The sequence below is a fragment of the Luteimonas campi genome, from assembly GCF_051162505.1.
GTDB lineage: Bacteria > Pseudomonadota > Gammaproteobacteria > Xanthomonadales > Xanthomonadaceae > Luteimonas.
Genome location: NZ_JBNWEM010000003.1, coordinates 499,532 through 555,237, shown reverse-complemented (window position 1 = coordinate 555,237; position 55,706 = coordinate 499,532). Strand labels below are relative to the sequence as shown.

General features: G+C 70.7%; 50 protein-coding genes, 1 tRNA gene, 2 pseudogenes and 1 riboswitch (2 of these 54 running past the window's edge). Of the genes and pseudogenes, 28 read left to right on the top strand and 25 right to left on the bottom strand.

Translation table 11 applies throughout. From position 1 onward, the window contains the following. The 4 genes from gcvT to ACQYVW_RS12425 all read right to left on the bottom strand — a co-directional run. Positions 1-983, bottom strand: the 5' portion of a protein-coding gene (gene gcvT / locus ACQYVW_RS12440; RefSeq protein WP_434947191.1) for a glycine cleavage system aminomethyltransferase GcvT. It extends 112 nt beyond the left edge of the window; only the first 983 of its 1,095 coding nucleotides appear in the window; the start codon lies at positions 981-983; its stop codon lies beyond the left edge, outside the window. A gap of 72 nt (positions 984-1,055) precedes the next feature. Beyond that, positions 1,056-2,027 carry a cation diffusion facilitator family transporter gene (locus ACQYVW_RS12435; RefSeq protein WP_434947190.1) on the bottom strand — a complete coding sequence of 324 codons (972 nt, stop codon included), beginning with the start codon at positions 2,025-2,027 and terminating at the stop codon, positions 1,056-1,058. Between the two features lie 157 nt (positions 2,028-2,184). Further along, positions 2,185-2,616, bottom strand: a complete 432-nt coding sequence (locus ACQYVW_RS12430) for an NfeD family protein (protein WP_434947222.1) — start codon at positions 2,614-2,616, stop codon at positions 2,185-2,187. Positions 2,617-2,625: 9 nt separating this feature from the next. Beyond that, positions 2,626-3,597, bottom strand: a complete 972-nt coding sequence (locus ACQYVW_RS12425; RefSeq protein ID WP_434947189.1) for an SPFH domain-containing protein — start codon at positions 3,595-3,597, stop codon at positions 2,626-2,628. Between the two features lie 144 nt (positions 3,598-3,741). Between ACQYVW_RS12425 and ACQYVW_RS12420 the strand changes: the two genes are divergently transcribed. The 3 genes from ACQYVW_RS12420 to ACQYVW_RS12410 are packed head-to-tail and all read left to right on the top strand — an operon-like array spanning position 3,742 to position 6,141. Beyond that, positions 3,742-4,335 carry an RNA polymerase sigma factor gene (locus ACQYVW_RS12420; RefSeq protein ID WP_434947188.1) on the top strand — a complete coding sequence of 198 codons (594 nt, stop codon included), beginning with the start codon at positions 3,742-3,744 and terminating at the stop codon, positions 4,333-4,335. Continuing rightward, entirely contained in the window at positions 4,328-4,900 is a 573-nt protein-coding gene (locus ACQYVW_RS12415) for a hypothetical protein (RefSeq protein ID WP_434947187.1), read from the top strand. The genes ACQYVW_RS12420 and ACQYVW_RS12415 overlap by 8 nt, the downstream gene beginning before the upstream one ends. A gap of 26 nt (positions 4,901-4,926) precedes the next feature. Beyond that, positions 4,927-6,141: a PDZ domain-containing protein gene (locus ACQYVW_RS12410; protein ID WP_434947186.1), complete on the top strand. Its 1,215-nt coding sequence runs from the start codon at positions 4,927-4,929 to the stop codon at positions 6,139-6,141. 185 nt (positions 6,142-6,326) lie between these two features. Here the strand turns inward: ACQYVW_RS12410 and ACQYVW_RS12405 are convergent, their stop codons facing one another. The 4 genes from ACQYVW_RS12405 to ACQYVW_RS12390 form a co-directional block, all read right to left on the bottom strand. Further along, entirely contained in the window at positions 6,327-7,301 is a 975-nt protein-coding gene (locus ACQYVW_RS12405) for a DUF6607 family protein (protein WP_434947185.1), read from the bottom strand. Positions 7,302-7,363: 62 nt separating this feature from the next. Then, positions 7,364-9,583, bottom strand: coding sequence for a TonB-dependent hemoglobin/transferrin/lactoferrin family receptor (locus tag ACQYVW_RS12400; protein WP_434947184.1), 2,220 nt, complete (start codon positions 9,581-9,583; stop codon positions 7,364-7,366). A gap of 103 nt (positions 9,584-9,686) precedes the next feature. Beyond that, a complete protein-coding gene (gene hemP / locus ACQYVW_RS12395) occupies positions 9,687-9,893 on the bottom strand; it encodes a hemin uptake protein HemP (RefSeq protein ID WP_434936098.1) in 207 nt (68 codons plus the stop codon). Positions 9,894-9,978: 85 nt separating this feature from the next. Continuing rightward, positions 9,979-10,944 carry an aldo/keto reductase gene (locus ACQYVW_RS12390; RefSeq protein ID WP_434936099.1) on the bottom strand — a complete coding sequence of 322 codons (966 nt, stop codon included), beginning with the start codon at positions 10,942-10,944 and terminating at the stop codon, positions 9,979-9,981. Between the two features lie 114 nt (positions 10,945-11,058). Between ACQYVW_RS12390 and ACQYVW_RS12385 the strand changes: the two genes are divergently transcribed. The 7 genes from ACQYVW_RS12385 to ACQYVW_RS12355 all read left to right on the top strand — a co-directional run bounded on the left by ACQYVW_RS12385 (position 11,059) and on the right by ACQYVW_RS12355 (position 18,156). Continuing rightward, positions 11,059-12,186 carry a GGDEF domain-containing protein gene (locus ACQYVW_RS12385; RefSeq protein WP_434936101.1) on the top strand — a complete coding sequence of 376 codons (1,128 nt, stop codon included), beginning with the start codon at positions 11,059-11,061 and terminating at the stop codon, positions 12,184-12,186. Positions 12,187-12,387: 201 nt separating this feature from the next. Next, a complete protein-coding gene (locus ACQYVW_RS12380) occupies positions 12,388-13,686 on the top strand; it encodes a NupC/NupG family nucleoside CNT transporter (protein WP_434936102.1) in 1,299 nt (432 codons plus the stop codon). A gap of 18 nt (positions 13,687-13,704) precedes the next feature. Further along, entirely contained in the window at positions 13,705-14,670 is a 966-nt protein-coding gene (locus ACQYVW_RS12375) for a ribokinase (RefSeq protein WP_434936103.1), read from the top strand. Between the two features lie 223 nt (positions 14,671-14,893). Continuing rightward, positions 14,894-15,892 (top strand): tRNA dihydrouridine synthase DusB, encoded by a 999-nt coding sequence (gene dusB, locus ACQYVW_RS12370; RefSeq protein ID WP_434947183.1) that lies wholly within the window; start codon positions 14,894-14,896, stop codon positions 15,890-15,892. Positions 15,893-15,971: 79 nt separating this feature from the next. After that, the gene (locus tag ACQYVW_RS12365) at positions 15,972-16,610 is read left to right on the top strand and encodes a CDP-alcohol phosphatidyltransferase family protein (RefSeq protein WP_434947182.1); all 639 of its coding nucleotides are present in this window, start codon (positions 15,972-15,974) and stop codon (positions 16,608-16,610) included. Beyond that, the gene (locus ACQYVW_RS12360) at positions 16,607-17,218 is read left to right on the top strand and encodes a lysophospholipid acyltransferase family protein (protein ID WP_434947181.1); all 612 of its coding nucleotides are present in this window, start codon (positions 16,607-16,609) and stop codon (positions 17,216-17,218) included. Before ACQYVW_RS12365 ends, ACQYVW_RS12360 begins: the two co-directional genes overlap by 4 nt. Continuing rightward, positions 17,215-18,156 carry a phosphatidate cytidylyltransferase gene (locus ACQYVW_RS12355; RefSeq protein ID WP_434947180.1) on the top strand — a complete coding sequence of 314 codons (942 nt, stop codon included), beginning with the start codon at positions 17,215-17,217 and terminating at the stop codon, positions 18,154-18,156. Before ACQYVW_RS12360 ends, ACQYVW_RS12355 begins: the two co-directional genes overlap by 4 nt. Before the next feature lie 116 nt (positions 18,157-18,272). On the opposite strand, the gene ACQYVW_RS12350 is transcribed toward ACQYVW_RS12355, so the two are convergent. After that, on the bottom strand, positions 18,273-19,307 hold the full coding sequence (locus tag ACQYVW_RS12350) for a metal-dependent hydrolase (protein WP_434947179.1): 1,035 nt from the start codon (positions 19,305-19,307) through the stop codon (positions 18,273-18,275). Positions 19,308-19,472: 165 nt separating this feature from the next. On the opposite strand from ACQYVW_RS12350, the gene metK reads away from it, so the two are divergent. After that, positions 19,473-20,681, top strand: a complete 1,209-nt coding sequence (gene metK, locus ACQYVW_RS12345; protein WP_434947178.1) for a methionine adenosyltransferase — start codon at positions 19,473-19,475, stop codon at positions 20,679-20,681. 359 nt (positions 20,682-21,040) lie between these two features. Here metK and ACQYVW_RS12340 read toward each other — a convergent pair. Then, positions 21,041-23,487 (bottom strand): annotated as a pseudogene (locus tag ACQYVW_RS12340) (alpha/beta hydrolase family protein). A gap of 189 nt (positions 23,488-23,676) precedes the next feature. Continuing rightward, a riboswitch (S-adenosyl-L-homocysteine riboswitch) is annotated at positions 23,677-23,754 on the top strand. 34 nt (positions 23,755-23,788) lie between these two features. Here ACQYVW_RS12340 and ahcY point away from each other — a divergent pair. The 5 genes and pseudogenes from ahcY to ACQYVW_RS12315 all read left to right on the top strand — a co-directional run. Further along, the gene (gene ahcY, locus ACQYVW_RS12335) at positions 23,789-25,234 is read left to right on the top strand and encodes an adenosylhomocysteinase (RefSeq protein WP_434947177.1); all 1,446 of its coding nucleotides are present in this window, start codon (positions 23,789-23,791) and stop codon (positions 25,232-25,234) included. A gap of 72 nt (positions 25,235-25,306) precedes the next feature. Continuing rightward, on the top strand, positions 25,307-25,999 hold the full coding sequence (locus tag ACQYVW_RS12330; RefSeq protein ID WP_434947176.1) for a DUF3348 family protein: 693 nt from the start codon (positions 25,307-25,309) through the stop codon (positions 25,997-25,999). Then, positions 25,996-28,092 (top strand): DUF802 domain-containing protein, encoded by a 2,097-nt coding sequence (locus ACQYVW_RS12325; protein ID WP_434947175.1) that lies wholly within the window; start codon positions 25,996-25,998, stop codon positions 28,090-28,092. Before ACQYVW_RS12330 ends, ACQYVW_RS12325 begins: the two co-directional genes overlap by 4 nt. After that, positions 28,089-28,739, top strand: coding sequence for an OmpA family protein (locus tag ACQYVW_RS12320; RefSeq protein ID WP_434947174.1), 651 nt, complete (start codon positions 28,089-28,091; stop codon positions 28,737-28,739). The genes ACQYVW_RS12325 and ACQYVW_RS12320 overlap by 4 nt, the downstream gene beginning before the upstream one ends. Continuing rightward, positions 28,714-29,319 (top strand): annotated as a pseudogene (locus ACQYVW_RS12315) (DUF2894 domain-containing protein); the annotation flags it as partial. The gene ACQYVW_RS12320 and the pseudogene ACQYVW_RS12315, both read left to right, overlap by 26 nt. 25 nt (positions 29,320-29,344) lie before the next feature. Here ACQYVW_RS12315 and ACQYVW_RS12310 read toward each other — a convergent pair. The 3 genes from ACQYVW_RS12310 to ACQYVW_RS12300 all read right to left on the bottom strand — a co-directional run bounded on the left by ACQYVW_RS12310 (position 29,345) and on the right by ACQYVW_RS12300 (position 31,778). Further along, positions 29,345-29,752 (bottom strand): hypothetical protein, encoded by a 408-nt coding sequence (locus ACQYVW_RS12310; protein WP_434933579.1) that lies wholly within the window; start codon positions 29,750-29,752, stop codon positions 29,345-29,347. 26 nt (positions 29,753-29,778) lie between these two features. Next, positions 29,779-30,939, bottom strand: a complete 1,161-nt coding sequence (locus ACQYVW_RS12305; RefSeq protein ID WP_434947173.1) for a zinc-dependent alcohol dehydrogenase — start codon at positions 30,937-30,939, stop codon at positions 29,779-29,781. A gap of 284 nt (positions 30,940-31,223) precedes the next feature. Then, positions 31,224-31,778: a DUF3228 family protein gene (locus ACQYVW_RS12300; RefSeq protein ID WP_434947172.1), complete on the bottom strand. Its 555-nt coding sequence runs from the start codon at positions 31,776-31,778 to the stop codon at positions 31,224-31,226. Between the two features lie 274 nt (positions 31,779-32,052). Between ACQYVW_RS12300 and metF the strand changes: the two genes are divergently transcribed. The 3 genes from metF (at position 32,053) to ACQYVW_RS12285 (ending at position 34,626) form a co-directional block, all read left to right on the top strand. Then, the gene (gene metF, locus ACQYVW_RS12295; protein ID WP_434947171.1) at positions 32,053-32,877 is read left to right on the top strand and encodes a methylenetetrahydrofolate reductase [NAD(P)H]; all 825 of its coding nucleotides are present in this window, start codon (positions 32,053-32,055) and stop codon (positions 32,875-32,877) included. 100 nt (positions 32,878-32,977) lie between these two features. After that, positions 32,978-33,622, top strand: coding sequence for a DUF4124 domain-containing protein (locus tag ACQYVW_RS12290; protein ID WP_434933575.1), 645 nt, complete (start codon positions 32,978-32,980; stop codon positions 33,620-33,622). 92 nt (positions 33,623-33,714) lie between these two features. Continuing rightward, entirely contained in the window at positions 33,715-34,626 is a 912-nt protein-coding gene (locus ACQYVW_RS12285; protein ID WP_434947170.1) for a branched-chain amino acid transaminase, read from the top strand. A 152-nt stretch (positions 34,627-34,778) separates the two neighbouring features. Here the strand turns inward: ACQYVW_RS12285 and ACQYVW_RS12280 are convergent, their stop codons facing one another. The 6 genes from ACQYVW_RS12280 to ACQYVW_RS12255 all read right to left on the bottom strand — a co-directional run bounded on the left by ACQYVW_RS12280 (position 34,779) and on the right by ACQYVW_RS12255 (position 40,848). After that, positions 34,779-35,417, bottom strand: coding sequence for a protein-L-isoaspartate(D-aspartate) O-methyltransferase (locus ACQYVW_RS12280; RefSeq protein WP_434947221.1), 639 nt, complete (start codon positions 35,415-35,417; stop codon positions 34,779-34,781). 189 nt (positions 35,418-35,606) lie between these two features. Beyond that, complete coding sequence (locus ACQYVW_RS12275; RefSeq protein ID WP_434947169.1) at positions 35,607-36,956, bottom strand: sensor histidine kinase; 1,350 nt, start codon at positions 36,954-36,956, stop codon at positions 35,607-35,609. Further along, on the bottom strand, positions 36,943-37,626 hold the full coding sequence (locus tag ACQYVW_RS12270; protein WP_280942531.1) for a response regulator transcription factor: 684 nt from the start codon (positions 37,624-37,626) through the stop codon (positions 36,943-36,945). Before ACQYVW_RS12270 ends, ACQYVW_RS12275 begins: the two co-directional genes overlap by 14 nt. Positions 37,627-37,887: 261 nt before the next feature. Further along, on the bottom strand, positions 37,888-38,832 hold the full coding sequence (gene rimK, locus ACQYVW_RS12265) for a 30S ribosomal protein S6--L-glutamate ligase (protein WP_434947168.1): 945 nt from the start codon (positions 38,830-38,832) through the stop codon (positions 37,888-37,890). A 60-nt stretch (positions 38,833-38,892) separates the two neighbouring features. Continuing rightward, a tRNA-Gly gene (locus ACQYVW_RS12260) sits at positions 38,893-38,966 on the bottom strand. 76 nt (positions 38,967-39,042) lie between these two features. Further along, a complete protein-coding gene (locus ACQYVW_RS12255; protein ID WP_434947220.1) occupies positions 39,043-40,848 on the bottom strand; it encodes an autotransporter domain-containing protein in 1,806 nt (601 codons plus the stop codon). A 180-nt stretch (positions 40,849-41,028) separates the two neighbouring features. Here ACQYVW_RS12255 and thiS point away from each other — a divergent pair, with 180 nt between their 5' ends. The 4 genes from thiS to ACQYVW_RS12235 all read left to right on the top strand — a co-directional run bounded on the left by thiS (position 41,029) and on the right by ACQYVW_RS12235 (position 45,158). Further along, on the top strand, positions 41,029-41,229 hold the full coding sequence (gene thiS / locus ACQYVW_RS12250; protein ID WP_434947167.1) for a sulfur carrier protein ThiS: 201 nt from the start codon (positions 41,029-41,031) through the stop codon (positions 41,227-41,229). Positions 41,230-41,636: 407 nt separating this feature from the next. Beyond that, positions 41,637-42,434, top strand: coding sequence for a thiazole synthase (locus ACQYVW_RS12245; RefSeq protein WP_434947166.1), 798 nt, complete (start codon positions 41,637-41,639; stop codon positions 42,432-42,434). A 2-nt stretch (positions 42,435-42,436) separates the two neighbouring features. Then, positions 42,437-43,207, top strand: a complete 771-nt coding sequence (gene trmB / locus ACQYVW_RS12240) for a tRNA (guanosine(46)-N7)-methyltransferase TrmB (RefSeq protein WP_434947165.1) — start codon at positions 42,437-42,439, stop codon at positions 43,205-43,207. A gap of 112 nt (positions 43,208-43,319) precedes the next feature. Further along, positions 43,320-45,158 (top strand): SLC13 family permease, encoded by a 1,839-nt coding sequence (locus tag ACQYVW_RS12235; RefSeq protein ID WP_434947164.1) that lies wholly within the window; start codon positions 43,320-43,322, stop codon positions 45,156-45,158. A 6-nt stretch (positions 45,159-45,164) separates the two neighbouring features. On the opposite strand, the gene ACQYVW_RS12230 is transcribed toward ACQYVW_RS12235, so the two are convergent. Next, a complete protein-coding gene (locus ACQYVW_RS12230) occupies positions 45,165-45,515 on the bottom strand; it encodes a Rieske (2Fe-2S) protein (RefSeq protein ID WP_434947163.1) in 351 nt (116 codons plus the stop codon). A gap of 81 nt (positions 45,516-45,596) precedes the next feature. Here ACQYVW_RS12230 and ACQYVW_RS12225 point away from each other — a divergent pair, with 81 nt between their 5' ends. The 5 genes from ACQYVW_RS12225 (at position 45,597) to ACQYVW_RS12205 (ending at position 49,071) form a co-directional block, all read left to right on the top strand. After that, the gene (locus ACQYVW_RS12225; protein ID WP_434933565.1) at positions 45,597-45,878 is read left to right on the top strand and encodes a hypothetical protein; all 282 of its coding nucleotides are present in this window, start codon (positions 45,597-45,599) and stop codon (positions 45,876-45,878) included. A 3-nt stretch (positions 45,879-45,881) separates the two neighbouring features. Continuing rightward, positions 45,882-46,595: a fumarylacetoacetate hydrolase family protein gene (locus ACQYVW_RS12220; protein WP_434947162.1), complete on the top strand. Its 714-nt coding sequence runs from the start codon at positions 45,882-45,884 to the stop codon at positions 46,593-46,595. A gap of 51 nt (positions 46,596-46,646) precedes the next feature. Beyond that, positions 46,647-47,051 (top strand): large-conductance mechanosensitive channel protein MscL, encoded by a 405-nt coding sequence (mscL, locus tag ACQYVW_RS12215; protein ID WP_434947161.1) that lies wholly within the window; start codon positions 46,647-46,649, stop codon positions 47,049-47,051. Between the two features lie 74 nt (positions 47,052-47,125). Then, a complete protein-coding gene (locus ACQYVW_RS12210) occupies positions 47,126-48,505 on the top strand; it encodes a M28 family peptidase (protein WP_434947160.1) in 1,380 nt (459 codons plus the stop codon). Between the two features lie 374 nt (positions 48,506-48,879). Continuing rightward, the gene (locus ACQYVW_RS12205; RefSeq protein WP_434947159.1) at positions 48,880-49,071 is read left to right on the top strand and encodes a hypothetical protein; all 192 of its coding nucleotides are present in this window, start codon (positions 48,880-48,882) and stop codon (positions 49,069-49,071) included. A 113-nt stretch (positions 49,072-49,184) separates the two neighbouring features. On the opposite strand, the gene ACQYVW_RS12200 is transcribed toward ACQYVW_RS12205, so the two are convergent. From ACQYVW_RS12200 to ACQYVW_RS12180, 5 genes are all read right to left on the bottom strand, one after another. Next, entirely contained in the window at positions 49,185-50,063 is an 879-nt protein-coding gene (locus ACQYVW_RS12200) for a TrmH family RNA methyltransferase (protein WP_434947158.1), read from the bottom strand. A gap of 1 nt (position 50,064) precedes the next feature. Next, the gene (locus ACQYVW_RS12195; protein ID WP_434947157.1) at positions 50,065-51,555 is read right to left on the bottom strand and encodes an alanine/glycine:cation symporter family protein; all 1,491 of its coding nucleotides are present in this window, start codon (positions 51,553-51,555) and stop codon (positions 50,065-50,067) included. Between the two features lie 135 nt (positions 51,556-51,690). Continuing rightward, positions 51,691-52,233 (bottom strand): GNAT family N-acetyltransferase, encoded by a 543-nt coding sequence (locus tag ACQYVW_RS12190; protein WP_434947156.1) that lies wholly within the window; start codon positions 52,231-52,233, stop codon positions 51,691-51,693. A gap of 99 nt (positions 52,234-52,332) precedes the next feature. Further along, entirely contained in the window at positions 52,333-55,467 is a 3,135-nt protein-coding gene (locus ACQYVW_RS12185; protein WP_434947155.1) for an efflux RND transporter permease subunit, read from the bottom strand. A 6-nt stretch (positions 55,468-55,473) separates the two neighbouring features. After that, positions 55,474-55,706, bottom strand: the end of a protein-coding gene (locus ACQYVW_RS12180; protein WP_434947154.1) for an efflux RND transporter periplasmic adaptor subunit. Its footprint extends 874 nt past the window's final position; only the last 233 of its 1,107 coding nucleotides appear in the window; its start codon lies off the right edge, out of view; the stop codon is at positions 55,474-55,476.

Sequence of the window (55,706 nt, the reverse complement as noted above, 5' to 3'; positions counted from 1 at the left end):
GCGAACGCGATCGCCTTGCCGAGCGTGGGCGAGAAGGTCCCCGAGAGGATCTCGCCGTCGCCGCCCGCGGTCAGCACGCGCTGGCCGTGGCGCAGCACGCCCTTCTCGTCCATCACCAGCCCGATCATCTGGCGCGGGGCGCCTTCGCGCTTGTGCTGTTCGAGCAGCGGGCGGCCGATGAAGTCGCGGCCATCGTCCAGTGCCACCGTCCAGCCGAGCGCGGCTTCGAAGGGCGACACCGATTCGTCCATGTCCTGGCCGTAGAGATTGAGGCCGGCCTCCAGGCGCAGGGTGTCGCGCGCACCGAGGCCGGCAGGCTTGACCCCGGCCGCCAGCAGCGCCTCCCACAGGGCGACCGTACCGGTCGCGGGCACGATCACCTCGAAGCCGTCCTCGCCGGTGTAGCCGGTGCGGGCGACGAACAGGTCGCCGAAGCGCGTGCCGGCGACATCGCGCGCGGCGAACTTGCCGAGGGCGCCGACCGCGGCCGCATCCTCGCCACCGATCAGGCCCAGCACCCGCTCGCGTGCGTTCGGACCCTGCACGGCGATCATCGCCAGGTCTTCGCGTTCCCGCACCTCGACGCCGAACGGTTCGGCCTGCGCGCCGATCCAGGCCAGGTCCTTCTCGCGCGTGGAGGCGTTGACCACCAGGCGGAACCAGTCCTCGCTCAGGTAGTAGATGATCAAGTCGTCGATGATGCCGCCCCGCTCGTCCAGCATGCAGGCGTACAGGGCCTTGCCCGGCTGCTTGAGCTTGTCCACGGAGTTGGCGACGAGCCTGCGCAGGAACGGGCGCACCTGCGCGCCGTGGAGGTCGACGACGGTCATGTGGCTGACGTCGAACATGCCTGCGTCGCGGCGCACCTGGTGGTGCTCGTCGATCTGGGAGCCGTAGTGGATCGGCATGTCCCATCCGCCGAAATCGACCATCCTGGCGCCGAGGGCGCGATGGCTGTCATTGAGAACGGTCTTGCGGGTCATGGCGCGATCCTGTTGCGGGAGTGCGCCGATTATCCCAGAACGCATCGCCCCCGGCCGTCGCGGTCGGGACGCTCAGTGTCGATGGGCGTGGGGATGGCCGTGGTGATCGTGTCCGCCGTGGGCGGCATGGGTGCCGTCGGAACCGGTCGCGTCGCAGCCGTGCCCATGGCAGTCGCCCGCGCCCTCGATCTGCAGGGTGGCATGCCCGATGTCGAAGCGCCGCAGCAGCAGCGCCGCCGCCCGGTGGCGCAGCTCGCGCGAATCCGCCGAGGCGTCCACCACCAGGTGCGCGGTCATCGCCGCCTGGCTGGAGGCGAGCGCCCACACGTGCAGGTCGTGCACGCCCGCCACACCGGGCAGCGTAGTCAGCGCCGCCCGCACCTCGTCGAGATCGATCCCGTCGGGGACGCCCATCATCAGCACGTTGCCGGCCTGGCGCATCAGCGTCCAGGCGCGCGGCAGCACCCACAGCCCGATCGCCACCGCGATGGTCGGGTCGGCCAGCTGCCAGCCGGTGAAGTGGATCACCAGCGCGGCCAGGATCACCCCGACCGAGCCGAGCATGTCGGCCCACACTTCCAGGTAGGCGCCACGGACGTTGAGGCTCTCGCCGCTGCCGGCATGCAGCAGGCGCATCGCGACCAGGTTCACCGCCAGCCCGGCGATGCCCACGACGAGCATGCCAAGGGTTGCGACCTGCGGCGGCTGCAGGAAGCGTTGCACCGATTCCCACAGGATGTAGCCGGCCAGCCCGAACAGCAGCAGGCCGTTGAGCATCGCGCCCATCGCCTCGGTGCGCACGTAGCCGAAACTGCGCCTGGCGTCGGGCGGGCGGCGCGAGAGCCGCACCGCGACCAGGGCGATGGCCAGGGCGAGCGCATCGGTCGCCATGTGGGCGGCATCCGACAGCAGGGCCAGGCTGTTGGTGGCGAAGGCGGCCGCCAGTTCCACCAGCATGAAGGCGACAATGAGTCCGAGCGCCCACCACAGGGGCTTCTCGTGACGGATGCTGGCGGCGCTGGCGTGGTCGTGGTCGTGTCCCATGGCCGGGCACGCTAGCGATCGCGGCGGCTGTTACACAATCGCCCATGCCCAGGGCAGCGCGCGCCGGTGCCCAGAGACAGCGACTGCGTCCCGGGTCCGGGCGTGCTTATCAGCAAGGCGGAGCCGACGCGGTGCGCCGATCCGGCGCCCGCCAGGTTTACGCCGGCTCCACCCGCAGCGCCACGCCATCGGTGCCCACCACGCGCACCGGCGTACCCGCCGCCAGATCCGGGCCTTCGACCACCCAGAACGCATCGCCGATCTTGACCCGCCCGCGCCCGGCGACGATGGCCTGCTCGAGCGGCACCACGCGTCCGATGTGGTGCGAGGCACGCCGGTTGAGGGTGGGATGGTCGCTCTCTCGGCCGCGACCGCGGAACCACTTCCGATAGACCTGGATCGACACGAAGCTCAGCACCACGAAGGCCGCGACCTGCGCCAGCAGCGGGATGCCGGGAATCGCCAGCACCGCCAGGAACACCGCGACCGCGGCGAAGGCCATCCACAGCATGAAGGCGCCGGGCGCCAGCGCCTCGGCGGCGAACAGCAGCAGCGCGACCGCGGCCCACGCAACGACGTCCCAGCGCAACTCCATGGTTCAGTCTCCCGCGGGGAAGCTGGCGCGGTTGGGCGCCGGGTTCCGCGGCGCCGCCTGCTGCTTGCCGAGCGCTTCCTTGGCGAGTTCGGCGACGCCCGCGATCGAGCCGATGATGCCGCTGGACTCCATCGGCATCAGCACGAACTTCTGGTTGGGCGCGGTCGCCAGCTTGCCGAACGCCTCCACGTACTTCTGCGCGACGAAGTAGTTGATCGCCTGCACGTCGCCCTGCGCGATCGCATCGGAGACCATGCGCGTGGCGTTAGCCTCGGCCTCGGCCAGGCGCTCGCGCGCCTCCGCCTCGCGGAACGCGGCCTCCTTCTCGCCCTCGGCCTCGAGGATCGCCGCCTGCTTCTCGCCCTCGGCGCGCAGGATCGCCGATTGGCGATGACCCTCCGCCTCGAGGATCACCGCGCGACGCTCGCGCTCGGCCTTCATCTGCCGGGCCATGGAGTCGACCAGGTCGCGCGGCGGCTGGATGTCGCGGATCTCGATGCGGGTGACCTTCACGCCCCAGGGATTGGTGGCGTGGTCGACCACGTTGAGCAGCTGCGCGTTGATGGTCTCGCGCTGGCTCAGCGATTCGTCCAGGTCCATCGAGCCGATCACGGTGCGGATATTGGTCTGCACCAGCGCGATCATCGCGATCTCGAGGTTGGCCACCTCGTAGGCGGCCTTGGCCGCGTCCAGCACCTGGAAGAACACCACGCCGTCGACCTTGACCACCGCGTTGTCCTTGGTGATCACGTCCTGGCTGGGCACGTCCAGCACCTGCTCCATCATGTTGACCTTGCGGCCCACCCCGTAGACCACCGGGATCAGGAAGTGCAGGCCCGGCGTCATGGTGTGGGTGTAGCGACCGAAGCGCTCCACCGTCCACTCGTAGCCCTGGGGCACCATCCGCACCGTCTTGAACAGGATCACGATGCCCGCCACCAGCAGCACCGCGGTCAGGAACATGCCTCCACCCATGGGACTTCCCCTCGTTCGCGTGATTTCCAGTATAGGTCGGTGACGGCGCCGCCGGGCCGGATGTGACGCCCCTGACCGATGCCACGCGCCCGGCCGCTGCCGGGGCTGCGACCCTTTCCGCCCCGGCAGCATCCTTGTCCGTACATGCCGCCCGAAACGCCAGCGCACTCCAGCTTCGCCATCGATGTGCCGGGCACCCTGCTGGCCCGCGCGCGGGCGGGCGAGCGCGCGGCCATCGAGCAGCTGTATCGCTGGTTCGAACGACCGGTGTTCACGCTGGCGCTGCGCATCTGCGGCGATCGCGAGGAGGCCTCCGAGGTGCTGCAGGACACGATGCTCAAGGTGATCGACAGGGTCCACGGCTTCCGCGGCGAGAGTCCGTTCTGGGGCTGGCTGCGGCAGATTGCGGTCAACGAGGCGCTGATGCGGCTGCGACGCGTGCGCCTGCATCCCGACGGGCTGGACCTGGACCTGCACGAACCGACGGACGAGGTGACCCCGTCACCGCCGGCAGCCGCCGATGCCGCCGCCCTGCAGCGCGCGCTGGCGTCCCTGCCCGCGCCGACCCGCAGCGTGCTGTGGCTCTACCACGCCGAGGGCTATACGCATGAGGAGATCGGCGCACTCATGGACCGCACCACGAGCTTTTCCAAGTCGCAGCTCGCGCGCGGCACCCGCCGCCTGCGCGCGCTGCTCGAGCCGGAATCGTTCCCGGCACAGGAAACCACGCATGCCTGAGCACCGCTCCCAAGTTCCCCGCGACTGGCGCGAAGCCTTCGCGGCCCTGCCCGAGGAATCCGCGCCGCCGGGCGGCTGGTCCGCGTTGTCGGCGAGGCTCGACGCGCGACTGCCCGCCGGCGCCTCGCCTCGGCGACGCCGTGCACGCTGGCCCATGTGGGCGTCGGGCGCGGCGGCGCTGGCACTGGCGATCGCGCTCCCCTGGCGCGACCAGGTCGAACCGGCAGGTCCCGCTGCCCCCGACCCCGCCACGATCGCGGCAGCCCCGACCGATCCGCTCGAACAGTTGCAGCTCGAATCCGCCCAGCTGGAAGCGCTGCTGTCCTTCGCCCGCGATGACCGCGTGTCCAGCGCGACCGCCGCCCTGCTCGCCGACGCGTACGAGACCCGGCTCGCAGCCATCGATGCGGCGCTGGTCCAGCCCGGGCTCAGCCGAGAGGCGCAGCTGTCGCTGTGGCAGCAGCGGGTCGAAGGCCTGCGCGGACTCAGCGGCTTCGAAAGCAATCGCCGCTGGCTCGCCGCCCAGGGCACGCGCTACGACGGCGCCCTGGTCCTCGTCGACTGACTCCTCACTTTTTCCGGGACTCCATCATGACCACCAAGCCTCCTGTCCTGCTGACTGCCGCCCTGGCCGCGCTGCTGGCCGGCACCGCCTGGGCCAGCGATCCCGCGCACGACTCCGCGGCCAAGGAACTCGCGCAGGCCCAGGAAGCGTTGCGCAAGGCCGCGCAGCGCGTGGCCGAACTCTCCAGCCAGCGGGGCGACATCGCCGCGGATGCGCGCGAGCGGATCGCGCGGGCCCGCGCCCGCCCGATGATCGGTGTCCTGCTGGATGGCGACGACCAGGCGGGTGTGCGCATCACCGGGGTGACCCCGGACGGTGCGGCTGCAAAGGCCGGACTGCGCAGCGGCGACCGGCTGCTGACGGTGGACGGCACGCCGATCCTGGGCAGCAGCGGTGAACTGCGCGTGGAGAATGTGCGCAAGCTGCTGGGCGCCCTGCAGGCCGGCAAGCCCACGCGCCTGGGCTACGAGCGCGACGGCCGCAATGCCAGTGTCTCGGTCACGCCACAGGCGCGCACGCGCGCGCTGGCCTTCACCACCGGCGACGGCGGCCGCCTCGAATGGCTGGACGATGGCCAGCTCGATCGGGCGATCGCGTCGGCCAGCGAAGGACTCGACGCCGGCCTGCTGGCCCTGCAATCGGTGCCGGGAATCGCACCCGAGGTGCGGCGGGAGATCATCCGTCTCGGCCGCCTTGGTGCCCACTGCGACGATGCGGACTGCACGGCCCCGCGGCTGGCCTCCGCATTCCGCTGGAACGGGCTGAACCTGGCGGCGCTCGATCCGCAGCTGGGGCGCTACTTCGGTACCGACCGTGGTGTGCTGGTGCTCTCGACGGGCGAGCTCGAAGGCCTGCAGGCGGGCGACGTGATCCAGCGTGTCGATGGCCGGGCGGTGACCACCCCGCGCGAGGTGATGGCGCAGTTGCGCGGCAAGGACGCGCAGGCGCGGGTCCAGGTGGAGTATCTGCGCGATCGCAAGCGCGGCAGTTCCCAGCTCGTCGTCCCGAAGCTGGCGTGGCCGCCGCCGGCACCGCCCGCGCCACCGGCACCGCCCGCGCCACCGCGGCCGAGCCGCGCGCCTTCCGTTCCACCTGCCCCGCCTGCCCCGCCCGCGCCGCCACGGGCGCCGAGCGTCGCACTGGCGGCGATGGATGTCGGGATGAAATCCGCGGGAGGCGGGACGGCAGTCCCGCTGGGACGTCCAGGCGGCATCGGCTCAGTCGTCATCATGCCCGCATGAACCGGCAGGCGGGTCCGGACGGCATCGCGTGACCCGACGCGGCCGCTCTCCGATCGCCGCGCCAGCGCGCGGCGTCGGGATCGGCCACGCCATGGCGCAACGCTGGTGGCGACAGTCGGCCAATGCCGCACCGGCACGATACGCCGGCGCGGCGGTTCCGCCGCGACCGACACTGCCGGCCCCGCTCATGCACCGTCCTCGCCTGCTCCGGCCGCGAGCTGCGCGTCCGCCGGCACCACCCATTCGTCGAACACCTGGTCGATCTCGGCATCTCCCACACGTCCACCCGCCTGCACCGCGCTGGCCTGGGTGAACAGCGGCACGATCATCGCCATGCCATCCACCTTCGTCTTCATGCGCAGGCCTGAAGGGTGCGCCAGCGCCCGGTCCCAGCGCGCGCGCACCCGCGCCCAGTACTCGCGCGTCGCGTTCCAGTAGGCGTACGCAGGTGCGAAATCGACGTCCGTGTCCCTGCGGTAGTCGTTGAAGCCGAACTCGCGCGCGATGGTGCGCTCGGTGCTCCCGTCGACGCGGCGCACGGTCTTGGTATTGTCCTGTTCGTGGGTCCAGCCGCCGGGCACGATGGTGTGGCGGTTCTCCACGTTCATCGCGTTGTAGTCTTTCCTTCTGGTGTATTCGCGGCGCGGCAGCGGTCGCCAGCTGCGATCGGAGGTCCAGGTGGAGACGCCGTAGCGGTGGTTCCAGCGGCCGGTGCCGCAGTAGCGCGGCGCGTCGCTGACCTCGTACACGCACTGGGTCCAGGCGCCGCGGGTCCGGTCGGCGGGAATCGGACGCATGCGCCAGGTCTGGTCGGCGGCGAACTCCCAGCGCTGCGGCGCCTCGTAGGTCCAGTCCTGCCGCCAGTGCTTGGTGACATGGCCGCTGCGGGCGTCGACCAGGATGTGCTGCAGCACGATGCGCCCGGGCGCGTCCTCGACCACGATCACCACTTCGTCGCCGCCGCTGCGCTGTGCCGGCGCGCGTTCGTAGCCCGGCGCCAGCAGCACCGTCTCGTCGAAGGCGAAATCGACCTGGTATTCGCCCTGCATGGCGAGGATGGCCTCGCGGTCGCGCGCAGGGTCTCCCATGTGGTCCTGGGCGTGGGCGGTCGCGACGCACAGGGCAAGGCCCAGGCTGGCGGCAAGCAGGCGTGTCGGCATGGCGGCAGGCTCCGGTGGGCTGGCGGAAGGAAGGCGGTCGTTCGCGTCTGGCGTGGTGCGCATCACCACTCCAGATTCAGGCTGGCGGAGAGATTGCGGCCCGGCGCGGTGTAGCGGTCCACGCTGGCGCTGGCGTCGGACACCAGCGGCACGCTGCCGGCGGGCCAGTATTTGCGGTCGCCCAGGTTGAACACGCCGACGTGGACGCGGGCGCCGGGCGCGAAGCGCCAGTGCGCGTACAGATCGAGTACGGCGTGGCCCGGCGACTGGAAGTAGCGGCTGCCCGCGGGCGCGGGCGGCAGGCGGTCGCGGCGTCCGGCAAAGCGCCCGGACAGGGTGGCGCCCCAGTCGGCGCGCTCGTAGCCCAGCCCCAGGGTGGCGGTCAGCGGGTCGACCGTGTCCAGCGCCGCGCCGCTGTCGCGGTCCTCGCCGCGCGACCAGGCGGCGGCGCCGTGCAGCGACCAGCCGTCCAGCGACGTGGCGAGAGCGCCGAGTTCGATCCCGGCCTTCAGCTCCAGGCCTTCGATCTGCGCGCTGGCGACGTTCCGCGACTGGTACAGCATCAAGCCCGCGTCGTTGAAGCCGACGAAGCTGAAGGACTCGATGAAATCCTCGTAGCGGTTGTGGTACCCCGCCAGGCTGGCGTGCGCGGCGCGGCCGCGGTAGCGCAGCCCGAGCTCCAGGCCATCGCTGGTCTCGGGGCGCAGATCCGGATTGGGAATGGCGGTGTACCCGAACATGACGTTGGTCAGGCCGATGTTGACGTCGGCGTAGGGCGGCGAGCGGAATCCGCGCGCGTAGCCGCCGAACAGCGACCAGGCGCCGCCGAAGTGCCAGACCGCGCCCAGTCGCGGCGACACGCTGGTCTCGCGCAGGCCCACCACCGCCACCCCCGGATTGTCTTCGCTGAAGATCGGATCGCGCTGCGGCGTGAGCTCGTAGTAGTCCACGCGGACGCCCGGCACCAGCCGCAGTGCGCCGTCGGCCAGGGCGATCTCGTCCTGCAGGTACAGCGCCGCGCTGGTGGTGCGGCTGATCGGGAAGTCGCGCACCGGGAATACGTCAGGCAGCATCACCGGCGTCTGTACGCCGGTCAGCGGGAACGTGCGCAGGCCGTCGCGCTTCTGCCTGGTTCGCGTGCGCGAGACGTCCAGCCCCCAGGCCAGATCGTGGACCGTGCGCGTTCCGAGGGACTTGCGGAAATCGAGCTGCAGGCCGACCAGCCGCTGCTCGAAGTCGAAGCTGCGCTCGCGCACGTCGTGCAGGGTGGGCGCGGGCAGCGCGCGTTCCTCGACCGTGAACTGGGTGGTCTCGCTGTCCTGGCGGTAGAGCTGCCAGTCGATGGCGTCGGCGAAGCCGTCGAGACCGTCGATCGCGTGCGACAGGGACACGCGCGCACGGGTCTGGCGGTCGCGCGCATCGACACGCAGGTGGTTCGCGCCGGTCAGCGGCTGCACGCCGCGCGCGGTCAGCAGTTCGGTATCGGCCAGGTCCTCGTTGCCTTCGACGGTCAGGCGCAGGCGCTGCCGCCCGGACGGTGCGTACACCAGCTTGGCCAGCAGGCTGCGGCCGTCGCGCTCCTGCGGGTTCGGTTGCGTACGCGCGTTGCCGGTACCGCCGACCTCGCCCATGTTCTCGGTGGCCTGGCCCTGGCGGTGGCCCAGCGCGAGCATGCCTGACCAGTGCTCGCCGCCGCCAGCGGCGGTCGCCCCGGCGAACAGGCCGTTCCAGTCGCTCTCCACGCCGAGCTTGAGTCCGAAGTAGACGTCACGTCCGCCGGCGAGATAGTCGGACGGGTCGCGGGTGATGAACGACACGGTGCCGCCCAGCGCATCGGAGCCATAGAGCGAACTCGTCGGCCCGCGCACCACCTCCACGCGCTCGAGCGTGTCGAGGTCGACGAAATTGCGATTGGCATTGGAGAAGCTACCGATCGCGAACGCGTCCGGGACCGCGATCCCGTCGGTCTGGATCCGCACCCGGTTGCCGCCGAGCCCACGGATGCGGATGTCGCCGATCCCGAAGCGGCCGAAGCTCTCGCCCACGCTGACCCCGGGTTCGTAGCGGAACAGGTCGCGCAGGTCGCGCACGAGGTGCCGGTCCATCCGCTCGCGGGTGAGCACATCGACGGTATTGGGCACGTCCGCGGCGTCGCGCCCGGTGCGGGTGGCGGTGACCACGACCCGGTCGAGTTCGGTGGCGGCGGCAGCGGTCGCGGTGTCGGCGGCGGCTGGACCCGGCAGCAGCGCGGCCAGGGCAAGGGCAAGCGGGGTGTGGCGCATCGGCAGTCTCGAAGATGAAGCGGTTCGAGGCTGGCTGGCGTGCGTCCCGGAACGGGTGCGCGGCGTGCGGGCGTGGACGCGGCGCAGGGCGCGCCGCGACGGCTTACTTGGTGAGGATCAGCTTGTCGTTGCGGGTGTGGCGCAGACGGTAGATCTCGTTGCCGTGGCGGATGCGCACCTCGCGCTGGCCGTGCAGCAGGCGCAGGCTGTCGAGTTCGACGGTCGGCGCGTGCGCGTTTGCGCGCGGCTGGTCGTGCCCGAGGGTCGACGCATCCGTGGTCGGCAGGGAGGGTTCGTAGCTCAGCAGCATCGCGGGACTCCTCGGCGGGCGGGAATGAGGATGCTAATGATTCTCATTGGACTGTCAACCGCCGCTGGTCGGCCGGGCCATCCCGCTAGCGGGTGGCGCACTCCAGTCGACGCCAGACGGGCTCGTCGAAACGGTCCACCAGCGCCAGGGCGCCGAGGTTCTCGCGCAGCTGCGCGGTGGAACTGGCGCCGAGGATCACGGTCGAGACGTGCGGGTTGACGAGGCACCAGGCGATCGCCAGTTGCGAGGGCCCCACCCCCATCTCGCCGGCCAGTGCGGTGAAACGCCGGGCGCGCTCCAGCCGCGACGTCCAGCGCGCCTGGTCGTGCACCGGGCTGTGTTCCCCGAGATGGGCGAAGCGGCTGCCTTCCGGCACGCCGTCGTTGTACTTGCCGGTCAGCAGGCCCGAGGCCAGCGGCGACCAGATGGTGGTGCCCAGCCCGTGTTCGGCGTACAGCGGCGCGTACTCCAGCTCGACCCGGTCGCGATGCAGCAGGTTGTACTGCGGCTGCTCCATCGTCGGCGCATGCAGGTGGTGGCTGCGCGCGACCTGGATGGCTTCGCGGATCAATGCCGCCGGCCATTCTGAGGTGCCCCAGTACAGCACCTTGCCCTGCCTGATCAGCGCGTCCATCGCCCATACCGTTTCGGCGACCGGCGTGTCGGGGTCCGGCCTGTGGCAGAAGAACAGGTCGAGGTAATCCACGCGCAGACGTCGCAGCGCGTCGTGGCAGGCATCGCGCACGTGCTTGCGCGACAGCCCCACCTGGGTAGGACGCGGATCGGCCGCCGAGCCGAAGCGCACCTTGCTCGATACGCAGAAACCGTCGCGCGGCAGGCGCAGGTCGGCGATCACATCGCCGATCACGCGCTCGGCCTCGCCGTGCGCATAGTTCTCGGCGTTGTCGAAGAAGTTGACGCCGCTGTCCCAGGCCAGCGCGACCAGCTCGCGCGCCTCGCCACGCCCCAGTCGCGTGCCTGCGGTCAGCCATGCGCCCAGCGACAATGCCGAGAGCCGCAGGCCCGAACCCCCCAGTCGTCTATAACGCATCACGCTTGCTCCGGTCTCGCGGTCACGGTGGACAGTCTATGCGAGGCGGCTGCGCGGCAGCGGGCGTCGGCGCGGTATGCTCGCGCGGCGATCCCGCCCGCCCCTGCCGCCCGGATGCACGAACCCGTCCTACTCAAGCGCGTGCTCGCCACCCTCTTCGGCCGCCCGGACGAGGTGATGCTCGAACTCGGCGCCGGCGGCGAACTGCTGGTGGCCAAGCTGCGCGCCCTGCTCTCGCTGCTGGTGCTGGTGCTGCCCCTGGCGGCGGCGCTGGATGGTGCGGAGACCACCCGCACCCTGGTCGGACTCGGCGCAGCGGTATTCGTCAACATCATGGCGCAGGTGTGGCTGGCCCTGGCCCGCGACCACCGTCGCCACCACTGGCTGCCCTACGCCACCGGCGCCTGGGACATCACCGCCACCACCGGAGTGTTGTTGATGCTCTCGCTGGACGAGCCGGCGGCCGGCCTCGACAGCCTGGTGGTGTGGTGCTTCTATCTGTTCGCGATCGCCCTCACCGCGCTGCGCAGCGACGGCCGCCTCACCGCCTTCGTCGGCGGCCTGGCGATCGTGCAGTACGCCGTGCTGGCGTTCGCGGTGCTCTCCTTCGGGCCGGCCGCGGTGCCGGCGCTCAACGGCGAGACGCCCTCGCTGTCCGCACAGGGTCAGCGGCTGCTGCTGCTGGCGATGATGACCCTGCTCACCAGCACCATCGTCTACCGCATGCAGCGCCTGATCGAGCTGTCCGGACGCGATGGACTGACCGGCGTACCCAACCGCGCCTGGCTGCTGCAGCGGCTGCCGCGGATGTTCGAGGCGGCGCGGCGCGACGGCCGCACGGTGACCATCTGCCTGGTCGACGTCGATCACTTCCGCCGCGTTTATGAGCAGATCGGGCACATCGGCGGCGACCGCGCGATCCGCCATATCGCCGATCACCTGGCCGGCATGCTGGGCGAGGACGAGCACCTGGCGCGGATCGGCGGCCAGGAGTTCGTGCTGGTGCTGCTGTGCCCGATCGGCAGCGCCTGGGAACGGATCGACCGCTATCGGCGCAGCCTGGCGGCCCAGCCCTTCCCCACCGAACGCGGCGGCGAACCGGTCACCCTCGCCTTCAGCGCCGGCCTGGCCGCATTTCCGCAGGACGGCGCCAGCGCCTCGGCCCTGCTGGGCAGCGCCGACCGCCGCCTGCAGGAAGCCAAGCGCACCGGCCGCAACCGGGTGGTCGCGCGCGACGCATAGCGGCTGTCAGCTGCGCGGACGCGTGTCGACGGCGGGCCGTCGCCCGGCCGGACGCGAAGCTCCACTCGCCTGCTTCGGGCGGAAATTCGCCCTTCGGGCGAAATGACGGCCCGCGCCGGCGGCTTCTCCACAGTTGCCGCAGCCAGCCCGCTGCTCTAGGCTGCCGCGTCTGTTTCGCATGAAAATGCTCCGGGGAAAGGGATGGATGCACTGCTGCGCGTCGGTTTCGGCCTGTTCGGGCTGGCGGTGCTGATCGGACTCACCTGGCTGTTTTCCAACAACAAGCGGCGGGTCGACTGGACCCTGGTGGGCACGGGCATCGCCCTGCAGATCGCCTTCGCCGCGCTGGTGCTGCTGGTGCCGGGCGGCCGCGACGTCTTCGACTGGCTCGGCCACGGCTTCGTGAAGATCCTCGGCTTCGTCAACGCCGGCTCGGAGTTCATCTTCGGCAGCCTGATGAACGTGGAGACCTACGGCTTCATCTTCGCCTTCCAGGTGCTGCCGACCATCATCTTCTTCGCCGCGCTGATGGGCGTGCTCTACCACCTGGGCGTAATGCAGTTCGTGGTGCGGATCATGGCGCTGGCGATCACCAAGGTGATGCGGGTGTCGGGGGCCGAGACCACCAGCGTCTGCGCCAGCGTGTTCATCGGCCAGACCGAGGCGCCGCTGACCGTGCGCCCCTACATCTCGCGCATGACCGAGTCGGAGCTGATCACGATGATGATCGGCGGCATGGCGCACATCGCCGGCGGCGTGCTGGCCGCGTATGTGGGCATGCTCGGCGGCGGCGATCCGGTCGAGCAGGCCTACTATGCCAAGCACCTGCTGGCCGCTTCGATCATGGCAGCCCCAGCCACCCTGGTGATCGCCAAGATCCTGATTCCCGAGACCGGCGAGCCACTGACCCGCGGCACCGTGAAGATGGAAGTGGAGAAGACCTCCAGCAACATCATCGACGCCGCCGCGGCCGGCGCCGGCGACGGCCTGCGCCTGGCGCTGAACATCGGCGCGATGCTGCTGGCCTTCATCGCCCTGATCGCGATGATCAATGCGCCCCTGACCTGGCTGGGCGAGGTCACCGGCCTGCAGGCGGCCATCGGCCGCCCGCTCGACCTGGCGACGATCTTCGGCTGGGTGCTGGCCCCGATCGCCTGGCTGATCGGCGTGCCCTGGCAGGACGCGGGCATCGTCGGCTCCCTGATCGGGCAGAAGGTGGTGATCAACGAGTTCGTGGCCTACCTGCAGCTGGCCGACATCGTCAACGGGCGCGTGGACGGAGCGGTGTTGAGCGACCAGGGCCGCCTGATCGCGACCTACGCGCTGTGCGGCTTCGCCAACTTCAGCTCGATCGCGATCCAGATCGGCGGCATCGGCGGGCTCGCGCCCGACCGGCGCCAGGACCTGGCGCGCTTCGGCCTGCGCGCCGTGCTCGGCGGCACCATCGCCACCCTGATGACGGCGACGATCGCCGGCGTGCTGACCAACCTCGGCGCCTGAGTCCGAAGGAGAAGCGCCGTGTCTGCTGCGCAGGTGGTGGTGGTAGTCGGCTCGTTCAACATCGATCACGTCTGGCACTGCCAGGCGCTGCCGCGACCCGGCGAGACGCTTGTCGGCAGCTACGTCACCGGCCCCGGCGGCAAGGGCTTCAACCAGGCCACCGCCTGCGCGCGCAGCGGCGCGCGCACTGTGTTCGCCTGCGCGCTGGGCACGGATCCGGGTGCGGACCTGGCGCGCAGCCTGGCCGCGCGCGACCGCATCGACCTGCGCGCCGAATCGCCGGACGCGCCCACCGGCACCGCGGGCATCTACGTGGCCGCCGACGGCAGCAACAGCATCGTCATCGGGCCGGGCGCGAACGGCATGCTGTCGCCGGAGTTCATCGCCAGACAGGCCGAGGCCATCGCGACCGCCCGCATCGTGCTGGCGCAGCTGGAATCGCCGGTGGACAGCGTGCTGGAAGCGATGCGCCTGGCACGGGCGGCCGGCGTGCGCACCATCCTCAATCCTGCGCCCGCCAACGCCGCGAGCACGCGCGAACTGCTGGCGGTGGCCGACGTGCTGACTCCGAACGAGACCGAGTTCGCCGCCCTGCTGGCGCGGCACGCGGGCGAGCAGGTCGATCCATCCACGCTGGCGGCGCTCGAGGACACGCTCCTGCACCGGCTGTGCCGCCTGCTGCTGCCGCGGGGCACGGTGGTGGTGACGCTGGGCGCGGCGGGCGCATTCGTCTCGCACCGCGAGGACAAGTGCCGCGGCGACGAGGTCGCGCACTATCGCGTACCGGCCTTCGAGGCCGCCACGGTCGACACCACCGGCGCGGGAGACGCCTTCAACGGCGCGTTGGCCAGTTCGCTGGCGATGGCGGCCGACCGCAGCTTCGCCGACCACGTGCGCTTCGCCAGCCGCTACGCCGCGCTGTCGACCGAGCACGAAGGCGCGGCCGAGTCGATGCCGCAGCTGGCCGCCGTCGCGCAGGGCTGAGCGGGTCGGCCGGCCCCGGGCCGCGCCGTCGCCCGCGCGCCTGGTGTCGGGGCGCTCGAGGCCGGCAGCCTGATCCCCGCGCCCGCCCGTCCCGCCTGCCGCTGGAAGCGTGCTCGCGCGCGGAAACTGCCCGCCACCGGAGGCCGCTGCCCGCAGGCGGTCGACCCGCACGCCACACGGCCGGCAGCCGGGCCCGTGCATGCCCGCCCGCTACAATGCCCGGATGCAGATCGGGCCCTACCGTATCCAGCCGCGCGTGGTCCTCGCCCCGATGGCAGGCGTCACCGACAAGCCGTTCCGCCAGCTGTGCAAGCGGCTGGGCGCGGGCCTGGCCGTGTCGGAAATGACCACCAGCGACCCGCGTTTCTGGAACACCCGCAAGTCGCGCACGCGCATGGACCACGACGGCGAACCGGACCCGGTCAGCGTGCAGATCGCCGGCACCGTGCCGGAGGTGATGGCCGAGGCCGCGCGCCACAACGCCGGCCACGGCGCCCAGATCATCGACATCAACATGGGCTGCCCGGCCAAGAAGGTCTGCAACGCCTGGGCCGGCTCGGCGCTGATGCAGGACGAGGCGCTGGTGGGCCGCATCCTCTCGGCCGTGGTCGCCGCCGTCGACGTCCCGGTGACGCTGAAGATCCGCACCGGTTGGGATGCCTGCCATCGCAACGCAGCGGCGATCGCGCGCATCGCCGAGGACAGCGGCATCGCCGCGCTCGCCGTGCACGGCCGTACCCGCGACCAGCACTACACCGGCCAGGCCGAATACGACACCATCGCCACGATCAAGGCGCAGCTGCGCATCCCGGTGATCGCCAACGGCGACGTCGATTCGCCGCGCAAGGCGCGCGAGGTGCTCGAACGCACAGGCGCCGACGCGGTGATGATCGGCCGTGCCGCGCAGGGCCGCCCCTGGCTCCTGGGCGCCGTCGCCCATTACCTGGCGACCGGCGAGTCGCTGCCCGAACCCTCGCCCGGCGAAGTGCGCGACATCCTGCTGGGCCATCTCGAAGCACTGCACGCCTTCTATGGCGAACAGGCCGGCGTGCGCATCGCCCGCAAGCACCTGGGCTGGTACGCGAAAGATCGCCCCGAGAACGCCGCCTTCCGCGGCGTGGTCAATCGCGCGGAAACGGCCGACGCGCAGCTGCGTCTGACCCGCGACTATTTCGACGCGCTCGCCGCGGGCGTGGCGCCGGAGCTGCCGGCCGCGGCCTGAGTCGCGGGTTGCCAGCGCCGACGGCCGCCGCCAAGATGCACCGCGCGCCGGGCGGAGCCGGCAGCACGGGGAACGGCACATGGAATTGCAGGACCACGACCCGGACGCATCGCGCCGGCCGATCAGGGCGCGCGGCAATGCGCTGGTGCAGCGCATCGCGACGATGCTCGTGCACTCGCCGCTGAGCGCCAACGCGATCTCGGTGCTGAGCATCGCCTTCGCCGCCGCAGGCGCGGCCGCGCTGCTGTGGCTGCCGCCCTGGGGCGCATGGCTGTGCGCACTCGGCATCCAGCTGCGCCTGCTGTGCAACCTGTTCGACGGCATGGTGGCGGTGGAAGGCGGCAAATCCACGCCCACCGGCGCGCTCTACAACGAAGTGCCCGACCGCATCGCCGACAGCGTGCTGCTGGTGGCGCTGGGCTACGCCGCCGGCCTGCCTTGGGGCGGATGGCTGGCCGCGCTGCTCGCTGCGGCCACCGCCTACATCCGCACGCTCGGTGGGGCGCTGGGCCAGCCGCAGGACTTCCGCGGACCGATGGCCAAGCAGCACCGCATGGCACTGATGACGGTGGCCTGCCTGATCGCGCCGCTCGAAGCGACGCTGGCCGGCAGCGGCCATGCGCTGTGGCTGGCCGTGCTGCTGATCGCGGCCGGATCCCTGGTCACCTGCCTCACGCGCCTGCGCGCCATCGCCGCGCGGCTGGAGCAGGCGCCTTGATCGCGCGCCTGGCGGGCGCGGCCCTGGTCGGCTTCACCCGCACCCTGGTCGGCGCACGCGCGCAGTGGCGCGTGCCCCCGCCGCCGGGCCAGTGCATCTACTTCGCCAACCACACCAGCCACCTGGATACCGTGGCCATCTGGTCGGCGCTGACGCCACGCCGGCGCGCGGAGGTGCGGCCGGTGGCGGCCCGCGATTACTGGGACAAGCCCGGCCTGCGCGGCTGGCTGTCCGGGCGCGTGCTGCGCGCGATCCTGATCGACCGCCAGCGCGCCGACCGCGAGGCCGATCCGCTGGCGCCGGTCCGCGCCGCGCTCGACCAGGGCGATTCTCTGATCCTGTTCCCGGAGGGCACGCGGACCAACGAGCGGCTGCCGCAGAAGTTCAAGGCCGGGTTGTTCGCGCTCGCCGACGCCTATCCGCACGTCGAGCTGGTCCCGGTCTACCTCGATACCCTGCACCGCAGCTTGCCCAAGGGCGCGCTGCTGCCGCTGCCCCTGCCGCTGTACTGCAACGTCAATTTCGGCGCGCCGCTGGCGCGGATCGCCGGCGAACCGCGCGAGGACTTCCTGGAACGCGCGCGCACCGCGGTGGAGGCGATGGCATGAGCCCGCAGACCAAGATGCTCTGGGTGTTCGGCGGCATCGTCGCGCTGCTGCTGGTCGCTTCGGTGGCGGGCTGGCTGCTGTCGCGGCGCGGACCCGAGGGCGGCAACGCCACCGTGCAGAACCTCAATGCGCGCGTGCGCGCCTGGTGGGGCATGGTCGCGGTGCTGGCCATCTGCTTCGGCATCGGGCCGGTAGCGACGCTGGTGGTCTTCGCCGGCATCTCGTTCTTCGCGCTGCGCGAGTTCATCACCCTGACCCCCACCCGCGCCGGCGACCACCTGCCGCTGGTGGCCGCGTTCTACCTGCTGATCCCCGTGCAGTACTGGCTCATCTTTGATCAGTGGTACGGGCTGTTCGCGATCTTCATCCCGGTCTACGCCTTCCTCGCGCTGCCGGTGCTGGCGGTGTTCGGTGGCGACACCACGGATTTCCTCGCGCGCAGCACCAAGATCCAGTGGGGCGTGATGATCGCGATCTACTGCATCAGCCATGCGCCTGCGCTGATGATCCTGCATCCCGATGCGCCGGCGGGCACCGGCCAGCTGCTGCTGCTCTACCTGATGCTGGTGGTGCAGATCAGCGACGTGATGCAGTACGTGTTCGGCAAGCTCTTCGGCCGACGCAAGCTGGCGCCGCAGGTGAGCCCGTCGAAGACGGTCGAGGGCCTGGTCGGCGGCGGGCTGGCCGCGGTCGGCATCGGCACGGCGCTGTGGTGGATGACGCCGTTCACGCCGCTGCAGTCGGCCGGCATGTCGGCGGTGATCGTGCTGGCCGGCGTCTGCGGCGGGCTGGCGCTGTCGGCGGTCAAGCGCAGCCTCGGCGCCAAGGACTGGGGCCGCATGATCGAAGGCCACGGCGGCATGATGGACCGGATGGATTCGGTGGTGTTTGCCGCGCCGGTGTTCTTCCACCTGACGCGGTACTGGTTCCCGGCATAGGGCATCCGCCGGTCGGGCGGGGGCAAGCGGTGGCGGTTGGTCGCGCCGATGGGCCTGCCTGCGTCCGCAGCCAGGGACGCCTTGCTCTACGCCCGGCGCCCCGCCGGCCGGCGCCTTCAGCGGCTGCCGGGCTGGACCGGAGACGAGTCCGGCTCGACCCAGATCCGCTCCCACATCTGCGCCAGGCGGCGGTGCGCCTCCCAGGGCCAGGACAGCTGCTCGGGCGGCACCGCGCGCCAGCCGTCGCCATCGCGTCGGGCCACGGAGAAGTTGAAGCTGTAGTCGGGCTCGGCGCCCATGCGCAGATCGCTGAGCACCAGGTATCCGTCGCGCACCTGCGCCTTCATGAGGCCGCGGTTGAACCACTGCAGCCGCACCACCGCCGGGATATTCCCGGCCGCGGCCAGGGCATCCACCTCTGAGTGATGGTGCCGGAACGCGATGGGATGCGAGTCGGCGACCAGCGAATGCTCGCCTTCCACGAAGCCCTCGGGCGTCATCGCCACCACCCGCCACAGCAGGGTATTGAACGGCATCGGCACCGTGAAGCGCGGTGCATCGGCCATCCCCAGAGCCGCCAGCGAGCGCTCCGCCTCGCGCTCGACCATGCCCTTGGCCACGAGCGACCAGCCCAGGTAGCCGCAGCTGAGCGCCAGCCCGGCCAGCAGGGCGCGCCGCGCGGCGGGCTTCGGCCCGGCGAAGACGGCCACCGCCACGCCGACCAGCAGCCACAGCGTATAGCCCGGATCGATGATGAAGACGCTCGACCACATCACCGGCGGCATCGGCAGCGGCCACAGCAGTTGGGTGCCGTAGACCGTGAAGGCGTCGAGCAGCGGATGCGTGAACAGCGCCAGCTGGATCGCCCAGAACCAGCCACGCGGCGCCTGCGCCACGCGCCCCCCACGCCTGCGGAAGAAGGCCCAGATCGCCCAGCCCAGCAGCGGCAATACGAACAGCGAGTGACTGGCGCCGCGGTGCAGGGTCATCAGCGCCACCGGATCGTCGGTGAACAGCGCGATCGGGAAGGAGTCGAGGTCGGGCAGCGTGCCGAGGGCCGCGCCGGCGAGCATGGCGGCGCGCCGGTGCGCGGCGGGAACCGCGGCGCCGGCCACCGCCGCGCCAAGCAGGAGCTGGGAGAGGGAGTCCATCGCCGCATTCTAGGCGGCGAGCGGGCGGCTTCCCGCCGGCATGGCGCCGCGCAGCGCCGCCGACCGGCGCGCGTTAACCTGCGGTCCGGCTGGCGGGGTGCGCAGCCGGGACCGCCCGTGTATCATCCGCACCCATCTTTTCATCCGAATTGAAGGATATAGCCGATGTCCAGCTACCTGTTCACCTCCGAATCGGTCTCGGAAGGCCATCCGGACAAGATCGCCGACCAGTTGTCCGATGCGGTGCTGGACGCCATCCTGGCCCAGGACAAGCGCGCCCGCGTGGCCTGCGAGACGCTGGTGAAGACCGGCGCGGCGATCGTTGCCGGCGAGGTCACCACCAGCGCCTGGGTGGACATCGAGGCGCTGGCGCGCAAGGTCATCAACGGCATCGGCTACGACAATTCGTTCGTCGGCTTCGACGGCCACACCTGCGCGATCATCAACATGCTCGGCAAGCAGTCGCCGGACATCAACCAGGGCGTGGACCGCAAGAAGCCCGAACAGCAGGGCGCGGGCGACCAGGGCCTGATGTTCGGCTACGCCTGCAACGAGGCGCCCGAGTTCATGCCCGCGCCGATCTATTACAGCCACCGCCTGGTCGAACAGCAGGCCAAGGTGCGCAAGAGCGGCAAGCTCAAGTGGCTGCGTCCGGACGCCAAGTCGCAGGTCACCCTGCGCTACGACGGCAACAGCGTGCTCGGCCTGGACGCGGTGGTGCTGTCGACCCAGCACGATCCGGACATCAAGCAGAAGGACCTGGTCGAGGCCGTGCGCGAGCACATCCTCAAGCCGGTGCTGCCGAAGAAGTGGCTCGAGGCGCTGGGCAAGAACAAGGTGCACATCAACCCGACCGGCAAGTTCGTGATCGGCGGGCCGGTGGGCGACTGCGGCCTGACCGGGCGCAAGATCATCGTCGATACCTACGGCGGCATGGCCCGCCACGGCGGCGGCGCGTTCTCGGGCAAGGATCCCTCCAAGGTCGACCGTTCGGCCGCCTACGCCGCGCGCTACGTCGCCAAGAACATCGTGGCCGCCGGCCTGGCGGACAAGTGCGAGGTGCAGGTGTCTTACGCCATCGGCGTGGCCGAGCCGACCTCGATCTCGGTCACCACCTTCGGCACCGGCAAGGTCGGCGACGACGTGATCGAGAAGCTGATCCGCCGCCACTTCGACCTGCGCCCCTACGGCCTGACCCGCATGCTCGACCTGGAGCATCCGATCTACCAGGCCACCGCCGCCTACGGCCACTTCGGCCGCAAGCCGAAGGAAATCAGCTACGTCGACGGTGCCGGCAACAAGCACACCGCCACCGCCTTCTCCTGGGAGAAGACCGACCGCGCCGAGGAACTGCGCAAGGCCGCGAAGCTCTAGTCGCCAGCGCCAAGCTGGAATGGAAACGGGCCGCGAAAGCGGCCCGTTTTTTATCCGGATGTTCGATCGTGGTCCCTGCGGGCAGGTGGCGCCCTGCGCATGCCAGGGCCCGCCGATCCCCGCCTGCGAGCGGCAAGCGCCGCACGATTCCCGCGCTCGCGCGAACGACGAACTGGCGTGCCGCCGGCAGGCGGCGCCGCCGCTAGATTCGCGGGTTGGCGGGAACGATGAACTGGTAGCTCGTCGCTGCGCGTGGATATGGCCGGATGCCTGTGGCCGCGCGGGGGTGATGTCCGCAGGCGGCCTGGCCCGCATGCGATCGGCCCGTGGCACGTACCACGGGCCGCACGGCCGCGAGGCTACGGCGTCGAGGGGCGCGGCCCGGCGTTGCGCACATGGGTATCGAGCCAGTCGCTGGTCTCGGCCAGCATGTGCAGGATCGATTCGCGGGCGCGGTAGCCGTGCGATTCGCGCGGCAGCATCACCAGGCGCGCTGTGCCTCCAAGGCCCTTGATCGCGGCGAACATGCGCTCGCTCTGCATCGGGAAGGTGCCTGAATTGTTGTCCTCCTCGCCGTGGATCAGCAGCACCGGTTCGTTGATGCGGTCGGCGTGGTCGAACGGCGACATCGCGTGGTAGGTCTCGGTGGCCTGCCAGTAGTTGCGCTCCTCGGCCTGGAAGCCGAACGGCGTGAGCGAGCGGTTGTAGGCGCCGCTGCGGGCGATGCCGGCGCGGAACAGGTCCGAATGCGCGAGCAGGTTGGCGGTCATGAAGGCGCCGTAGGAGTGTCCGCCGATGGCGATGCGATCGCGATCGGCCACGCCGCGGCGCACCACCTCGTCCACCGCCGCCTGCGCGCTCGCCACCAGTTGCCTGACGTAGCTGTCGTTGGGCTCGGCATCGCCCTCGCCGACGATCGGCATGGTCGGGCCGTCGAGCACCGCATAGCCCTGCGCCAGGAAGGCCAGCGGCCCCCAGTAGCTGATTCGGTTGAAGCGATACGGCGAGCCGCGCACCTGGCTGGCAGCGTCGGCGGATTTGAACTCGCGCGGATATGCCCACATCAGCATCGGCAGGGCGCCGTCGCGCTCGCTGTCGTAGCCGACGGGCAGGTAGAGATCGGCGGTGAGTTCGACGCCATCGTCGCGCACGTAGCGGATCTGCTCCTTGCTCACGCCACGCAGTGCCGGGGTCGGATGCGGGAAATCGGTCAGCGCCACCGGCTGGGCGTCGCTGCCCGGATGGCGCAGCAGCACGTTCGCAGGCTCGGTGGGCGATTCGCGCGTGGTCAGGATGCGCGTGGCTTCCCCGTCCAGCAGGGCGAACGGCGCTTCGTACCAGGGCGCCTGCGACTGGAACAGGCGTTCGCTGCGGCCACTGGCCAGGTCCTGGCGGTCCAGGAAGGGACGGTCGCCCTCGGGCGAGGCGCCGGCGCCGATGCGATAGATCATCTCGCCGTTGCCGGTGGTCAGCAGGCGACTGAAGCCGCGCTCGTCCACCCGCGTCACCGGCGCACCCGGATCGCCGTAGCGGTCTTCGCTCGAGGCTTCGCGCAGCAGCGAAGGCTTGCCACCAGCGTTCGGCGCCAGGCGCCACTCGCGCAGGCGCCGCGTCTTCCACCAGCTCTCGTAGAGCAGGGCCAGGTCGCCATCGCCCCATTCGATGCCGTCGAAGCGCATCGACAGGTCGGCCAGCACCTGCGGCTCGCCGCTGAACGGCGCGGCGTGGGCGAACACGCGGTCGCGCACCTCGGCCTCGCGCGCGGGATCGCCGCCGTCCTGCGCCTCGGCCCAGACCAGGGTGGCGGGCGCATCCGCGCGCCAGTCGATGCCGCGTACGCCGGTCGGCACCGCATCGTTGCCGGTGGGCAGGCCTTCGACCAGCGGCCGCACCGCCACGGTGTGCAGCGTGCGGCCGTCGAGGTCGGTCACGTCGATGCGGCGCGGAAAGCGCGAATACGGCACCAGGTAGGAAAACGGACGCTCGAGGCGCTGGCGCAGCAAGTGGCGGCCGTCGGGCGAGATCGAGGCGCCGACGTAGAGCTCCGGGCCGCCGATATTGCGCACGTTGCCGTCCAGCGACACTTGCGCCAGCTGGCTAGTCAGGTAGTAGGCGAACAGCGCCTCGTCGTGCGGGTTGCGCAGCAGGTCCTGGTAGGTGCGCAGGCTCTGGACCTGGCCGCCACCGCCGGTTTCCTGGATGTTGGGGCCGGCCGGGATGCCGGCATCCTGCGGCGCTTGCCCCTGGCCCCGGGACGCAGCAACACCAGCAGGCCGCTGCTGTCGGGCAGCCAGTCGAAGCCGTTGCCGGGCACCGCGTTGAGCGGCTGCTCCAGCAGGCGGCGCGCGCTGGCGGCCGCCACGTCCACCAGCCACAGCTCCACCCGCCCCGCGCGCGCATCGACATGGCTGAAGGCGATGTGGCGCTGGTCCGGCGACCACTGCAGCGAGGACAGTTTCAGCGGCTGCGGCAGGCCCTGGATGCGACGCTCGGTTCCGTCCCCGACCTGCTGCAGCCACAGGTCGTCGATGAAGCTGAAGGCACTGGCCGAATGCGCGCGCGGATGGATGCGCAGGCCTGCGAGCTTCAGCTCCGGCTGCGCCACCACCTCGATGCCCGGCAACGCAGGCACCTGCATGTAGGCCAGCAGGTCGCCCCGCGGCGACAGCGACAGCCGCGGCGCCGAAGGCGCATCGACGATCGCGCGCAGCTCGTCCGCCGGCAGCCGGTAACCCGGCGTGTCCAAGCCGGAGGCCGCTGGCGCCTGCGCCAGCAGCGGCAGTGGCGCGGCCAGCGCCGCGATCAGCAACAGCGGGCGGACACGCCGCAGAAAACCGGTTCTCATGCCGGGCACTCCCCTTGTTCATCGAACCGGGCAGGATAGCCAGATCCACGGTGGGCGGCCCCGTGGCGATGGTCATGGCGCCAGCCCACCCGCTGCTTCCGGCCCGCCCGATTCAGCCTCGCAAGGGCCGGAAGCGATACAATTCCGCCCCCCACCGAGGGGCGCTGCGACCGCGGACACCGTGGCCAGGCTCGGCGGGAGCGACTGCGACAACGGCGCCCGTCAGCATGAGTCCCTTGGACTCCCGAGGACGGAGCACCACATGAACGCACAAGTGAAGACCTTCTCCCAGGAAGGCGACTACAAGGTCGCCGACATCTCGCTGGCCGACTGGGGCCGCAAGGAGCTCGACATCGCCGAGCACGAGATGCCCGGCCTGATGTCGATCCGCCGCAAGCACGCCGCGACCGCCCCGCTCAAGGGCGTGCGGGTGACCGGTTCGCTGCACATGACCATCCAGACCGCGGTACTGATCGAGACGCTCAAGGACATCGGCGCCGACGTGCGCTGGGCCTCGTGCAACATCTTCTCGACCCAGGACCACGCCGCCGCGGCCATCGCCGCCACCGGCACCCCCGTGTTCGCCTGGAAAGGCGAGACGCTGGAGGAATACTGGGACTGCACGCTCGACGCGCTGAGCTTCCCCGACGGCAAGGGCGGCTTCCTCGGCCCGGAGCTGGTGGTGGACGACGGCGGCGACGTGACCCTGCTGATTCACAAGGGCTATGAGCTGGAGAAGGGCGACGAGAGCTGGGTGAACTCGCCCTCGGGCAGCCACGAGGAGCAGGTGATCAAGAACCTGCTCAAGCGCGTGGCCGTGGAGCGTCCCGGTTACTGGACGAAGGTCGTCGCGGGCTGGAAGGGCGTCTCGGAAGAGACCACCACCGGCGTGCACCGCCTCTACCAGCTGGCCGAACAGGGCAAGCTGCTGGTGCCGGCGATCAACGTCAACGACTCTGTCACCAAGAGCAAGTTCGACAACCTCTACGGCTGCCGCGAGTCGCTGGCCGACGGCCTCAAGCGCGCGCTCGACGTGATGCTGGCCGGCAAGGTCGCCGTGGTGTGCGGTTACGGCGACGTGGGCAAGGGTTCGGCGGCGTCGCTGCGCGCCTACGGCGCACGCGTGATCGTCACCGAGATCGACCCGATCTGCGCGCTGCAGGCGGCGATGGAAGGCTACGAGGTCACCACGATCGAGGACACCCTCGGCCGCGCCGACATCTACGTCACCACCACCGGCAACAAGGACATCGTCACCCTGGCGCACATGCAGGCGATGAAGGACCAGGCCATCGTCTGCAACATCGGCCACTTCGACAACGAGATCCAGGTCGATGCGCTGTATGTCTCGGGCGCGGTGCGCACCAACATCAAGCCGCAGGTGGACAAGTTCACCTTCGCCAACGGCAACGCGATCTTCCTGCTGGCCGAGGGCCGCCTGGTGAACCTGGGCTGCGCCACCGGCCACCCGAGCTTCGTGATGTCCAACTCGTTCTCCAACCAGACGCTGGCGCAGATCGACCTGTGGGCCAACAAGGACAGCTACGAGGCCAAGGTCTACATCCTGCCCAAGCAGCTGGACGAGGAAGTGGCGCGCCTGCACCTCGAGAAGATCGGCGTGAAGCTGACCAGGCTCACCCAGGAACAGGCGGACTACCTGGGCGTCGCGGTCGAAGGGCCGTACAAGCCGGAGCACTACCGCTACTGAGTCCGCGGAACACCGCGGCACCACTGCCGGGCGCCCTGTGGCGCCCGGTTCTTTTTTACCGATGCAGACAGCATGACCAGCGCTTCCCTCCCCGCTCCGCTCGCCGGCCCTGTCTTCGTACGCCTGCTGGCGCGCGTGGCCGCCGTTGGCGCGGGCGCCCGTCCGGATGGGCCGCTGGCCGCCACCCTCGCCCAGTGGATCGACTGGCCACGGGCGGTGACCCTGGCCACGGCGCTCGACGTCGCCCAGCCGGCCACCGACGGGTCCGGCTTCGAGGCGAGCGACGACGCCGCCTGCAGCCAGCTGCGCGCGCAGCTGCGCGAGGCCATCGAGCGCGATCCGCTGCTGGCCGTGCCCGGCGCCGATGTCGCCGAGTTCGCGCCATTCCGGGCCTGTGTTCTCGCACACCAGCGCGCGATGCTCGCGGCGACCGGGCGGCTGCGCGGGCGACTGCGCGACATGCTGGCTGCACGCCCGGCGCACGCCCGTCTGGCCGAGGTCGACGCCGCGATGGAACAGGTGCTGGCGCCGCGCGAGCATGCGCTGCTGTCCAGCGTGCCGGACCTGCTGGCCGCGCACTTCGAGCGCATGCGCGCCGAGGCATCGGCAGCGGACCCGGCATCCGTCCCTACCCAGGGCGCGCCCGCCTGGCTCGACCGTTTCCGCCTCGACCTGCGCGAGCTGCTGCTCGCCGAATCCGACCTGCGTTTCTCACCCGTCGAGGCGCTGCTCGCCGCGCTTCGCACTCCCGACCCGAGTCCATGACCGCACGCCCCTACCCGCTCCTGTTTCCCTGCATCTTCCTTGCCGGCCTGGCCATCATCGGCTGGATCGGCGCCGGCTACCTCGGCAGCAGCCTGCTGGGCGTGGTGGTGGTCGCGCTGATCGTCGCCTGCTACCTGGCCGGCGCACTGGAGCTGCATCGCTATCGCCAGGCCACGACCAGCCTGGCGCGCGCGCTCGACGCCACCGACAGCGCAGGGAGCGGACTCGGCGCCTGGCTGGAACGGCTGCAGCCCGCCCTGCGCACGCCTGTGCGCCTGCGCATCGAAGCCGGGCAGGCCGCCCTGCCCGCGCCGGCGCTGGCGCCTTCGCTGGCCGCCCTGCTGGTGCTGCTCGGTATGCTCGGCACCCTGCTGGGCATGATGGCCACCCTGCGCGGCACCGGGCTGGCGCTCGACAGCGCCGTCGACCTGGACGCGATCCGTGGCTCCCTGTCCAATCCGGTGCGCGGGCTGGCGCTGGCCTTCGGTACCTCGATCGCCGGCGTCGGTGCCTCGGCCGCGCTGAGCCTCCTGTCCACGCTCGCGCGGCGCGAACGCCTGCAGCTGCTGCCGCCTCTGGACGCCGCCATTGCCGGCCCGCTGCGCGCGTACTCGCAGGCGCACCAGCGCGAACAGGCCTTCGGCCTGCTGCAGCGCCAGGCCGAACTGATGCCGGCGCTGGTGGACCGCCTGCAGGAGATGAGCCACGCGCTCGAAGCCCGCGCCAGCGCCGCCGATGCGCAGCTGCAGGCGCGCCAGGATGCCTTCCACGCCAATGTCGAACACGCCTATGCCCAGCTCGCCGGCTCGGTCGGCCAGTCGCTGGCGCAGAGCGTGGCCGAAAGCAGCCGCGCGGTGACCGGCGCGCTGCAGCCGGTGATCGAGACCACCCTGGCCGGCATGGCGCGCGACACCAGCGCGCTGCGCGAGACCGTGGACCAGGCCGTGGAGCGACAGTTGGACGCGCTCACCATCGGCTTCGAGACCGCGAGCGAGCGCGCCGCGCACAGCTGGACGCTGGCGCTGGCCGAACAGCAGCGCGCCAACGCGGGGCTGGCGGGCGAACTGCGCGAGGTTTTCGCCCAGGCGGCGCAGGCGCAGGAGCGCCAGGCCAGCGGCCTGATCGACGGCATCGCCGCACGCCTGGAGGCGACGGGCAGCCAGGTGGGCACGGCCCTGGAGCAGGCGCTGGCCCGCCAGGACGCGGCGAACAACGCCCTTGCCGTACGCAACGAAGCCGCGCTGGCCACGGCCTCGGCCGCCTTCGGCCAGCAGGCCACCGGTCTGCTGGATCAACTGCAGCAGTCCCACCAGGCGCTGCAGGCCGCGCTCGCCTCCGGCGACGAAGCACGCCTGGCCGCCTGGGCCGGCGCATTCGACGCCACGTCCGGCGAACTCGCGCGTCGCTGGGAGCAGGCCGGCGAGCATGTCGCCAGCCGCCAGCAGGAGATCTGCGCCACCCTGGAGCGCACTGCCGGCGAAATCGCCGCGCAGGCCCAGGCGCATGCAGGCGCCACCATCGCCGAGGTTTCGCGGCTGATGCAGACCGCCGCCGAGGCGCCGCGCGCGGCGGCCGAAGTGGTGGGCGAACTGCGCCAGTCGCTGTCGGACAGCATGGTCCGCGATACCGCGATGCTGGACGAGCGCGCGCGCCTGCTGGCCACGCTGCAGACGCTGCTCGATGCGGTGAACCACGCCTCCGGCGAACAGCGCGCCGCGGTGGATGCGCTGGTCACCACCTCGGCCGATCTGCTCGAGCGCACCGGTGCCCGCCTGGTCGAGCGCATCGAGCTTGAGGCCGGCCGGCTGGATGCCGCGGCCGGCCAGCTCACCGCGGGTGCGGCCGACGTGGCCGGGCTGGGCGATGCGTTCGGCGCCGCGGTCGAGAGCTTCGGGCAGGCCAACGAAGCGCTGCTCGAGCGCCTGCAGCAGGTGGCCGGCGCGCTGGACGGCTCGCTGGCGCGCAGCGACGAACAGCTGGCCTACTACGTTGCGCAGGCGCGTGAAGTGGTCGAACTGAGCGTGCTGTCGCAGCAGCAGATCATCGCCGAACTGCAGCGCGTGGCCGACCTGCGCCAGGCAGCCGAAGCGTGAGCGCGGGGATCGAGGCCGACGGCGGCGACACCGCTACCATCTGGGCCGCCTTCGGCGACCTGATGGCGGTGATGCTGGGCGTGTTCGTGCTGATCCTGCTCGGCGTGGTCGGCATGCACCTGCACACCGCCGCGCAACTGGACGAGATCGAGCGCGAACAGGCGCGCGCAGCCGCGCAACGCCAGCAGCTGGAGCGGGCGCTGGCCGTGCCCCTGGCGGCCGGTCGCGTCACCCTGGTCGACGGCCGCATCGGCATCCGCGGCAATGTGCTGTTCGCGCTCAACTCCGATGCACTGCAGGACGAAGGCCGTGCCCTGCTGAGGGAGCTGGCGCGCCCGCTGTCGGACTATCTCGCCGCCCGCGAGGAGATCCTGATGGTCAGCGGCTTCACCGACGATCGCCCGGTACTGGGCGGCAACCGCCGCTATGTCGACAACTGGGAACTGTCGGCGCAGCGCGCGCTGACCGTCACCCGCGTGCTGATCGAGGAAGGCCTGCGGGCGGATTCGGTGTTCGCGGCCGCCTTCGGCGCGCAGCAGCCGGTGGGCTCGAACGCCGACGAGGCCGGGCGCGCGCGCAACCGCCGGGTGGAAATCGCACCGATGCCGCGACCGCGCCAGGGTGGCGACGCCAGCCGTGGGCGCTGACCGGGACGACATCCTCGCGCTGGTGCAGGGCCTGCGCGACTCGTCCCCGGGGGCGCGCAAACGGCTACGCGAGCATCGGATCGAAGCGCTCGCAGCCCGGGCGGCGCGGCTCGACGGTGCCGCGCGCAGCGCAGTGGACGCAAGGCTGCGGGACCTGGTCGACGCCGAGCTGCGCGCGCGCGCGGACGCCGCTGCGCGATCGACGCCTGCGTCGGAGCGGCCCGTGGCCGGGGCCATCGCGCTGTCCACGCTGCTCGGGCAGTTTCCGCGCGCCCGGGGCGCTGGTGGCGCTGCATTCGCGGGGAGCGGCCCCGGGACACGGCCCGACCCCGGCCGCGATGCCAGCAGCCCACCCGATCCGGACCCGCGGCCGCACGCCGGGACGTTTCCGCCGCTGCCCGCGCTCGATGCATTCCGACACACGTGGGCGCGTCTGCGCATCGACAGCCAGCTGCGGCACGCGCTCGCCGACGTGCCCGAGGATGCAGGACCGATGAATTCGACCGTGCTGGTACACCGCGCTCTGGCGCTGATGCACGACACCGCGCCGGATTATCTACGCCATTTCCTCGGCTACGTCGACGCCTTGGCCGGCGTTGCGTGGATCAGTCCCGAGCGAGCCACCACGCCAGCGCCACGATCCCCGCGCCCAGCGCAATCGCCTTCGCCGGCGAACGCTTCAGGTCCTGGCAAAGGCCCTCGACCACGTTCACGCGGTCGGCGGCGATCAGGGTGAGCCAGTGGCGCAGGTCGTTCTCGCTGTGGCGGAACGCCGCGCGCCGGAGCGCTCCGCTCATGCCCTTGGGAGGCAGCCGGGTGCCGAAGGTGCGCGAGTGCTCCGGCCGCTCGACCGAACGCAGCACTTCGACCGTCATCGGCTGCTGCGGCGGCGGATCGCTCCAGGGCACGTCGAGTCTTGGCGGCGTGCGCTCCATCGGAACGGCCGGCCGGTTCTCGCGCGGCAGGTCCGAGCCCCAGCCGGGAATGTGGTCAAACTTGCTTGCGGTGTCCATGGTGGTCTCCCGTCCTTCGCCCGCGCTCACGCCGCATCCCGCGCAGAGGGCGGAATGAGCACGGGCTTGATGCAGTTATCGCGCTTGTTGACGAAGATGTCGTAGGCGTCGGCGACGTCCTCGAGCGGAATGCGGTGGGTGATGATCTCGCGCGGCGAAATGTGGCCCGCGCGGATATGCTCGATCAGCCGCGGCAGGTGCCGCTTCACGCTTGCCTGGTTCATGCGCAGGGTCAGACCCTTGTTGACCGCGTTGCCGATCGGAATCATGTTGAACGTGGGCCCGTACACGCCCACGATCGAGATGCGCCCGCCCTTGCGCGCGCTGTTGATCGCCCAGTGCAGGGCGATGGGCGAGCCGGCCTGGATCATCGCAATCTTGCCGGTGAAGCTGTGGAAGGCGCTGCCGGTGGCGTCGCAACCGACCGCATCGATGCAGACGTCCGCGCCCAGCCAGTCGGTCATCTTCTTCAGGTGGGTGGCCATGTCGTCCACCTCCTTGAAGTTCACCGTCTCGGCATGGGCGAACTTCCTGGCGAACTCGAGCCGGTACTCCTCGCAGTCGACCACGATCACCCGGCCGGCGCCGAAGAACCAGGCGCTCTTCGCGGCGAACAGGCCCACCGGGCCGGCACCGAACACGATGACCGTGTCGCCCTCGCGGATGCTGCCCATCTCCGCGGCCTGGTAGCCGGTCGGGAAGGCATCGGTCAGCAGTACCGCATCCTCGATGTGGATGTCGTCGGGAATGATCGTCGGGCCCACGTCGGCGAAGGGCACCCGCACGTACTCCGCCTGGCCGCCGTCGTAGCCGCCGGCGGTGTGCGTGTAGCCGTAGAAGCCGCCCATCGCGCTGGCCTGCGAGTTGACGTTGTGGCAATTGCCGTACAGCTCCTTCTGGCAGAAGTAGCAGCTGCCGCAGAAGATGTTGAACGGCACCAGCACGCGGTCGCCCACCTTCAGGTTCTGCACCGAAGGGCCGACTTCCTCCACCACGCCGCAGAATTCGTGGCCGATGATCGAACCCACCCGCGTATCGGGCACCAGGCCGTTGTAGATATGGATGTCCGAACCGCAGATGCAGCTGCGCGTCACGCGGACGATGGCGTCGTTGGGGTGCTCGATCTGGGGCTCGGCGACGTGCTCGATGCGCATCCTGCGCGGTCGCCGATAGGTGGTGGCCAACATGGGGTTCTCCGAAGGAAGCAACGCCGGTCGGGACGCCGGCGACATGCAGACCTTCGCGCGCAAGCCGTGAACATGGTGCGTCGGATTCGTGGGCGCTGCGTGATCCCCGTTCAGGACCGGCCGTCCAGATCCTGCAGAGTTCGTCGAAGACTGTCTTGCGAGGGGCTTAGGTTCTGACGCGACGGAACAGCGACGCCCATCCGGACGTCCCGGGGGAACCCGCGCCGGTGGGCTCGGACCGTGCGACTGCAAACCCGGCGGCTCGGCCCAGGCGGCCAGCCGCATCAGCGCCAGTTCGCGTTTGCTTCCCAGAACTCCACGCTGCGCCGATAGGCCTCGCGGTCCAGGCTCACGCCGGAGCCGCCCTCCTCCACGCCCAGCGCATTGCGCATCATCGTGATCGGCGCCATCGGGATCTCCTCGGGCGTGGCCGTATAGAGGCAGCCGACGATGCCCCAGTCGCCTTCGATCGGCGCGCCCTCCGTGGCCAGCTGCGCCGCGCTGTAGAGGATCGCCACCAGATAGTCCGCCACCGGCGGCTCCACGCCCTCGAACCAGCGCACCAGCACCGGCAGTTCGGCCTTCGTACGCGCTTCATAGCCCGAGCGCAGCAGGTGCCGGTTGCCGTCGGTGACCGGCACGGTGAGGCAGCGCGTACTGGTCCAGTTGCGATGCACGTGCAGTCTGCAGAACGGTGCGTAGCCCTCCAGCACCCGCAGCGGTGGCTCGTCGTTGAGCCGCCGCTCGAACTGCTCCGGCGTGCAGTCACGGATGGTGTTGGGGCGCGGCTCGCGCGGGAACAGGCGCGCTCGGGCGAAGGGGGTGAGGATGATGCGCATGCGGACACGGAAGCGGTACGGGGGCGCAGCTTAGCCGCTCGATGCCCGGGGACACGCGCCCGGGCCCTGGCAGGCGTCCCGCGATAGGCGGCATCACGCCCCGGTCGCAACCCGGCAAACCGCGGTATCCAGCCCCGACCTGCGGACGCCAGGTCCGGACAGGCCGCCACCGGGGGACAGAGCGCGGCTGGGCCGCCACCCCTGCCGGCAATCTCTACACTTCCATCGCGATATAGAGATATAATCCCGCCGTCTTTCCCGGGCCGCGCCAGCCATGACCCCGATCAGCTTCGAGTTCTACCCGCCCAAGACCGACGAGCAGCGCAGCCAGCTCGACCGCACTGTCGGCAAGCTCAAGGCGCACGCGCCCGAATACGTGTCGTGCACCTTCGGTGCCGGCGGGTCCACTCTGAGCTACACGGCCGACACCGTGCAGGGCCTGCTGCAGACGCACGGACTCGACGCCGCCCCGCACCTGTCCTGCGTCGGTGGCACCCGCGCCGAGATCGCGACCCTGCTGCACCGCTACCGCGAACTCGGCTGCCGCCGCATCGTCGCGCTGCGGGGCGACCTGCCCTCCGGCATGGGCCAGCCCGGCGACCTGCGCTACGCCGCCGACCTGATCGGCTTCATCCGCGAGCAGCATGGCGACCACTTCCATATCGAGGTCGGCGCCTACCCCGAGACCCATCCGCAGGCCGAGGACGCGCTCGCCGACCTGCGCCACTTCAAGGCCAAGATCGACGCGGGTGCCGATGCGGCGATCACCCAGTATTTCTACAACGCCGACGCGTACTTCCATTTCGTCGATGCCGTGCGCGCGCTCGGGGTGGAGGTGCCGATCGTGCCGGGCATCATGCCGATCTCCAATTTCTCCCAGCTGCGCCGTTTCTCCGAGCAGTGCGGGGCGGAGATTCCGCGCTGGATCGGTCGCAAGATGCAGGCTCTCGGCGACGACGCCGAGGGCATCCGCGAGTTCGGCGCGGATGTGGTCGCGCGACTGTGCGAACGGCTGCTCGCCGGAGGCGCGCCGGCCCTGCATTTCTATACGCTCAACCTGGCGCGTCCGACCCAGGCGGTGCTCGCGCGCATGGCGTGACCCACCCCGGGGGCAGGGGCGCAGCGCGCTTCCGCACAGGCCGCTGAATGCGCGACGCGGCGCCCTTCCCGCCTGCGGGCGGCGGCGCTAGGCTGGGCCGATGCGTCCGCTCCTGCTTGCCTGTTGCCTGCTGCTGTGCCTGCCCGTGCCGGCCATGGAGGCGCAGGCGCAGATCCGCCGCTGCGTCACCGAAGGCGGGGGACACGTCTACACCGACCGCCAGTGCAAGGATCTGGGTGCCACCGAGCGTGCGCCGCGGCCCAGCATGGTGCAGCAGGGCGGGCGCCTGATCCGGCGCGACTGCAGCCGCAGCCTGCAGGATCTGGTGCACGAACTCACCGCCGCCATCGACAACCGGGACGTGAACCGCCTCGCCGGCATCTACCACTGGCCGGGCATGTCCACGCGCGGCGCCAACGCCGTCATGGGCCGTCTCGACGGCATCGTCAGCCGCCCCCTCGTCGGCATCGTGCCGGTGCAGCCGGCGCCGCCCGCGCCGGTCGTGGTGGCGCCGGAGCGCGGCTCGCTGTCCTGGCGCACGCTTGATCGCGGCGCCGGGTCGCAAGCATCCAACGAGGCCGACGCCTTGCCGCCCGCGGTGCTGGCCGCCGCCGGGCAGCACCGCGCTGCGCGGCGTCCGCCCACCGGCCTGGTGGTGGAGCAGACGGTCGCCGACCGGATCACGCCGCTGCAGACGATGTTCTCGCTGCGCCGGCACCTCGATTGCTGGTGGCTGAGCCTCTAGCTGGGCGGGATGGCGGGCCCGTCGTGGCCGCAATGTCCGGCTGCGGTCCGTGATCGGGCAGAATGACGGTTTCAAACGTATCGAGGCGCTGCATGCAGTACCCGCAATGGATCTGGCAGAACGGTGCGATCAAGCCGTGGGCCGAGGCCACCACCCACGTCATGTCGCACGCGCTGCACTACGGCTCGTCGGTGTTCGAAGGCATCCGCTGCTACGACACCGACAAGGGCCCGGCGATCTTCCGCCTGACCGACCACAACCGGCGCCTCTACCTGTCGGCGAAGATCCACGAGATCGACATCCCCTACTCGCTGGACGAGATCAACGCCGCCTGCCGTGAAGTGATCGCCGCCAACGGCAATACCACCGACTACCTGCGCCCGGTGGCGTACCGCGGGCTGGGTGGCTTCGGGCTGTCGGCCGAGACGCCGGTGGACGTGGCCGTGGCGACCTGGAAGATGGGCAAGTACCTCGGCGACGAGGCCCTGTCGAATGGCATCGACGCCTGCGTGTCGAGCTGGCAGCGCTTCGCGCCCAACACCATTCCGGCGGGCGCCAAGGCCGGCGGCAACTACCTCTCGGGCACGCTCGTCGCGCGCGAGGCGCGGCGCCTGGGCTTCGGCGAAGGCATCGCCCTGGCCTCCACCGGCCTGCTCAGCGAAGGCGCCGGCGAGAACCTGTTCCTGGTCTTCGACGGCGTGCTGCATACCACGCCGGTCAGCGCCGCCCTGCTCAACGGCATCACCCGCAACTCGATCATCACTCTGGCGCACGACGCGGGCATCGAGGTGGTCGAGCGCGACCTGCCGCGCGAATACCTGTACCTGTGCGACGAGCTGTTCATGTGCGGCACCGCGGCCGAGATCACGCCGATCCGTTCGGTCGACGGCCGCCAGGTCGGCGCCGGCAAGGCCGGCCCGGTCACGCGCCGGATCCAGGAACTGTTCTTCGGCCTGTTCGACGGCAGCACGCCCGACAAGCACGGCTGGCTGGAGACGGTGTAAGGCGATCGGGCGGGAGCCGCGCCACGGTTCCCGCCCGCATCCTGCCAGGCGCCTGCCGAAGGTGGATCTGTGCGGGCGCCCGCGTCCCCGCTCGCCGCCGCAAAGGGGCGGGTGCGACGGGCTGACCGGCGGCCTGGCCTGGACGCTTCGCGCTACTCGCCACGCGGGTCCCGGTCCGCCGCCTCCCCGGTCAGCGGCACGAAACGCACCGGCGTCACCACCCGCTCGTCCAGGCTGCCGTCCGCCCGCTTCTCGATCACGCGCAGCTCCTGCACCGCATGCACCGGGCCGACCGGGATCACCAGCCGTCCTCCGGGCCCCAGCTGTTCCAGCAGCGGCGCGGGCACGTGGTCGGGCGCCGCGGTCACCACGATGGCGTCGAAGGGCGCCCGCTCCGGCCATCCCGCATAGCCGTCGCCGCTGCGCACGGCGATATTGGAGTAACCCAGCCTGCGCAGCAGCAGGGCCGCCCGCGTGGCCAGCGGCGTCAGGATCTCGATGCTGTAGACCTCGCCCGCCAGCTCCGCCAGCACCGCTGCCTGGTAGCCCGAGCCGGTCCCGATCTCCAGGACACGGTCGCCCGGCCGCGGCCGCGCCAGCTGCGTCATCAACGCCACGATGTAGGGCTGGGAAATGGTCTGGTCGTGTCCGATCGGCAGGGGCTCGTCGCGATAGGCCTCGGCCGCGGATTCTGCGGGTACGAAACGGTGCCGCGGCACCTTGCGCATGGCCTCGAGCACGCGCGCATCGTCGATGCCGCGGCCGACCAGTTGGCGTTCCACCATGTGCAGGCGCCGGGCCGCCTCGTCGCCGTCCGCGCCGGTGGCCGGAGCGGCGCAAGCGGTGGCATGCGCACACAACAGGCCGAGCGCCCACCTGCGCCAGCCCTTGCCGCGCCCGCCTGTCCCAGATGCCGGCATCGCGCCCACCTTCCGCAGCCTGATGCCGCGATCTTACGCGCGCCGCGCGTCCGGCCGTGCTTAGCCCGTCTCGACCCGCTCGGGCGAGAAGGTCAGCGTCGCCACCACGCCCTGCACCTCGCCGGGCACGACGCGCACGTTCCAGCCGTACAGCGCGCACAGGCGCCGCACGATCGACAGGCCGATGCCACCGCCCTGCGAATGCTCCGCGTGGGTGCCGCGATAGCCGCGCTCGAACAGCCGCGCCGCGTCCTCCGCGCTCAGCCCCGGGCCCGAATCGACCACGTCCACCGCGTTATGACACAGGCGCACCACCACCTCGCCCTCGCGCGTGTACTTCACCGCGTTGCCGACCAGGTTGCCCAGGGCCACGGTCACCGCCGATTCCGGGGCGTCGACCACGACCTGCCCGGCGGCGCCCTCGACCCGCAGTTGCAGGGGTTTGCTGCCCAACTGCCCGCGATGCGCGTCGAACAGTTGTTCGACGACCTTGGCCACGTCGGTCGCGCCGTGTCCCCGCTCGTTGCGCGAGAGCAGCAGCAACGCGCTGATCAGGTCGGTGCACTGCTGCTCGGCGCGCTGGATGCGCAGCAGCCGGTCGCGGGTCTTGGCATCGAGCTCCGGCCGCGACAGCAGCAGTTCGACCGCGCCGCGGATCACCGCCAGCGGCGTGCGCAACTCGTGGCTGACGTCGGCGTTGAACTCGCGGTCGCGCTGCACCACCTCGGTCAGGCGCGCGGCGTAGTCGTCCAGCGCCTTGGCCAGTTCGCCGACCTCGTCGTCGGGGAAGTGGTCGGCCAGCGCCTGCGGGCGCGAATCATCGCCCGACTCGCCGATGCGCCTGGCGAGCTCCGACACCGGGCTCATCACCCGCGACGCCGACCACCAGCCGATGAATCCGGCCAGCAGGGTGAACACGATGACCGCGGCGATCATGATCCATTGCACTTCGGCGCGGGTTTCGGCCGTATTGGTCATGTCCTGGGCGAGGAAGAACCAGTACTCCGGATCCTTCTTCACCACCAGCCGGTAGACGAAGGGGCGCCCGCCCTCCTCGCCGGTGATGCTGTAGACGCCGGTGTCGAGCTCGGCCCAGTCCGGCGGCGCATTGTGGTGCTTGTCCGGGCCGTAGACGATCGCCCGCACGTCGTTGAGCGGCGCCCACTCGGCGGAGGTATCGCGATAGAAGCGCTCGGCGTACTCGTCGACATTGCGCTCGAGCATGCGGCCCACCGCCTGGTCCTCGACCAGCGCACCCACGTAGACCGCGGCCACCGCGAACAGCGCCGTCAGCGTGAAGCTGAGCAGCAGGAACGACAGGATGATGCGGCTGCGCAGCCGCCTGCGGTAGCGGCGAGCCCGCTGGTTGCGGACGCCCGGGTCGGGCGGCGCCTCGTCAGGCTGCGCCATCGGGCGCGGCGATGCGGTAGCCGATGCCGTGGCGGGTCTGGATCAGCGGCACGTCGAAGGGCTTGTCGATCACCGCGCGCAGGCCGTGGATGTGCACGCGCAGCGAATCCGAATCGGGCAGTTCCTCGCCCCAGACCCGGGTCTCGAGATCCTGGCGCGTGACCACCGCCGGCGAGGCTTCCATCAGCGCCTGCAGGATCTTCAGTGCGGTCGGATTGAGCTGCACGAGCTTGCCCTGGCGGCGCACTTCCAGGGTGTCGAGGTTGTATTCCAGGTCGCCCACGTCCAGCACCCGCGTCTGCACGCCCTTGCCGCGGCGCGAGAGCGCGTTCAGGCGTACCTCCACTTCCTGCAGGGCGAAGGGCTTGACCAGGTAGTCGTCGGCGCCGGAGTCGAAGCCGGCCAGCTTGTTGTCCAGGCTGTCGCGGGCAGTGAGCATCAGCACCGGCGTCTGCTTGCGGGCGTCGTTGCGCAGCTTGCGGCAGACCTCCAGCCCGTCCATGCCCGGCAGGTTGAGGTCGAGCACGATGGCATCGAAGTCGTGGACCACCGCGAGGTGCAGGCCGGTCACGCCGTCGGCGGCGAAATCGACCGTGTGGCCGCGATCTTCCAGGTAGTCGCCGAGGTTGGCCGCGATGTCCTGGTTGTCTTCGATGACGAGAATGCGCATGCAAGCGGGTTCCATGAGGTTGACCCGGCTTGGACCGCGCAAGGCTTGAGCGGTTCACCGGGCCGGGCCCGGATTCTGTCACAGGCGCGCGTGGGCGCCCCGTCGACGCGCGCCCACAAAAGAGCCCAGACGATGCCATCGCCTGGGCCCAAAAGTAATGCCCCGATGACCGTAATCCGTTGCCCGACCCTTGGACAAGGAAACACGAGCGAGCGCGGAATCCGGTAGCGGCACGGTAGCCCCGTGGCGATTAAGCGCTCGTTAAATCCGGGTGAGCGGCGCCCTGCCCGGACGCCGCCGCGGGCGCGTCCTGGGGGCCGGATAGCCAGCACCTTCCCGTCCTTTGACGGCCAGATCGATGATCTTGCCGGCGATATCGACGCCAGTGGCCTCCTCGATGCCCTCCAGGCCTGGCGAGGCGTTCACCTCCAGCACTAGCGGGCCGCGACGGGAACGGATCAGGTCCACGCCGGCCACGCCCAGCCCCACCGCCTGCGCCGCACGTACCGCCACGGCCTGTTCCGCCTCGCTGGTGTCGATCGCGATCGCGGTCCCGCCACGGTGCAGGTTGGAGCGGAAGTCGCCGGGCGCCGCCTGCCGCTGCATCGCCGCGACCACACGATCGCCGACCACGAAGCAGCGCAGATCCGCGCCCTCGGCTTCGGCCACGAACTCCTGCACCAGGAAGGTCGCATACAGCCCGCGCAGCGCTTCGATCACGCCTCGCGAAGCGGAGGGCTTCTCGGTCAGCATCACGCCGGCGCCCTGGGTGCCTTCATTGAGCTTGATCACGTGCGGCGGCGGGCCGAGCAGGGCCAGCAGATCGGTGGTGTCGTCGGGGTTGTCGCCGAACACCGTGGCCGGCAGCCCGATGCCCTGCGCCGCCAGCAGCTGGTGGCAGGCGAGCTTGTCGCGCGCGCGCGCGATCGCGGCGGCTGGATTGGGCGTGTGGCTGCCCATCAGCTCGAACTGGCGCAGCACCGCGCAGCCGTAGCGGGTGATCGAGGCGCCGATGCGCGGAATCACCGCACCGTAGCCGTCGATGGCGCGGCCCTTGTAGCGCATGGCGAAGCCGTCGTCGCCGATGCGCATGTAGCAGCGCAGCGGATCGAGCACGCGCACGCTGTGCCCGGCCGCGCGTGCAGCCTCCACCAGCCGGCGCGTCGAGTAGAGCTTGCCGTTGCGGGAAAGGATCGCGAGCTTCATGCGTGGCCTGCGAAGCAAAAAACGGCGGCACCATCGTGTCGATGATGCCGCCGCCGGAGTTGGAGCGGGTGATGGGAATCGAACCCACGCTAGCAGCTTGGGAAGCTGCAGTTCTACCATTGAACTACACCCGCATGCGGCACCAGTCTATGCCCGCCGCGTGCGGCTGGCAACGCGGGGCGCCGGTTCGCGCCGGCGCCCCGGGCGGCATCAGAAGCCGCCGCCGACGGTCGCGAAGGCGGTGGTCTGCTTGCCGCCCTTCTCGCCGGCGTTCAGGCTCACGCCAAGGTTGGCGTCGAGACCGAACAGCGAGGTGCGCGCGCCGATGGTGAGCGTGGTGTAGGTGTCGTCGTAGGCTTGGCCGGGCACGGCGTAATCCAGGCCGGTGGTCTGCGAGCGGGCGAAGGCCTCGGTGGCGCCGTCCTCGAACTCGCGATCGACGGTGAGCCGCGCGTACGGCGCCAGGTGGGCGTGGATCGCGTAGCTCGCCTGCCAGCCGATGCTGCCGATCAGCGAGTCGAACTCCTGGTCGGGATAGGCCAGCGCGCTGGACGAGGCCGCATCGCCCTCGGCGAATCCGTCCACCTCGATGCGCTGCGCGACCACGCCCAGCACCGGGCCATGGCGCAGCGCGCCCTCGCCCAGGTTCCAGCCCGCCTGCAGGGCCGCGGTGAGGTTGCTGCCGTCGGCGGATGCGCGATGCACGCGCAGCGCCGGGCCGATCGGCACCTGGCGCTCGATGTCGAAGTCCAGGCGTGTGTAGCTGAGCTGGCCGTTGAGCCAGGCCCCGCTGTCGGCGTGCCAGCCCACGAAGCCGCCGAGCGTCGCCTCCGACTGGTCCCACTCGCCGCGGCGCTGGCCCCAGTCGTTGGCCTGGCGCCCGTAGCCGGCGAAACCGCCGTAGGTGAGGCCGCCGCTGGCCCAGCCCAGGCCCGCGGTCAACGCCGGGCCGGCACCGTCGTAGTTGTCGCCATGGCCATAGCGCTGGAAGTCGCCGCGCAGGTCCGCCCACCAGCGGCGGCCGTCCTGTTCCGGCGCGACGGCGAGCTGCGCGCCGACGCGCTCTGCGCGGCCGCGGCCGGTCATGGCGGCCGAATGGGGCAGCACCGCGATCTGGCGCGGGCCTTCGATCATCGCGATGGTCAGGTCGGCGATGGCGCGATGCGCCGCCGAGCCCGGGTGCACCCCATCGGCGAACAGATAGCTCTGGTCCGCACCTGGCGCGACGTAGGTCGCGGGGCTGCAGGTGATGGATTGCGCGGTGATCTGCGGCTGGCAGGCGGTGCCGGTCACGTTGGTGATGCCGTACTGCGCCGGCGCCGCGACCACTTCGCGCAGGAAGGTGAAGGTGTCGACCGGGATCACGCGCAGTCCGCTGGCCTGCAGCCCGCCGTAGAGCGCGTCGTTGTAGGCGCTGGCGATCGCGGTGCCCTGGGCGGAGGCCGCCGTGCCCTGCGCCAGGAAGGTCGGCGTGATGCCGATGTCCGGGATATTGGGGACCAGCACGTAGCGCGCACCGGCCGCCTGCAGGGTGCCGACGATACCGACCTGCGCGGTGACCGCGGCACCGATGATCTGCGGCGCCTGCGAGGGGTTGGCGGCGATCGAGAACAGGTCGTTGGGACCGCCCCACACGGTATAGAGCGCATCGGGATCGGCGCGGCCGCCATTGGCGGTGAGGTAGGCATTGGCCTGCGTGGCCAGCGAGGGGGTCAGCCCGAACGGGGGTCCGAGGCGGTCGGTGGCCACCATCGCGCCGCCCGCCGCGTAGTTGTCGCCGGACTGGCCATTGCCGTTGGGCGTCGCGTCGGTGCCGTAATGGAGAGCCAGCCATTCGGCCCAGACAAGGCCCGGATTGGTGGTGAATCGGCCGAGGATGGCGGCCTGCGGGTTTTGCTGGACCAGCAGCGGCCGGAAGTAACCGGCGTCGGTCAGGCTGTCGCCGAAGAAGACCGTGCGCGAGAAGGTCGCGTCGGCCATGGCCGGCGCAGCGGCCAGGGCCAGGGCGGCGGACAGCGCGGCGAGCGCGGGAATGGAACGGGTTGGACGGGGCATCGGGCGGCTCCAGGTCAAGGACTCGAGGCAGCCCCAATACGGGGCCGCACGGTGGCCAGTGTCGCGCAAGCGCGGCAACCGCTCACGCCGCACTGCCGCACACCACGTGCACCTCGCGGCGCGGCGGGCCACAATCGCGGCATGGACATCCAGCTCAACGGCGACGCCCTGTCGGTCGCCGACACCAGCACCGTACTCGCCCTGCTCGAACGGCAGGGCCTCGCCGGCCGCCGCGTGGCGGTCGAAGTCAACGGCACCATCATCCCGCGCGGCCGGCACGCCGACCATCTCCTGCAGGACGGCGACCGCGTCGAAATCGTCCACGCGTTGGGAGGGGGGTGAGCGAACGCGCTCAGCCGATGCCCTATCGGCATCGGCTGCGTTCGCGAACGCCCGCACATGGATGTGCGGGCCGGACCGGCCCGAAGCGGGGTCGCCCCGCCATGGATGGCATCTGCGATCCGACCGAAGCGACACTGACCCCATCTGCACCGGCTGGGCTCGCGAACGCCCGCACAAGAACCGGCCGGACCGACCCGAAGCGGGTCGCCCCGCCACGGACGGCATCAGCGATCCGACCGAAGCGCCACCGACCCCATCTGCATCGGCTGCGCTCGCGAACACCCACACGTGGAGGTACCGGCCCAACCCATCCAAAGCCCTCACCAATCCGCGCTCCCCGGCACCAGCACCCGACCGCGCGCCTGCATCTGCCCCGCATCCCCGCCCCTTTGCGCGATAATCGGGCAATGACCACGCACTCCACCTCCGACGACGCCCTCGTCATCGCCGGCAAGTCCTACGGTTCCCGCCTGCTGACGGGCACCGGCAAGTTCCGCGACCTCGACGAGACCCGCCGCGCCACCGAGGCCGCCGGCGCCGAGATCGTCACCGTCGCCATCCGCCGCACCAACATCGGCCAGGACCCGAACGAGCCCAACCTGCTCGACGTCCTGCCGCCCGACCGCTACACCATCCTGCCAAATACCGCCGGCTGCTACACCGCCGATGACGCGGTGCGCACCTGCCGCCTGGCGCGCGAGCTGCTCGACGGCCACAACCTGACCAAGCTCGAGGTGCTGGGCGACCAGAAGACGCTGTACCCGGACGTGGTGCAGACGCTCAAGGCCGCCGAACAGCTGATCGCCGACGGCTTCGAGGTGATGGTCTACACCAGCGACGATCCGATCCTGTGCAAGCGCCTGGAGGAGATCGGCTGCGTGGCGGTGATGCCGCTGGCCGCGCCGATCGGCTCGGGCCTGGGCATCCAGAACCGCTACAACCTGATCGAGATCATCGAGAACGCGAAGGTGCCGATCATCGTCGACGCCGGCGTGGGCACCGCCTCGGATGCCGCGATCGCGATGGAGCTGGGCTGCGACGGCGTGCTGATGAACACCGCCATCGCCGGCGCGAAGGACCCGGTGCGCATGGCGCGGGCGATGAAGCTCGCGGTCGAGGCCGGTCGCGACGCCTTCCTGGCCGGCCGCATCCCGCGCAAGCGCTACGCCAGCGCGTCGTCGCCCGTGGACGGCCTGATCGGCTGACGATGACCGATCCGTTTTCCAGCGACGGCGCCAAGGCACCACCCAAGCCCTTCACCGTCGTCGAAGGCCGTCGCGAAGTCCGCAGCTTCGTGCTGCGCCAGGGCCGCTTCACCGAGGCCCAGCAGCGCGCATTCGACGCGCAGTGGCCGCGCTACGGACTCGACTATGCGGGCCGGCTGCGGGATTTCGACGCCGCCTTCGGCCGCAGCGCGCCGCGCGTGCTCGAGATCGGCTTCGGCAATGGCGAGGCATTGCGCTATGCCGCGCCGCGCGACCCAGGCCGCGATTTCATCGGCATCGAGGTGCATGCCCCCGGCGTGGGCCGCCTGCTCAACGCTCTCGCGGCCGACGGCACCGCCAACGTGCGCCTCTACCACCACGACGCGGTCGAAGTGCTGAACCACGAGATCGCCGATGGCGGCCTCGACGAGGCCCGCATCTACTTTCCCGACCCTTGGCACAAGAAGCGCCACAACAAGCGCCGCCTCGTGCAGCCGGCTTTCGCGCAGCTGCTGGTGCGCAAGCTCGCGCCCGCCGGCCGCTTGCACCTGGCCACCGACTGGCAGGACTATGCCGAGCGGATGTGGGACGTGCTCGACGCCACCCCGGGACTGGTCAACCGCGCGGGCCCGCGCGGCCACGTACCGCGCCCGGACTGGCGTCCGCAGACCCATTTCGAGACCCGCGGACAGCGGCTCGGCCACGGGGTCTGGGACCTGCTGTACGACAAGCCGGGTATCGGGAATGGAGAATCGGGAATGGGAGACACATGACCATTCCGCTGGTTCCGGTGATGCAGGCGGCGGGACGGGGTGCTGATCCGGCCATGGTGGCGCCCGGCTTTCTCGATTCCCCATTCTCCATTCGCGATTCCCGCCCCCGCTGATGGAACCCCAGCTCGCGCTCACGACGGACATGAAGATCGTGCTCGGGCTGGTGGGCCTGACCATGGTGCTGTTCGTGTTCCAGCGCGTGCGCGCCGACCTGGTGGCGCTGGTGGTGCTGGTGATGCTGGGCCTGACCGGCCTGGTGCAGCCGGAAGACCTGTTCAACGGCTTTTCCTCCAACGCGGTGATCAGCGTGATCGCCACGATGATCCTGGGCATGGGCCTGGACCGCACCGGCGCGCTCAACCGGCTGGCGGCGTGGCTGCTGCGCCGCGCGCGCGGCATGGAAGACCGGCTGCTGCTGCTGGTGTCGGGCATCGCCGGCCTCAACTCCTCGGTGATGCAGAACCCCTCGGTGATGGCGCTGTACCTGCCGGTGGTGTCGCGCCTGTCGTCGCGTACCGGCATCAGCCTGTCGCGGCTGCTGCTGCCGGTGGCGGTGTCGATCGTGCTGGGCGGCACCCTGACCATGGTCGGCAACTCGCCGCTGATCCTGCTCAACGACCTGCTGGTGGCCACCAATGCCAACCTACCGTCGGGCGCGGCCACGCTGGAGCCGCTGAACATGTTCGCGCCGGCGCCGATCGGCCTGGCGCTGCTGGGCGCCGGCCTGCTGTACTTCCGGTTCCAGGGCAAACGGCGGCTGCGCGAGGATGGCGATGCCAACGTCACCCCGGCGCGCACCGAAAGCTATTTCTCGCGCACCTACGGCATCGAGGGCGAAGTCCACGAGCTGATCGTCAGCGCCGACAGCCCGCTGGTCGGCATGACCTTCGGCGAGGCCGAAGCGCTGCACAACGCGCCGCTGCTGCTAGCCCTGCAGGCCGGCAACGAGTCGCGGCTGGCGCCACCGCCGGACGCGCGGATCTGGGTGGGCAGCGTGCTCGGCGCGATGGGACCGCGCCAGCAGGTGGCCGATTTCGCCCAGAACCAGTTCCTGCGCATGAACTCGCGGCTGCGCAATTTCGCCGACCTGTTCAACCCCAGCCGCGCCGGCATTTCCGAGGCGGTCATTCCGCCCACCTCGAAGTTCATCGGCAAGAGCGCGGCCGACCTGCAGTTGCGCCGCCAATACGGCATCAGCCTGCTGGCGATCAACCGCGACAAGACCGTGATCCGCGAGAACCTGCGCGACACGCCACTGCGCGCCGGCGACATGCTGGTGCTGCACAGCATCTGGCAGGACCTGGCGCAGGCCGCGGGCAAGCGCGATTTCGTGATCGTCACCGACTATCCCAAGGGCGAGCAGCGGCCGCACAAGTTCCGCATCGCGATGGTGATCTTCGCCGTCACCATGCTGATCGCGCTCTCGGGCCGGGTGCCGACGTCGATCGCGCTGATGACCGGCGTTGCCGGCATGCTGGTGTTCGGCGTGCTGAAGATGGACGAGGCCTACGGCGCGATCAGCTGGAAGACCGTGTTCCTGATGGCCTGCCTGATCCCGCTGGGCTGGGCGATGGACGGCAGCGGCGCCGCGGCCTGGGTCGCCGGCCACACCATCGAGCGGCTGCCCGGCGGCCTTCCGGTCTGGCTGCTGGAGTTCTGCGTGGCCCTGCTCACCGCTGCGTTCTCGATGGTGATCAGCCACGTGGGCGCGACCATCGTGGTGGTGCCGATCGCGGTCAACCTCGCGCTGGCCACCGGCGGAAACCCGACTGCGTTCGCGCTGATCGTGGCGCTGTCGGCGTCCAACAACTTCGTTACCCAGTCCAATCCGGTGATGTCGATGATCACCGGTCCCGGCGGCTACCGGCCACGGGAGCTGTGGAAGATCGGCGTGCCGCTGTCGCTGCTCTACACCCTGATCGTGGTGGTGGCGGTGAACCTGCTGTTCTGAGCCGGGTCAGGCCGCCGGCGCGGCAAGCGAGACCATGCCGTCATGCACGGCCAGCGCGACCGGCCTCAGCGCCTCGCCGCGGCACGGACCGGCTACGCATTCGCCGCCGCGCAGCTCGAAGCTGGCGCCGTGCGCGGCGCAGACCAGCAGCCCCTCCTTCGACTTCAGGAACTGGCCCGGCGCCCAGTCGAGGCGGCGCCCGGCGTGCGGACAGATATTGAGCCAGCACCGGACCGTCCCGCCGTCGCGATGCAGCAGGAGCGATTCGGACGCACCGTCGACGATCGCCTCCACTTCGGCAAAACCGCCATCGGGAATGTCGGCGAGAGCGAGGAGCGGCGCGGAGGGTGCGTTCATCACGGGCGTTTAACGTTCCTGTTACAACTTGGTTGCGGCCGCACCCGATACTGGGCGCCTTCCTATTGTCGCACCCTGCCGATGTCGTCCGTCTTCTTTCGCTCGCTCCACGCCCGCTTCGATGCCTCCGGCATGCGCGACATGTTCACGCCCCGGAAGCCGCGCAACCCGCTGCTGCGCGTGGCGCTCGGCCTGGTGGGCATCGCGCTGCTGTCGGTGCTGCTGGTGGTCGGCCTGGTGGTGGGCGTCGGGATGCTGGCGTTCGGCCTGGTGCGCGGCGCGTTGCGCCCGCGCGCCGCCAGGCCGCGAGCAGGCACGCTCGATGCCGAGTACCGCGTGGTGTCCAAGCCGGCCCTGCGCTGACCCATGCATGATGTGATCGAGGCACCCGCGACCCCGCGCATCGCGGTGCGTGGCGGCGGCACCTTTCCCGTGCGCCGCATCTACTGCGTGGGCCGCAACTTCGCCGACCACGCCCGCGAGATGGGCGCCACCGCGCCAGCGTCGAAGGCCGATCGCGGCACGCCGGTGTTCTTCCACAAGCCCGCCGACGCCATCGTTACCGACGGCCGCGTGGCTTATCCGCCCGGCACGCAGGACCTGCACCACGAAGTCGAACTGGTCGTGGCGCTGGGTCATGATGCACCGGCCGGCGAGCTGAGCCGCGAGGCCGCGCAGTCGCTGGTGTTCGGGTACGGCGTCGGCCTGGACCTCACGCGCCGCGACCTGCAGGCCGCCGCCAAGGCCAAGGGCCTGCCCTGGGACACCGCCAAGGGCTTCGACCAGTCCGCGCCGGTGAGCGAGCTCCTGCCCGCGCGGGAAGTAGGGGAACTCGCACCGCGCCAGCTCTCGCTCGAGGTCAATGGCGCGCGCCGGCAGACGTCCACGCTCGACCAGCTGATCTGGGACGTGCCCGACATCCTGCACGAACTCTCGCGTCTCTACGCGCTGCGCGCAGGCGACCTGGTGTTCATGGGCACGCCCGCCGGCGTGGCCGCGCTGCAGCCGGGCGACAGTTGCGTCGCACGCCTGGACGACCTGCTGGAGCTGCGTTGCCAGGTCCACACGCCGTCGGCATAGTGTCCGCGCCGCCCCGCGGCATCGCTATTCATACCGTTCGAGGAGGCGCCCATGGGCATGATCAGTGAGTTCCGGGAATTCGCGATGCGCGGCAACGTCATCGACCTCGCCGTGGGCGTGGTGATCGGCGGCGCGTTCGGCAAGATCGTCACCTCGCTGGTGGACAACATCATCATGCCGCCGATCGGGCTGCTGCTGGGCGGCATGGATTTCAGCGACATCGGCTGGACGCTGCGCGCGGCCAGCGTCGATGCGGCCGGCGAGGAAGTGCCTGCCGTCGTCCTCGGCTTCGGCGCCTTCCTCAATACGCTGGTGCAGTTCGTGATCATCGCCTTCGCCATCTTCCTGCTGGTCAAGGTGATCAACCGCATCCACCGCAAGCCCGAGGCTGCACCCGCCGCACCTTCGGAAGAAGTCGTGCTGCTGCGCGAGATCCGCGACGCGCTGCGCAAGTAGCCTGCCGCGCAAGCGATGCACGCGAAGCCGCGGGCCTGCTAGGCTCGCGGCTTCGTCGTTTTCCGGAGTCCGCGATGCGCCTGGCCAAGCTGCTGCTGTCCGCCTGCCTCGTTCCCGCACTGGCGGCAGCCGCCGATCCTGCACTGGACACCGCGGCCACGCTGCGTGCGCAGGCGCTGGCCGACGACACGGCCTGGAGCGTGGTCGAATCCTTGACCACCGAGATCGGCCCGCGCCTGGCCGGCAGCGAGGCCGACGCGCGGGCGGTAGCCTGGGCGCAGGCGAAGTTCCGCGAGCTGGGCTACGACCGTGTCTGGACCGAGCCGGTGACGTTCCCGAAGTGGGAGCGGCGCGGCGAGTCGGCGCAGGTGCTGGGCGCGCATGCGCAGCCGCTGGTGGTCACTGCGCTGGGTGGCAGCCCGGGCGGCACCGTCGAGGCCGAGATCCTGCGCTTCGACAGCCTCGAAGCGCTGCAGGCGGCACCGGATGGCGCGCTGGCCGGGAAGATCGCCTTCGTCGACCACGCGATGGAGCGCGCCCGCGACGGCAGCGGCTACTCGCGTGGCGGCGCCGTGCGCAGTCGCGGCCCATCCGAGGCGATCCGCAAGGGCGCGGTGGGCTTCCTGATGCGTTCGGCCAGCACCAGCCCGCAGCGCGTGGCCAACACCGGCATCACCCGCTTTGACGAGGGGCTCGCGCCGGTACCTGCCGCCGCGCTGTCGCTGCCGGATGCCGACCAGCTCGCGCGCCTGCTGCAGCGTGGCCAGGTGCGCGTGCGCCTGGCGCTGGACTGCGGATGGGACGGGGAATACACCTCGCACAACGTGATCGGCGAGATCGTCGGGCGCGACGCGCCGCAGGAAGTGGTGCTGCTGGCGGCGCACCTGGATTCGTGGGACCTGGGCACCGGCGCGATCGACGATGCATCGGGGATCGGCATCACCATGGCCGCGGGGCACCTGATCGGCCAGCTGCCGCAGCGTCCGCGCCGCACGATCCGCGTGGTCGCCTTCGCCAACGAGGAGCAGGGCCTGCTGGGCGGGCGCGAATACGCCCGCCGGCACGCAGCCGAGGTCGCCAACCACATCATCGCGGTCGAAAGCGATTTCGGTGCCGGCCGCATCTACGGCTTCGATGCCAGCGGCGGCGACAGTGACACCATCGCCCGCATCAGCGGTGCGCTGGCGCCGCTGGGAATCGAACACCTGCCCGGCAAGGGCGGACCCGGCCCCGACATTTCCCCGCTTGCCGAGACGGGTAGCGCCTGGGCCTGGCTGGGCCAGGACGGTTCGACCTACTTCGACCTGCACCACAACGCCGACGACACGCTCGACAAGATCGACCCGGCCGCCCTGGCGCAGAACGCGGCCGCCTATGCCGCATTCGCCTGGCTGGTCGCGGAATCGGAGGCGGGCTTCGGCAGCGCGCCGAAGACGGGGCCGCAGGACGACTAGCGCGGCCAGCGCTCCGCGCGTTGGCCGGAACGGCACCGGCACGCGGGTGCCTCCACGCAGTACAGCCTCTGATGAGGGGCAGGCGCGACGCCGGCGTGACTGCCTGCGACCTGCGCGCGGCCACGCGCGCGTTGACGGAACAGATGCGGTCCGCAGGCCCACGCCTCGGCGCGACGATTGCGCCAGCGCGCGGCGCCGAAACTGGCGAATCGAGCCCGCGACCGCCTGACGCGGCAGGCGATGCCGCCCACATGCCATCACTGCGGCACTCCGCGCGTCGCGCGCGGCGGCAGGCCGGCTCGCGGCACCGTCCGCAACATCGGCGAACACATCGTGGCCGCACGGCTCAGCGCGAGCGGCCGGCATGTGGCGCGATGACCGACGCGCGCGAAATCGAACGCGATCTGGCGTTCCTCGGCGAAGGCCGGTTCGAGGCGACCCTGTGGCGCGATCGCGACGTGCCAGCCGCGGTGCAGCGTCAGCGACCAGCCTTGGGCGTCCACCATGCGTCGCGTGTGCATCTGGCCGGTGGCGGCGGCGCGGCCCTGCGCTTCATGCGCTGGTAGCATCGGCTGCGGTGCGACGCAGCCGCAACGCGGGCACTACAGTCCCGGCACGGGTCGACCATGCACGCGAATCGACGATGGCGGGGAGATGCTCTGACTGCGTCGCCTGGTGGTCAGCGGTGCGCGTTCGCCCACTGCGCCAGCAACACGGCCGTCGCGGCCGCGACATTGAGGCTTTCCACCGCCCCGGTGCCCGGAATCGACAGGCGCAGGTCGCAGGCTTCGGCCAGTGCGTCGCCCATGCCCGCGCCCTCGGCGCCCATCACGTACACCACGCGCTGCGGCAGCGCGGTTTCGAACAGATTCCCGCCACCACGCACGACCGTCGCCGCCAGCGCGAAGCCCGCGGCATGCAGTTGCCCGATCGCGTCGTCCACCGGCCCCAGGCGCACCAGGGGCACGCGCTCGGCACCGCCTTCGGCTACCCGCGCGGCCGCGCCGGACAGCGACAGCGAGGCATCCGCAGGCAACAACAGCCCCGAGACCCCGAAGTGCGCGGAGGAGCGCAGGATCGCGCCGAGATTGTGCGGATTGCCGACGCCGTCGAGCCATAGCGCGCAACATGGTCCGTCAGACAGCGCCGCCAGCCAGTCCGCCAGCGTGTCCGGCGCCTCGCGCTGTACGTCGGCCACCACGCCCTCGTGATGGGTACTGGCCGACAGGCGGCGCAGTTCCTCCACGTCCTCGACCACCCGGTAGCCGATGCGATGGGCGACGCACCACTTCAGCAGCGGCTGCAGCTGGCCGATGCGATCGGAGGCGAGGTAGAGCTTGCGCAGCGCCTCGGGGCGCCGCGCGAATGCGGCCAGCACCGCATTCATCCCGTACAGGCGCAGCTCCGCATGGCGTGCCGGCGTCGCCGCCGCATCGGCTGCGGCCGGTGCACGCGCGCCGGGCGGCCGCGACTCGCGCGCCGGCCCGGCCGCCTCACGTCCACGCGTGCCCCGGGGTGTATCCCGCCCGGGGCCCGGCGATGGCGGCCGCCTGCCCATCTCAGCCGCGCCTGCTCCAGAAGCCGGCGTTGCGGATGCCCAGCGCGTCCGGGTCGAATACCGGGTCCAGGCCCTGCTTCTTCTGCCGCTCGTAGTCGCGCAGCGCCAGGAGTGCCGGCTTCTGCAGCAGCAGGATGGCGATGATGTTGAGCCAGGCCATCAGGCCCACGCCCAGGTCGCCCAGCGCCCATGCCGTGCCGGCGTTGTGGAACGCGCCGAAGATCACCATCCCGATGATCGCCAGGCGCAGCAGCAGCGTCGCCAGCGGCCGGGTCTTGTGGCCGTTGATGTAGGTGAGGTTGGTCTCGGCCATGTAGTAATAGGCCATGATCGTGGTGAAGGCGAAGAAGAACAGCGCCGTCGCCACGAAGCCCGCGCCCCAGCCTGGAAGCACCGTGTTGATGCCGTTCTGCACGAAGCCGGCGCCGGCCTCGACGCCCGGCAGCGCCTCCTGCAGCATCGTCCCGTCCGGGCCGACCACGTTGTACATGCCGGTGGCCAGCACCAGGAACGCGGTGGAGGTGCAGATCAGCATGGTGTCGAAGTAGATCGCCCAGGCCTGCACGTAGCCCTGCTTGGCCGGGTGCGAGACCTCGGCCGCGGCCGCGGCGTGCGGGCCGGTGCCCTGGCCGGCCTCGTTGGCGTAGATGCCGCGCTTCACGCCCCACTCCACCGCCAGACCGAGCATCGCGCCGAAGCCGGCATGCATGCCGAATGCACTGGAGAAGATGATCTCGAACATCTCCGGCAGGTACTCGTAGTTCAGCGCCATCACCACCAGCGCGGTGAGGATGTAGCCCACCGCCATGAACGGCACCACCAGCTCGGCGAAGGCGGCGATGCGCTTGACGCCGCCGAAGATGATCGTAGCCAGCAGCAGCGCCACCACGACGCCGATGCCGAGCTTGAACGCGTCGCGCGTGTCCATGCCCAGCACCTGGCCTTCCAGCGATCCGCAGATCGCGCCGCCCTGGCAGGCGTTGGCGATCCCGTCGGCGATGGCGTTGGCCTGCACGCCCGGCATCAGCACGCCGGCGGCGGCGATGGTCGCCAGCGCGAACACCACCGCATACCACTTCAGGCCCAGGCCCTTCTCGATGTAATAGGCAGGACCGCCGCGATAACGACCCTCGTTGTCCTTTTCCTTGTAGATCTGCGCCAGGCAGCACTCCACGAACGAGGTCGAGGCGCCCAGGAACCCCATCACCCACATCCAGAAGATCGCGCCCGGGCCGCCGAAGGCGATCGCGGTGGCCACGCCGGCGATGTTGCCGATGCCGATGCGCCCGGACATCGACAGCGCCAGCGCCTGGAACGAGGACACGCCGGCGTCGGACTTCTGGCCGGAGAACGTCAGCCGCGTCATCTCGACCAGGCCGCGCACCTGCATGAAGCGCGTGCGGAACGAAAACCACAGTCCGGCTCCGAGGCACAGCGCGATCAGCGCCTTGCTCCAGATGATGCCGTTCACCCAGCCGAGAATCGCTTCCACGGAATCCTGCCCTCCGGTCGTTGGGACGCTCCGGCCGGAACGGCGGACGCGCAAGGCGGCAAGATAACTGATTTCGGGCCGCCGCCTCCCATGCCGATGGCAATGGTGCGGACGGTCGGCGCCGCCCGGCAGGCCTCAGGCCGGCTGGCCGCGGACCCGCGAGAACATCCTCAGATCGTGGATGCGGCCGTGCTTGCGCACCGCCTGGCGCAGCACGCCCTCCTCGACAAAGCCGTTCTTGGCCAGCACCCGTGCCGAGGCGAGGTTGAACTCGACCACGGTCGCCTGCAGGCGCTGCAGTGCAAGCGCCTCCATCACCCAGGGCGCGAATACCGCCACCACGCGCGTCATCACGCCCCGCCCCCAGTACATGGATCCCAGCCAGTAGCCGAACTCGGCGCCAACCGAACGCTCGCCTGCGAAGGGACGCGCGCCGATGCCGCCGCAGGCCTCGCCCTCGATCTCGATCGCGAACACCGGATCGTCGAGGTCGATCACCGCCCCCGAGAGGAACGCTTCGCCATCCGCACGCGTGTAGGGATGGGGAAAACGGTCGCTCAGGCCGGGCGCGATGCGCGGATCGTCCGCATGGCGCACCAGGGCGTCCAGATCGTCCATGCGCCAGGGCCGCAGGCGGATGCGCGGGTCAACGACGATGGCCTGGTCCTGCCACGGCATCGCAGGGACTCCCTGGGGCGGGAGCCGATCCTCGCACGGACCGACGCGCCGCTGCAGCAGCGGGGGTGCGCTCGGCATCGCACCCCGATGCCACGATCGTCAGGCGTGGCCGCTGACCGGCGCCGTCTCCGCCTCGAGCCGCTCCAGCTTCTTCGCCAGCGCGTCCGGCGAGCGCGTGAACGGCGCCAGCAACGCGTAGAACGCCGGCACCACAAACAGCGACAGCAGGGTGGCGAACGACACGCCGAAGATGATCACCACGCCGATGGTGGCGCGGCTGGCCGAGCCCGGACCGCCCGCGACCACCAGCGGCACCGCGCCCATCACCGTCGCCGCCGAGGTCATCAGGATCGGGCGCAGGCGCACCGCCGAGGCTTCGGCAATGGCCTCGCGCACCCCCATGCCCTCGTCGCGCAGCTGGTTGGCGAACTCGACGATCAGGATGCCGTTCTTGGCCGCCAGGCCGACCAGCATCACGATGCCGATCTGGCTGAACAGGTTGAGCGTGCCACCCGTCGCCCACAGGCCGATCAGCGCACCGAGCACCGCCAGCGGCACGGTGAGCATGATCACCAGCGGATGGATGAAGCTCTCGAACTGCGCGGCCAGCACCAGGTACACGATCAGCAGGGCCATGGCGAAGGTCACCAGCACCGCGCCGCCGGCACGCTGGTACTCGCGGGTCTCGCCCTTCCAGTCGATCTGCGCGTAGTCGGGCAGTTCCTCCTCGACCACGCGCTGCGTCCACTCGATGGCTTCGCCCATGCTGTAGCCGGGCGCGAGACCGGCGCTGATGGTGATCGCGCGCAGGCGGTTGAAGCGGTTGAAGCTGCCGGGCTCGGCGATCTCCTCCAGGGTGACCAGGTTGGACATCGGCACCAGGCCCCCGTCGCCGCCGCGCACATAGGTATTGCCCAGGTCCGCCGGCGTCATCCGCGCTTCGCGGCCGGCCTGCACCATGACCTCGTACTCTTCGCCGTTGTCGACGTAGGTGGTGACCCGGCGCGACCCCATCATCGTTTCGAGAGTGCGGCCGATCTCGGTCACCGACACCCCGAGATCGGCGGCGCGCGCGCGATCGATCTGCACGCGCATCTGCGGCCGGGTTTCCTTGTAGTCCGAATCCGGATCCTGGATGCCGGGATTGGCTTCCATCCGCTCCAGCACGCGATCGCGCCATTGCGCCAGTTCGGCGTAGTCGGGGCCGCCCAGCACCAGCTGGTAGCGCTGGCCGCGGCTGCCGACCAGGCCGCCGGGCACGTTGGCGCGCACCTGCACGCCGGGCAGGTCGGCGAACCGGCGCCGCAGGCCGGCCACCACCTCGTCCGTGTTCTGCTCGCGCACGTCCCAGTCCTCGAGGAACACGATCACCTGGCCGGTGTGCATCTCCTCGCTGCCGCCCCATCCGCGCGGTACCCGCGAGTTGGCGCGCTGGATCGGCTTGCCCTCGCCCACCTCGCCCAGCACGATCTTCTCGACCTGCTGGATCTGGGAAACGGTGTAGTCGAAACCCGCGCCCTCGGGCCCGTCGACCATCACGAAGAAGCGGCCGCGGTCCTCGGCCGGCGCCAGTTCGCTCGGCACGCGCAGGAACAGCAGCGCGGCCACCAGCGCGCACGCGGCCATCGCCGCCAGCACCAATACCAGCAGGCGCCGGCCGGGCAGCGCCACCAGCCGTCCCACGCGCCGTCCGTAGCCGGTACTGACCCGAGCCAGTTGCCGGTTCATCCAGGCGTTGAAGCCGGTGGCCTTGCCGTGCGGCCGCAGCAGCTTGGAGCACATCATCGGCGTGAGCGTCAGCGCGATGAAGGCCGAGAGCGCCACTGCGCCGGCCAGTGCCACCGACAGCTCGCGGAACAGCCGCCCGGTGTTGCCGTCCATGAAGCCCACCGGCAGGAACACCGCCACCAGCACCGCGGTGGTCGCGATCACCGCGAAGGCGACCTGGGCCGTGCCGCGGCGCGCCGCTACCAGCGGCGGCTCGCCCAGGTCGACGCGGCGCTGCGCGTTCTCCAGCACGATGATCGCGTCGTCCACCACCAGGCCGATGCACAACACCAGCGCCAACAGGGTCAGCAGGTTGATCGAGAAGCCGAATGCGTACAGCGCGATGAACGCGGCGATCAGGCACACCGGCACCGTCACCGCCGGAATCAGCGCCGCGCGCAGGCTGCCGAGGAACAGCCAGATCACCAGGAACACCAGCACCATCGCCTCGCCCAGGGTCCAGTACACCCGCTTGATCGAGGCATCGATGAAGGTGGTGCCGTCGTAGGCGATGAAGATGTCGGTGCCCTCGGGCAGCGTCTGCTGGATCACCTCGGCCTCGGCGCGCGCCGCGCGCGCCACGTCCAGCGCATTGGCGGTCGAGGTCCGGACGATGCCGAGGCCGACGTTGGGCACCCCGTTGCTGCGCAGGTAGGCGCGGCGCTCCTCGGCGCCGAGTTCCACCGTGGCCACGTCGCCAAGCCGCACCACGTAGCCGTCGTCGCCCTTGCGCAGCGGCAGCTGGGCGAACTGCTCCGGCTGGCGGTAGCCGCGTTCCACGCGCAGGGTGAAGTCGCGCGATTCGGATTCGATCCGGCCAGCCGGCAGTTCGACGTTCTCGCTGCGCAGCGCGTTCTCGACGTCGGCGGCGGTGATCCCGCGCGCGGCCATGGCGTCGCGGTCCAGCCAGATCCGCATCGCGTAGCGCTGCGACCCGCCCAGCTGCACCCGCGCCACGCCGTCGAGCGCCGACAGCCGGTCGACCACGTAGCGGTCGGCGTAGTCGGTGAGCTCCATGGTGTCCATGGCGGTAGAGCGCATGTTGAGCCAGATGATGACCTCGGCGTCGGCTTCCACCTTGGACACTTCCGGCGGATCGGCCTCGTCGGGCATGCGGTCCATCACCCGGCTGATGCGGTCGCGCACGTCGTTGGCGGCGGCTTCGATGTCGCGGGTGAGGTTGAACTCGATGGTGACGTCGGCGCGGCCGTTGCGGCTGCTCGACTGGATGGTATTGATGCCCTCGATGCCCGATAGCGCGTCTTCCAGGATCTGGGTGACCCGCGTCTCCACCACCGCGGCCGACGCTCCGGGATAGTTGACCTCCACGGACACGATCGGCGGATCGATGTTGGGCAGTTCGCGCAGGGTCAGGCGCGAGAATGACATCAGGCCCAGCACCACCAGCAGCAGGCTGACGACGACCGCGAACACCGGCCGCTTGATCGAGATGTCGGAAAGCTTCATGGCCGGTCAGCCGTCCTGCGCAGCGGCGGGCGCCGGCGGCGCCGTGGGCGCGGGATCCGCGCTGGCCGGCTCGGTGACCGTCATGCCGGGGCGCAGCTTGCCGGTCCCGTCGACGACGATGCGATCGCCTGCCTCGATGCCGCGCAGGATCTCCACCTGGCCGGCGCGGCGCTCGCCCACCTGCACGATCGCGCGCTCGACGGTCCCGTCGGCCTTCACGCGCCAGGCGAACGTGTCGC

What these genes read in the sequence shown, in the direction of transcription:
- ACQYVW_RS12435 (WP_434947190.1), bottom strand. Translation starts at nt 2,027, where the DNA reads ATGGGACACGACCACGACCACGCCAGCGCCGCCAGCATCCGTCACGAG.
- ACQYVW_RS12425 (WP_434947189.1), bottom strand. Translation starts at nt 3,597, where the DNA reads ATGGGTGGAGGCATGTTCCTGACCGCGGTGCTGCTGGTGGCGGGCATC.
- ACQYVW_RS12420 (WP_434947188.1), top strand. Translation starts at nt 3,742, where the DNA reads ATGCCGCCCGAAACGCCAGCGCACTCCAGCTTCGCCATCGATGTGCCG.
- ACQYVW_RS12415 (WP_434947187.1), top strand. Translation starts at nt 4,328, where the DNA reads ATGCCTGAGCACCGCTCCCAAGTTCCCCGCGACTGGCGCGAAGCCTTC.
- ACQYVW_RS12410 (WP_434947186.1), top strand. Translation starts at nt 4,927, where the DNA reads ATGACCACCAAGCCTCCTGTCCTGCTGACTGCCGCCCTGGCCGCGCTG.
- ACQYVW_RS12405 (WP_434947185.1), bottom strand. Translation starts at nt 7,301, where the DNA reads ATGCCGACACGCCTGCTTGCCGCCAGCCTGGGCCTTGCCCTGTGCGTC.
- ACQYVW_RS12400 (WP_434947184.1), bottom strand. Translation starts at nt 9,583, where the DNA reads ATGCGCCACACCCCGCTTGCCCTTGCCCTGGCCGCGCTGCTGCCGGGT.
- hemP (WP_434936098.1), bottom strand. Translation starts at nt 9,893, where the DNA reads ATGCTGCTGAGCTACGAACCCTCCCTGCCGACCACGGATGCGTCGACC.
- ACQYVW_RS12390 (WP_434936099.1), bottom strand. Translation starts at nt 10,944, where the DNA reads ATGCGTTATAGACGACTGGGGGGTTCGGGCCTGCGGCTCTCGGCATTG.
- ACQYVW_RS12385 (WP_434936101.1), top strand. Translation starts at nt 11,059, where the DNA reads ATGCACGAACCCGTCCTACTCAAGCGCGTGCTCGCCACCCTCTTCGGC.
- ACQYVW_RS12380 (WP_434936102.1), top strand. Translation starts at nt 12,388, where the DNA reads ATGGATGCACTGCTGCGCGTCGGTTTCGGCCTGTTCGGGCTGGCGGTG.
- dusB (WP_434947183.1), top strand. Translation starts at nt 14,894, where the DNA reads ATGCAGATCGGGCCCTACCGTATCCAGCCGCGCGTGGTCCTCGCCCCG.
- ACQYVW_RS12365 (WP_434947182.1), top strand. Translation starts at nt 15,972, where the DNA reads ATGGAATTGCAGGACCACGACCCGGACGCATCGCGCCGGCCGATCAGG.
- ACQYVW_RS12355 (WP_434947180.1), top strand. Translation starts at nt 17,215, where the DNA reads ATGAGCCCGCAGACCAAGATGCTCTGGGTGTTCGGCGGCATCGTCGCG.
- ACQYVW_RS12350 (WP_434947179.1), bottom strand. Translation starts at nt 19,307, where the DNA reads ATGGACTCCCTCTCCCAGCTCCTGCTTGGCGCGGCGGTGGCCGGCGCC.
- metK (WP_434947178.1), top strand. Translation starts at nt 19,473, where the DNA reads ATGTCCAGCTACCTGTTCACCTCCGAATCGGTCTCGGAAGGCCATCCG.
- ahcY (WP_434947177.1), top strand. Translation starts at nt 23,789, where the DNA reads ATGAACGCACAAGTGAAGACCTTCTCCCAGGAAGGCGACTACAAGGTC.
- ACQYVW_RS12330 (WP_434947176.1), top strand. Translation starts at nt 25,307, where the DNA reads ATGACCAGCGCTTCCCTCCCCGCTCCGCTCGCCGGCCCTGTCTTCGTA.
- ACQYVW_RS12325 (WP_434947175.1), top strand. Translation starts at nt 25,996, where the DNA reads ATGACCGCACGCCCCTACCCGCTCCTGTTTCCCTGCATCTTCCTTGCC.
- ACQYVW_RS12310 (WP_434933579.1), bottom strand. Translation starts at nt 29,752, where the DNA reads ATGGACACCGCAAGCAAGTTTGACCACATTCCCGGCTGGGGCTCGGAC.
- ACQYVW_RS12305 (WP_434947173.1), bottom strand. Translation starts at nt 30,939, where the DNA reads ATGTTGGCCACCACCTATCGGCGACCGCGCAGGATGCGCATCGAGCAC.
- ACQYVW_RS12300 (WP_434947172.1), bottom strand. Translation starts at nt 31,778, where the DNA reads ATGCGCATCATCCTCACCCCCTTCGCCCGAGCGCGCCTGTTCCCGCGC.
- metF (WP_434947171.1), top strand. Translation starts at nt 32,053, where the DNA reads ATGACCCCGATCAGCTTCGAGTTCTACCCGCCCAAGACCGACGAGCAG.
- ACQYVW_RS12290 (WP_434933575.1), top strand. Translation starts at nt 32,978, where the DNA reads ATGCGTCCGCTCCTGCTTGCCTGTTGCCTGCTGCTGTGCCTGCCCGTG.
- ACQYVW_RS12285 (WP_434947170.1), top strand. Translation starts at nt 33,715, where the DNA reads ATGCAGTACCCGCAATGGATCTGGCAGAACGGTGCGATCAAGCCGTGG.
- ACQYVW_RS12275 (WP_434947169.1), bottom strand. Translation starts at nt 36,956, where the DNA reads ATGGCGCAGCCTGACGAGGCGCCGCCCGACCCGGGCGTCCGCAACCAG.
- ACQYVW_RS12270 (WP_280942531.1), bottom strand. Translation starts at nt 37,626, where the DNA reads ATGCGCATTCTCGTCATCGAAGACAACCAGGACATCGCGGCCAACCTC.
- rimK (WP_434947168.1), bottom strand. Translation starts at nt 38,832, where the DNA reads ATGAAGCTCGCGATCCTTTCCCGCAACGGCAAGCTCTACTCGACGCGC.
- thiS (WP_434947167.1), top strand. Translation starts at nt 41,029, where the DNA reads ATGGACATCCAGCTCAACGGCGACGCCCTGTCGGTCGCCGACACCAGC.
- ACQYVW_RS12245 (WP_434947166.1), top strand. Translation starts at nt 41,637, where the DNA reads ATGACCACGCACTCCACCTCCGACGACGCCCTCGTCATCGCCGGCAAG.
- trmB (WP_434947165.1), top strand. Translation starts at nt 42,437, where the DNA reads ATGACCGATCCGTTTTCCAGCGACGGCGCCAAGGCACCACCCAAGCCC.
- ACQYVW_RS12235 (WP_434947164.1), top strand. Translation starts at nt 43,320, where the DNA reads ATGGAACCCCAGCTCGCGCTCACGACGGACATGAAGATCGTGCTCGGG.
- ACQYVW_RS12230 (WP_434947163.1), bottom strand. Translation starts at nt 45,515, where the DNA reads ATGAACGCACCCTCCGCGCCGCTCCTCGCTCTCGCCGACATTCCCGAT.
- ACQYVW_RS12225 (WP_434933565.1), top strand. Translation starts at nt 45,597, where the DNA reads ATGTCGTCCGTCTTCTTTCGCTCGCTCCACGCCCGCTTCGATGCCTCC.
- ACQYVW_RS12220 (WP_434947162.1), top strand. Translation starts at nt 45,882, where the DNA reads ATGCATGATGTGATCGAGGCACCCGCGACCCCGCGCATCGCGGTGCGT.
- mscL (WP_434947161.1), top strand. Translation starts at nt 46,647, where the DNA reads ATGGGCATGATCAGTGAGTTCCGGGAATTCGCGATGCGCGGCAACGTC.
- ACQYVW_RS12210 (WP_434947160.1), top strand. Translation starts at nt 47,126, where the DNA reads ATGCGCCTGGCCAAGCTGCTGCTGTCCGCCTGCCTCGTTCCCGCACTG.
- ACQYVW_RS12205 (WP_434947159.1), top strand. Translation starts at nt 48,880, where the DNA reads ATGACCGACGCGCGCGAAATCGAACGCGATCTGGCGTTCCTCGGCGAA.
- ACQYVW_RS12200 (WP_434947158.1), bottom strand. Translation starts at nt 50,063, where the DNA reads ATGGGCAGGCGGCCGCCATCGCCGGGCCCCGGGCGGGATACACCCCGG.
- ACQYVW_RS12190 (WP_434947156.1), bottom strand. Translation starts at nt 52,233, where the DNA reads ATGCCGTGGCAGGACCAGGCCATCGTCGTTGACCCGCGCATCCGCCTG.
- ACQYVW_RS12185 (WP_434947155.1), bottom strand. Translation starts at nt 55,467, where the DNA reads ATGAAGCTTTCCGACATCTCGATCAAGCGGCCGGTGTTCGCGGTCGTC.